Raw genomic sequence first — 57671 nt, 5'->3', positions numbered from 1 at the left:
CCACGCGCACTTTCGTGATGGGGTTCACGCCACCGTCCGCCAAAGTCGCACCCATCACCGCCAGATCCTTGGCACTCACATTCAGCGCGCATTGTCTGGTGTAAAGATCTGTCGCCTCTGCCGGATCACAGTAAATCCGTTCGAAACTCTGGAGCAGGCGGGCGATGCTCTGGTTTCGGAAGTTGGTCTCCGTCGCCGAGGCATAAACCTCGTCGTTAAGCGCAAGCGGACGTCCGGCGAACTGTGACAATCCGTCGTAGATAAACTTCCATTTCGCATTAGCCGTCGCCCCCGGGACGAGGCTTGTCGTCGCAATCGCGCCTGCATTCACCATCGGATTTGTGCGGCCATCGGGGTTGCGTTCGACGGCAGCGAGCGAGTTGAACGGAAGTCCGGTCGCGTTCGCTCCAAGCTTCTGGCGTGCCTGCGCCGCGCCGAGGACCTGACAGACCAATGCAAAGATGAACGGCTTGGAAACGCTCATGATCGAGAATTCGTATTCGGCCGCCCCTACGGCGTAGACCGCGCCGTTGGTGCCGACCACGCAAACGCCGAACAGGTCGCTCGGCACCTCGGCGAGCGCGGGATATACTTGAGAGTTCTTGCCGTCCGTATTTGATTTGTAGCGCGCGTACACCTCGTCGATCAGCGAGATGACTTCAGCTTCGGCTGGCAAGTGTCCGGTTGATACGTAGGAATAGTTGTTGTCGGCATCGGCGTTCGCATTCATAGCGCGTTCCAAGCCTCCATAATGAGAAGCACCGAGGGAGCCCCGACATGTGTCGGGTCAAACGCTCCTCACTCGCCGTTTTCGTTCACTGCCTTTAGCGAGGCCCAACGGACCGTCATCTAACGTTGATTTTCCTTGGTGAACAATCAGGCCATTTACCCGGACATCTCGGGGTTTTTCCGGGTTAGGGCTGCCTTGCGCCTCACAATCCCCAAGGCAAGCCCAGCAGGTACCAGACAACGAACAGCACGGTCCAAATGATGGCCATCCAGAGAGTGTACGGCAACATCAGCGCGACAACCGTCCCGACGCCCGCTTTCTTGTCGTAAATCTGGGCAAATCCGACCACCATGGCAAAGTAGGCATTGAGCGGGGTAATCGCGTTGATCGGCGAGTCACCGACGCGGTAGGCAGCCAGGACGGCCGCGGGATCAACGTTAAGCTGCACGAACACCGGCACGAAGACCGGCGCGAAGATGGCCCATTTGGCAATCGCCGGCGTGAACACGAAGTCCAGGATCATGACGACAATGATGAAGCCAACCAGCAGCCACAGCGTGCCGATATTCGCGCTCTTCAAGACATCGGCCATCGTCAGGGCCATCAACGTCGGAATGTTGCTATAGTTGAAGTAGTCGACGAACTGGCTGATGACGACGAAGAGGAGGATGGTGCCGCTCAGCGAAGCCACCGCCTTGGTCATGGCCGCGATGACGGCCGTGGAGCTATTCACCGTTCTCGCGCCGATGCCGTATGCGATCCCGGTTGCAAGGAACAGCACCATGATGACCCCGATCAGGCCGTTCATGAATGGTGAATTGCCGATCAGGACGCCCGTCGTCGGATTGCGCAGGGGCGCGCCCGACGGAACCGTTAACAGAAGGAACAGGATCACGACCCCGAGCAGCGCAAAGCCGCTGTACCTCAGCCCACGCGACTCGTCGGTGGAAAGCTGCCCTCCGTTCGCCTCCGGCTGAGTGTTGGCGGTCTTCTCGGCCTGGTAAGCGCCCAGCCGTGGCTCAATGATCCGGTTGTTGATGAGCGCGATGACGACGGTCAGGACAACAACGGAGGCGATCGAGAACGAGACGTTGGCGGTCAGATCCAGCGACGTGGTGGGGTTGACCATGTGGATTGCGTCGTTGGTGATTTCCGTCAGAACGGCATCAAGCGGCTTGATGATCATGTTCACGGTGAATGCACCGGCGACTGCGGCAAATCCCACAGCGAGCCCGGCGAGAGGATGCCGGCCAACGCTCAAGAAGGCGGCGCCGGCCAACGGGATCAACACCACATAGCCGGCGTCTGCGGCAATGCTGGACAAGATGCCGACGAACGCGACGATGTAAACGAGTGCCCAGCTCGGAGAGACGGCCACGAGTTTTCTGATCAACGCGTTGATCAGGCCGGCTTCCTCGGCGACGCCGACGCCCATCATGGCGACGATCAACAGCCCAACCGCGGTGAAACCCATGAGGTTTGGCACGAGCCGGGTGTAAATATGACGAATTCCATCCGCCGTCAGCAGGCTATTGGCGGCAGAGGTCGCGGTCTCGACCTTGTGAGTATCCGGGTTGATGACCTGATAGGTGACGCTTGCCCCCAACATGTAGAGTAAGTGAGACAGCACCAACACGATGGCGATGAGGATCAGAAATATCACGACCGGGTGCGGGACGCTGTTTCCGACACGTTCGACAGTGTCGAGGGCTCTTTGCGTCATCGTCTTGGATGGCGGCGTGTTCGTGGCGTCACTGCGCGCGCTCATGTCGGAAATCCTCCCGCTCCATTAGCGACGGCTGGAGCAGCGCTGGTACCATGATGATCCATGCTATGAGAACAGCGAGGAAAGATCGGACGCCAATGCGCGCTCGAAACCGCTGATCTCGTAATCAACGCGACGACCCCGCTACTCCTCTGACGAAGATGCCAGCGTCATCGCCGCGAGTGCGGCGACGATCTGAAAGGACCATGGAGACACGGAGGCCTCTCGGGAGAGGATTGCTCATCCTTTCGCGATCTGTCCGTTCACACGCTGCCTTACGAACAATCAATAAGGCGCTTCAAAATCCGGCTGAATACCGAATGCGCCTAGATTGTTCCGGGGCAATTACCGACCCGAACGAACGTCTGTGTCAGCAAGGCTTCCATGTCTGCCTGCGAAGCAACAAGGCTGTCTTCAGAACCGCACAGTGGCCGAGCCAAGGATGCGATTGGCGGTACCAGAGCCGGTGCTGACCGGGGCTGTTGCTGCGGTGCCGCCGTACACGTCCCGATGGGAGTAGACATATTCAAGACCGACGTCGAGCCATCCGGTCCCGACGCTGTTGCCACGAAGCTCGGCGAACGGGCTCCAGATCAAATTGAAGATCCCCTGCTGCATGGTGCTGTTCAACGACGTCGCCGAGACAGATCCCGGCACGAACAATTGCGCATAGGACGGATATTGCTGCCATGCGTAGGAGTAGACGAAATTGCTGCGTAATTGCGGTGTCCAGAAGCGGCGGTAGCCTGCGCTCGCGCCATAGGTCGGCAGGGCGTCGAGGCTGGGATCGACAACGCCGGGCAGGCCGATGTTGGACAGCGCATCCTGGCCGAAGGTATTGGCGCCGAAATAGCGCCCGATGCCTTGGCCGTAATAGGCCATGCCAACCAGCTCGTCCGGACCGAAAGCTGGTGACAGCCATCGCATTGGGAAGCGACCGCTACCTGCGACACCCCAACCGGCGGTATTGCGCTCGACCGCTGGCGGCGCCGCCGCCGTACCAGCCGTGCGGATGGTGAGATCGCGCAGCAGGCCGCGCAGGTCGAGGCCCAGGCCATCGTTCCGGTATTCGAGCCGGCCGAGTAGATCGGGCACGGAGGCAAATGACGGACTCAATCCACCAAAGCCAGCCGGGGTGCTGATCTGCGTGAATACGCCTGCCGCGGACGTGTACTGCGTATCCGGCATCTCGATCGAAACGTGCCCGGTCAATCCCGGAGCCAATGTCGCGGTCGCCCGAACCTGCGCCTGGCGCACGAATGACTGGTTGAGATTGGTCGAGAAGTTCACGGTTTCATAAACGCCCTCGTTCCACAGGCTGTTCGCCCAGCCGACCAGGACACGAAACTGTTCGCTGCCGACCTCGCCCCAGGCCTGACGGAGCCGAAAGACCGCATTGGGTGAGGCTGCCGTGCCCCCGCCGAAGTCGCCTTCAAAGCGGGTTTCCAGAGTGCCCCAGGCGGTCGCCGTGCGCGTATCCATACCGATGCGGCTGAACCGGGCGGACAATCCGGTATCGCCTCCCTGGATGTCGGCGGGGCTTCCGGAAAGCGGAATGGTTTGCACTGTCGGCGCATCGGACTGATTGCGGCCATTGAAGTCGTGGTAGCCATTGACGTTCGCGAAACCGTAGAATCGCACCTCGGACTGCGAACCCGGGATGCGCAAGGACAAGCCCGGGAGATCGGAACGCAGCGCGTCCTCGCCTTCGCCGTCGAACTGACTGCCCATCGGTTCGGGCGGACGCAGGCCCGGAATGGGCGCCGCCGCGGCTTGCGGAGGGACCGCAGCACTCGCAGTCATTCGCGGCTCAGTCGACGCAACCGGAATCGCAGGCGGCTTTTGCCCGGCGGTCGGTGCGACGACGTCACGACGTGCGGTGGCGGCTTGGGACTTCGAATGCTTATCGCGCGTTTCGAGTTCGTCGACGCGACGGCGCAGCGCGCTGATCAGCTTGTCACCTTCTGTTGCGCGGGCTTGCAGCGCATCGAGACGGCGCATCAACTCTTCCATGGAAGGTTTCTGCTCCTGACTGGCGGGTGTCTGTGCCAAAGCCGGACTGGAAAATATTGCGATTGATGCAACGCCGCAAAGCGCTCGGAATGTTCGCACGCAAGCCTCCTGTTGGCACGTTCGGGGCACATCGAGTTTTGCGCTTCATCTCAGCGATCGCAAGCCGGCTCCATCGAAGGTCGAAATTTTCCGCGAGATTGTGCCATTTCGGTTGTACCGCAGCGCAGTTGCATCGCGCTCGGTCGGCTCAACATCATCCTGCAGCGCAGAAGGCGATCTCAGGATAGGGACGGGTGCGTGAAATCGAAATGGTTCACAATCCCACCACTGTGCGCTGCATCCCGTATCGTCGCGTCTTGGGTGTCGCCGCCATATTTGCGTGGCACGAACTGCATAGTCATATGCCGGAATTCATGCCAGTCATGCGAGGTTTTGGTCTTCGGAGAATACAACCTGCTGGCTGAGGGTAAGATCGAGCGTATAATCCGATCTATCCCCTAGGGCGTTTCCTGTAGTCCGGTGATCGATGCTGGGACGACTGGAGAGGGGAGCTTTCGAGATTGAGCGTTGAGTTCGACCTCGAAAACGACCCGGAAAGTTGGGTGCGTACCGTGAAGCCACACAGTTCTCCTGCTTGCGAGCCGGCGCGTCTCTTTATCGACGATCACCTGATTGGCCAGGGCGCAATTGGCGATCGCTCGTATTGGACACATTCCGAAGAGCTCCTTTTCGCGGTCCGCCCCTCACGTGGCGGGCGCTTCGTGTACGAGGCAATCAATCAGGCCTTCGAGGCTCTCCTTGGAATGTCGCAGCATGAGGTCCGAGAGCTGGACGTCTTCGAATGCCTTGCCAAGGAAGACGCCGAGCGTCTCTGTGAAATCCTCCAGGCATGTCTTGCGGAAGGAACCGAGGCCAAAATCCAGCACAGTCTGATGCTCGGCGGCTTGCTGCGGGATGTCGAGACAACCGTTGTTCCGATCCTCCATCCCATGGCCGGCAATGCGGCCCGGTTGATTGGCGGTCATCGGTTACTCCACAAGGAGGGGCTCGACTGTGTGACTGAAGAGGCTGCTTTCCTTCACCGGGACGTCAGCCTGATGTCCATCCGCGAGGACATCCACCAGCGGATCGCATCGGAGCTTCATGATTCGACATGCCAGGAGCTGGTTGCCGCCAGTCTTGGTGTGATGCGTGTCCGCACTTGCCTCGATAACCCGCGCGGCGTCGAGCGGCTTTGCGATGATATCGACGCGTCGATCGACGCGGCACTCAAGGAAATCCGTTCCCTGACCTATCTGCTCCACCCCCAGGATCTGACGGACCGGGGACTCAAGGCGACGATAGAGCAGCATGCCTTGGGGTTTGCTGCACGTACGTCGTTGCGGGTGAGCACGAGGATACCCGCCGCCGTCGATAAGCTACCTTACGCGAGCCAGCTCTCGGTGCTGCGGGTCGTTCAGGAGGCGCTCACGAACATATTCCGCCACGCGAAGGCGACGGAGGTCAGAATCGTCGTCGAGGCGATCGAGGGGCACTTCCATCTGACGATCAGCGACAACGGGCGCGGTTTCCCGGTCGATCACACAAAACGTGGCAACGGTGCGATATCGCCCGGTGTCGGCATTCCCGCCATGAGAGCGAGACTTAAGCAGCTTGGGGGCACGTTCGAGATCCGGTCCGATCTTGCACCGCGACATTCCGGCACGACGCTGTGCGCGGTGTTCCCGCATGGTCTCATGACCAAAAGGCGCAGCCGGCGCGCGGCACTGAAATCATAAGCCAGCGTGTGCACGGAATGACGGACATCAGGGACCCCGAGGGCAGGCAGTCTCTGTCCGTCGGTTCCCGGAGTTCCCTCCACGAAACGAAGGCTGATCGACCATGATCGTGTAGCGGTCCGATTTGGGCTGCGCGCGGGCAAGACCCGTCGATGTCTGATTGGAAACGCCGATGTTTGGTACATCCGCCCGGAGATATCAGGGTTTTGCAGGATAACCCATTGAAGGATAATCGGTAGATTGGCACACTTGACTGCTGGAAATCTCCATCCATTGCCCGACAGGTTCTGGGCCCGCATACGGGAACGACGCCGTGAAACGCATCGTGATTGCGGATGATCATGAAGTCGTACGTTCCGGGCTCCGAGCGATCGTTGAGACCCGCTCAGACTGGATCGTCAGCGGAGAGGCGACCAACGGCGAGCAGGCTGTGGCCGTGGCGGTGGAGACGCGTCCGGACGTCGTGATAGCCGACTATTCGATGCCGCTGATGAACGGACTTGAGGTCAGCCGCCGCCTCAAGTCGATGCACCTGCGCACCGAAGTATTGATCCTGACGATGCACGAGAATGAGGAATTGCTGACTGAAGCCATCCTGGCTGGCGTTCGCGGCTTCCTGTTCAAATCGGACGCCAGTAGGCACCTGATCTTCGCGATCGAGGCCTTGCTCGATGGCAGACCTTACTTCACGGGCGTTCTATTGGAGAAGTTGCTCCACGAATACCAGGCCGGCAAGCAAAATACGTCCGATATGCTGCTCACCGCGCGCGAGCAGGGCGTTGTCCAGCTTATTGCAGAGGGACACACCAACAAGTCGATCGGCGTCATCCTGAAGCTGAGCGTAAAGACCGTCGAGACCCACCGCGCGTCAGCGATGCGCAAGCTCAGAATGTCATCGACGGCCGAGCTCGTCCGCTACGCCGTTCGCAGGAAGCTCGTCAATCCTTGATGGAGCTTTCAATGCGAGTCGCCGCCTCGCTAGCGATCAGCGACAACGCGTTCTCCCGTTGGAAATGCCGCGATTTTCGCTGGAGCGACAGCGGTGCTGTCAAGGTCCGGACTTGGGCAGACCCGCTCCAGGAGCATCCGGGCATTTCCTTCCAGCGGCCCGAGGCTCGAAAGCACGACGTTGATCTCCCGAATTCGACGATACAACGTCGAGCTCGGCACACCTGGCTGACCGGCAGCGCAATGACGGATTATGATCGTCCGACGGACGCCCATTTTCAGCCGCATAAGCCTGGGATGCGACCGGCAAGTCATTGAAACCGCAGCTGACTCTTAATCAGCGGGTCCCAGGTTCGAGCCCTGGTGCGCCCACCAAGCTTTTCAATAGCTTAGGGGTTTGTTACGGTCGTCATTCCGACAGACGCGCCGTGGCTATTCCGACAAACCGGCTGTCTTTGTTCTTTCTTCTCGCCGTTTCTTCGTGCCGGAAATTAGCTGTTTCCGTGTGCGCTTTGCATAGGTCGGCAACTGCCGCGACGGGCGATGGCGGCCGGCGGCTCTGAGCTCAGCGCCCGTCAGATCGCTGTCGGCTCCCTCGGTAAAAGCCGCCGTGGCGGAATGATGTAAAGGACAGCTCTTCACGGAGATCGACTGCACGGACGATCTTTTTCACGACCCCGCGCAGGTAGCGAAGATCCTGCTTGGCTGTGATCCAGGGTAGCGGGGTAGGTGTTAACTCCATCGCATCGGCTTTCCGCCGTTGGCCGCACTCTCCTGAGCAAGTATTGCGATACGCGTGGCGCGCAGGGCCTCGTTTGCCGCAATCTGCAAGGTCTCGCCGCGGGCGAGATGATCAAAGACGAAGCTGGCGGGCGAGGCGCCCACGGGCAGGTCGATTTCGCGCCGGGGTCTCGTCGCCGTCTCGACGAGCAGTCGATTTTCCGCGAACAGAACGTCAGCACGACCCTTTGTCCCGGAGATCCGCATGGCATAGTCTCCGTGCCGTGGCGACGCTTCGGGCTGGATCCAGTCAACTTCAATCGCGAATTCCGGTCCGCCATCGCAGGCGAGAATAGCACGCCCCAGCGCGGGAAAGTTCGTCGTGCCGGCGGCCGGGGTCGACGAAATCCAGCCGCTGATCGTGCCGCTGGTGTATCCCGTCAACCAAAGGGCCAGATCAATATCGTGGACCGTGAGGTCAGCGAGGATGCCGCCATAAGCTGATGGTTCGAACATCCACGCTGGACGTCGGCTTGGGATCAGCTTGTGCGGCCCGGTTGCAGTGATGGATACAATGTCTCCAAGTTGGCCGCTGTCGATCACGGATCGGAGTGCGAGCGTGACCGGATAAAACCGCTTCTCGAGCAGAAGAGTGAGCAAATTGCGCCCGGCGAGCGTCTCCTCGATAAGCGCAAGCTGGGCCAGGGTCACAGCCATGGGCTTGTCGGCGATCGCGAAGATGCCGCGGCGTAAAAGTTCGACGACGATTGGAGCGCGAAGACCGAATTCGGTGAAGACTGCTGCGGCCCGAACCCGATGCGCATCCAGAAGCGCATTCGGGTCGGCGTAGCCGGGCGTCTTCGTACGTCGTTCGAGCTCGGTGCGCCGCGCTGGGTCATGATCGGCGACGGCCACGACCCTGACGTCGGTTCTGACAGCGATCTCTGACAGTACGTATTCGACATGCGGGTGGGCTGCGCCGATGATGGCGATGTCGAGCATCTCGGAGCTAGCTGGCATGAATGGCCTCCGCTGCGATCTCATTGGGGCTGACGGCGCGACCTTCGGAAGCCGAGCGATAGATGGCGTCAACCAGTCTCGCAGCCTCGAATCCATCCCTGAACGTGCTCGCAGGCGGCCGTCGCTCCCGGACGGATTGAACGAAGTCGCGCCATTGCGCGATATGTCCTTCGATCCCGATCGCCTTGGGATCGCTTGCGGCGCTGCCAACCCCGGCCGCGCTTGGCGGCTCGGCAACATCAGCAAAATCCCAGCGCACGATGCTGTCGTTTGCGAGCTCGCAACTGCCGCGATCGGTGAACAGTCGAAGCATGGCCGGCCTTCCCGGAGGCAGCGCCGTACTCGTCACGATCACACCTAACGTGCCGGACGCGAAGGAGAGCAGCGCCGCCGTCGTGTCCTCGACGGCGTGCGTGTGTCCGAGCGTCGCCGTCTTGCCCTGAACACTGTCGACGGATCCGAATAGCCAGAGCATCAGGTCGAGATTGTGAACGCCCTGATTGAACAGCGAGCCGCCACCATGCTCGGCTTCGCTGCGCCACGGCTTCTCCGCATAGTAGGCGTCGGAGCGGTACCAATGGATCGCCGCCTCGATCAGGCGCGGCTGTCCAAGATGACCCGCGTCGAGCAGAGCCTTGATCGCCTGATGCTGCGGCTCGAGACGGCGCTGCGAAACCACACCGCACGTCAGTTGCGAGCGCTCGGCGGCACGGACCAGCGACGCGGCCTCGGCCGGATCGACGCAGAGCGGCTTCTCGACCAGCACGTGCCGCCCCGCCGCGATCGCAGCAAGCGCGACGTCATGATGCGCGCCGCTCGGGGTGCAGACCACGACCGCGTCGATCCCGGCATTCGCCAGCATCGCCTCGGTGGTCGCGAATGCCGGAACGTCCTCGCCATTCATGCACGCAGCAATCTGCTCAGGCGTGCCGCCGGCGATCGCGGACAAGACGGTATCGTCGAGCGCCCGTATTGCCCGCACGTGTGTTTCGCCGATCGCTCCCGGACCGATCAACCCGATGCGAAGCCGGTTCATGTCTCAGTCCTCAAGAGTTGCAGCGATAAGGACGGCCCGCGACATAGACCGTCTCGGGCACGAGAGATTCATCCTCGCCGAGATGGAAGCGCAGCAGATCGGCCGGCGCTCCCACCGTCAGCGCAGGAAGGTTGAACGGGATACGCGGATTGACAGTTGCGAGCCTCAGCGCCTCTGCCAGGGTCAATCCGGCCATGCGTCTTGCCGTGGTTATTCCGAACACGAGGCTAACGGCCGCGCCCGCCAGAAAGGATGTGCCGACGACTTCGAGCCGGCCGTTCGCCTTTAGCTCGACCTTGCCGCCGATCGGTGCGTCGTAGATTCCGGGTGTGCAACCCGCGAGCGCGGCGGCATCCGACACCAGGATCGCTCGCTCGAGCCCCTTTGCGCGCAGCATGGCCTTGAAGGTCTCGCGGGGAAGGTGATGGCCATCGGCGATGAAGCTCGCCCACAGCCCGTCCTCGGCCAGTTGCGACCAGATCGGGTTGGGATGTCGCGGCAGCGTGGCGGCGATGCCGTTGCCAAGATGCGTCGACAATATTGCGCCCGCCGCGACGGCGGCGGAGATCTGATCCGGTGCGGCGTTCGTATGGCCGAGGGCAACACGGACGCCGCGCGCATGAAGGCCGCGCACATAGGCGTCTGTTTCCGGCCAATGCGGCGACAACGTCACGAGGCCGACGAGGTTTCCGCAGGCCGCCTGCCACGCATCGAACTCGTCGAGGCTCGGCGGCCTGACATGTTCGGCCGGATGCGCACCGCGCGGACCATCTTCTGGCGCGATGTGCGGGCCTTCGACATGCACGAAGGGCATTGCGTGCTTGAGAAACGGATCGCTGTCGCGCGCCTGCGCAATGGCGCGCAATGCATCGATGATCGCATTATGCGATGCTGTGATGAGCGTAGGGGCAAAACGCGACACCCCGCTGTTGTGGACGGCCGTGACGAGATCGCGGACCGTCCGGAGATCAGGGCGGCCATTGAGATCGTAGCCTGCAAAGCCGTTCAATTGCAGATCGAACAGGCCGAGCGACAGCCACAGCCCGTCATCGTCACCGCCGGGAACGATGTCCGTGATCCGGCCGTCCTGAATGACGATGGTGCGATTCTGTCCGGTCTCCGGATCGCGGCCCGAAACGCGCGTTGCCGGATCTGTCATGCGCGTACCGGTGTCAGTGAGAGCTGCGGCGGCGTGGAATCCTGGTCGAGATACAGCGTGCAACGTGGGTGCGTGCGGAGCGCGCTCGCCGGGCACTCGGTCCCGATTGGACCGTATAGCGATCGCTCGACGGCGGCGCGTTTGGACGCGCCGGGCACGACGCAAAACAGCCGGTCGGCATCCAGGAGCCGGGGAATCGTCAGCGTGATCGCATGTGTCGGAACATCCCCGAGCGTCGGGAAGCACTCATCGTCAACCTGCTGCTGCCGGCACACTGCGTCGAGCTCGACGATCTTGACCGACTTGGTGTCGTGCAGATCGGCGACCGGCGGGTCATTGAAGGCGAGGTGACCGTTCACGCCGATTCCGAGGCAGACGATGTCGATCGGGGCTTCGCCGAGAAGGGCCGCATAGCGTGCTGCTGCCCGCTCCGGATCCGGCTCCTGCCCGATCAGGTGAACCGCGCCGAAAGCGATGCGCGAGAACAAGTGACGCGTCAGCCAAGCCCCGAAGCGCTCCGGCGCATCCGCGGGAAGTCCGAGATATTCGTCCATGTGGAAGGCTGTGACGCGCCGCCAGTCGATATCGCGCTCGCGAGCAAGGGCATCCAGCATCTCCGCCTGGCTCGGTGCCGCCGCGAAGATCATCCGCACGTTGCTCTGCCGTCCGAGGTGGTCGCGGAGCGCAGCAGCGACGTCCGCGGCGGCCGCCCGGCCCATCGCATCCCGCGTTTTAAACGTCGCGATTGAGGGAGTCACCGAAGCCGTCATGCTCATCCATGGTCTGCCGGGCCTGCACTTTACCCTCGCGCGGAGAGAATGTGATGCAACCGGTTGCATGTCAAGCTTGCGCCCCGGGCCGGGCCGGGGCATGTCTAGGTGAGGCGATGCAGAGGAGGCGGCCTGCTGTGAAGCGCGATTCAGATAGCGGCGGGGAGGGACGTCCATCGGTCGTGCCGACGATCAGTCAGGTCGCGAAGGCCTCCGGGGTTTCGCGTGCCACCGTATCGCGCGCCTTCTCGCGGCCGGAGATGCTGACCGAGGAGACCGTCCGGCGCGTCAAGGAAGTCGCGGGCAAGCTCGGTTATGTGCCGAACCAGGTCGCGCGTGCGCTTTCGACCGGACGCCACGGCAACGTCGCGCTCATCGTCTCGGATGTCGCGAACCCGTTCTTTCCACCGCTGATCAGGGCGGCGCAACTGCGCGCCGACCAGGCCGGGCTGTGCGTCTTTCTCGGCAATTCGGACGAGGATCCCGCGCGTGAGGAGCTGCTGGTCGGCCGCTTCATCGGCCAGGTGGAGGGACTTGTCCTCGCCTCGTCGCGCCTGGACGAAGAGCGTATCCGCCGTCATGCGACGCGCCGGCCGCTGGTGCTCATCAATCGCGATATCGAAGGCATTACGCGGGTCCTGATCGACACCGCGCCGGGTGTCGCGGCTGCGATCGCGCATCTGGCCGAGCTGGGGCACCGGCACATCGCCTATGTCAGCGGCCCCACGACGTCGTGGTCGAACCAGCAACGGCGCAACGCCGTCCGGCGCGAGGCGGAGAAGCGCGGGCTCAAGGTGATCGCCGTGCCCGCGCGTCCACCCTCCTATGACACCGGCCGGCTGGCGGCCACCCAGATCGTCGCCAGCGGCGTCACTGCGGCGATCGCGTTCGACGACCTTGTCGCTCAAGGCCTCATGGCAGGGTTAGCTGCGCTCGATGTCGAGGTGCCCAAATCGTTCAGTGTCGTCGGCTGCGACGACGTCCTCGGCGAAACCACCTATCCGCCGCTCACCACCGTGTCGGCGCGCTGCGCCGATGCCGGCGATGTCGCGGTCGGTCTGCTGCTGAGCCAGATGAATGGCGGCGTGTCGGGCGAGATCCGCCACAAGCTGAATTCCCATCTCGTCATTCGCGCCTCGACCGGGCCGGCCCCTCTGAAGCGGCGAGGCCGCTGACGATTTAGTCAATGGCCTTCGAAAGCGGCAACGGATCGCAATTGACACGCAACCGGTTGCATGCGAGCTTTTTCGCAGGATTTGTCCCATTCCGTATTGCGAGAATGACCCTCATGATGAGACCCGTTGGCAGGTTCGGCTACATCACGTGTTCCGAGGACAGCATTCGCCCGGCGAATTCGGGGCGTCGGTCATGGATGTCGGCCGCGCTGTCGCTGGCGCTCGCTGTCGCCGTGCCGGCGTTTGCGTCTCCTGCTTCGGCGGAGAAGCTGACCATCTGGAGCGGGTGGCCTGATCTGGCCCCGTTCTACAAGCGCGTCGGCGACCAGCTGAAGAGCAAATACCCAGATCTCGAAATCAGCGTCGAGGCCATTGCGCTCCGCGAGCACGAGAAGCGGCTGGCACTGTCGCTTCCATCCGGTGCGGCCGGGGACGTCATCGAGATGGAGGTCGAGGCGGCGCGGTATCTCGAGGCCGGCCTCATCCCGGAGCCGCCGGCGTCGATCGTCGATTTCGTCAAAGCCAATTACGACATGACGCGCGTGAAGACCGCCATGTACGAGGGCAAGATCTTCGGTGTGCCGCTGTTCCAGGGGCAGGGCGCGCTGTTCTACAACACCGAGATGTTCGCCAAGGCTGGCCTCGACGGTCCGCCCAAGACCATGGCCGACTACACCGCCTATGCGCAGAAGCTCGCGCAGCGCGATGCCTCCGGCGGGCCGACGGTGAGCGGATGGAGCTTGCGTCTCAGCGGCGGCGGCTCGGGCATCGCCGAGAAGTACTGGACCATCCTCTATAACCACGGCGGCACGCTGCTCGAGGAGAAGGGCGGAAAATGGCGCGCCGCCTATGCGAACGCAGCCGGCCGCGCCGCACTCAAGCAGTATCTCGACAACGTCGTGGTCTACCGTACCGTGACGCCCGAGATGAAGGCGGATGCGGAGGCCTTCGAGCTCGGCCAGACCGCGATGTTCATCCGGGAATCCTGGGTGATCGGCGACGTCGCCAAGAAGGCGCCCAATCTCAAATACGCCACGGCTGCACTGCCCAAGGGCACGCTGATGGTCCCGGTCGATCTCTACGTGCCGAACAAGGGACCCAAGAGCCAGATCGCCTGGGATTTCGTGCAAAAGGCCAACGAGCCGGAAAATCTGCTCTGGCTGCTCGAGAACACGGCCTGGGTCCCGAACCGCAAAGGCCTCGACTACTCCGCCGTGCTCAAGAAAATCCCGCAGCTCGACGCCTTCGTCAACACGCCGCCCGGCCACGTCTTCTTCACGGTCCCGGCGATCAGCCCTGCCAGCGAAATCCTTACCCGGCTCGCGGCGCGGCTGGAGAAGGCTTTCACCGACAAGTCGCTGGCCGGCAACGATGCCGCGATCGATGCTTTCCTGAAGTCCGCGGCTGAGGAGAGCGACAAGATCCTCGCCCGGGAAGATCTGCTGGCCAAACCCTAGACCTTCACCGACAGGGACACACTCAATCCAGGCGCCGGCCGCTAACCGGCGCTTGCCGGAGGATACATGCGCACCACGCCGAAATGGCTGTTTCCAGTTCTGGCGTTGCTTCCGGTCCTCGGCCTCTATGGCTGTATCCGCGTCTATCCGATCATCGAGACGCTGCGGCTCAGCCTCTTCCAGTGGAATATCATCTCGCGGCGCAAGCCGTTCGTCGGTTTCGCCAACTTCGTCGAGCTGGCGAGCGACCCGCTGTTTCTCGAAGCGATCTTCAACACCACCATCATCGCCTTTAGCGTCGTAGCGATCACCATCCCCGTCGCGCTTGCGCTCGCCGCCTTGATCAACACCCGGCAGGGGCTGCGGCGCAGCGGCGTCTATGAGGCCTCGGTCTTCCTGCCGCACGTCGTCTCGCTGGTTCCGGCGGCGATGGCCTGGAAATGGATTTTCGACGCCCGGCTCGGACCGCTCAACGCCCTGATCGGCCTTGTCGGGATTCCGGCCCAGTCGTGGCTGTTTGACCCTGTCCTGTCGCTGGTGTGCCTGATCGTTCTCTGCTCCTGGCAGGCGATCGGCTATGCCGTCTTGATCTTCCTGGTCGGACTGAAGAACGTCCCGGAGGCGCTCTACGAGGCCGCGCGCCTCGACGGCGCCTCGTCGTTTCAGGCCTTCCGCCACATCGCCGTGCCGCTGCTAAAGCCTGTCATGCTGTACGTGTCGGTCATCACGCTGATCTCGTCCTACAACATCTATGCGCAGGCCTTCGTGCTGGCATCGGATGTCCAGGGTGCGCCGGGGCGTCTCGTCCGGGTCCTCGTCCTCGACATGCTTGAAAACAGCTTTCGTAACTACCGGGTCGGCTACGCTGCAGCCGAAGCCGTCGTACTGCTCGTCATCGTCCTCATTTTGACCAGCGCGCAGTTCAGGCTGTTCCGCGACAGGAGTCGCGCATGAGCGAGCACGAACGCGAGCATCCGTCCGTCGTTGGTCAGAACGGTGCCGTCGGCCTCGTGATCGACGCCGTTCTTGGCGTCGTCAGCCTGATGATGCTCCTGCCGCTGGTTTTCCTGATCAGCAACGCGTTCAAGACGCCGCCGGAGCTGCTGGCGTGGCCGCCGACCGTCATCCCGCACCAGCCGACGCTGGAGAACATCGTCAGCGTCCTGCGCGAAACGCCGCTGTTTCGCTGGATCGGCAACTCGCTGATCTTCGCGACACTCTCGACCGCGAGCATCGTCTCCACATCGGCGATCGCAGGTTATGTGCTCGGCAAGTTCGATCTACCGGGGATCCCGGTGATCTTCGGCGTGATCATCGCGACGGCGGTCGTTCCCTTCGAAGTCTACATGATCCCGCTCTATCTCAACGTCCAGTCCGCCGGCCTGTTGAACACCTGGCCCGGGCTCCTGGTCGGCTATCTCATCATGAGTTTCGGCATCTTCCTGGTGCGGCAATATGTGATGACGTCGATCCCTGACGAGCTGCTGGAGGCTGCCCGGGTGGATGGCGCGGGGGAGCTCTGGATCTTCCTGCGGATCGTGCTGCCGCTGATGCGCGGCCCGTTGGGCGCTCTTGCCGTGCTGGCGTTCTTTCAGGCCTGGACTGCCTTCGCGTGGCCGCTCGTCGTCATGACCAACAAGGAAACCTATACGCTCGAGGTTGGGCTCGCCTTGTTTCAGACCGGCTTCACCGTGGACATCGGTCGCCTCAGCGCGGCCGCGGCGCTGGCGCTGGTTCCGAGCGCACTGTTCTTCTCGCTGATGCGTCGAAATTTCGTACGCGGCGTGGCCTCCAGCGGCTTGAAGGAGTGACGCCATGGCAGCATCGGAATAGGCGTAGATTTTCCTAGCAAATCATCCGTCTCTTAATCGGCGGCCCTGTCGGAGCATCTCCAACCGATGAGTGGGCGACGATTACATTCGCCATCATCCAAGTCGGTCTAGCGCCATCAAGCGGATATGCGATGTGCGAACTTGAACGAAAAGTGCACGTATCTGGTACGGTAGTCGCGCTGAGGGAAACGAAGACCAAGTAAGATACTGACGTGATTGGCGGGCCCGGCAGGACTCGAATCTGCAACGAGACCGCTATGAGCGGCGGGACAATGGCCGCCTCCGTTGATTTTCCCGCGCATTTCGTTCTGCTGGTGATAGTGTGACAGCGCCAATCATTCCCGGCGACCGACGGCAAGCGAATTCCATTCGCATCCTGCCGGCTAGTCGCTGCGGTCTGCCAAGGTCAGCGTCTTGGTTCGCGTTGACAGGACGTGAGTAAAAAAGTTCATAGGAAAGCAAGCCAGGCGGGAATGGATCGTGAGTTTCTTCGAGCGTCTAAAGACAGAAGCATCTGCTGAGTGGCGGGCCTACACCGAGCATCCCTTCACGAACGGATTGGCAGATGGCTCGCTCCCTGAAGCCGCATTTCGTCACTACCTTGCTCAGGACTATCTGTTCCTCATCGAGTTTGCGCGCGCCTATGCGCTCTCGGTCTACAAGTCGCCCAAGCTTGCCGACATGCGTGAAGCTGCGGCCGGCCTATCGGCCATCCTTGATGTCGAAATGAGCCTTCATGTGAAGCTGTGTGCCGGTTGGGGTCTATCCCCGAGTGACCTTGAACAAACTCCTCCGGCGGTCGAGATGCTGGCCTACACACGCTACGTGCTCGATGCTGGAATGCGCGGCGATCTGCTGGCACTCAAGGTGGCACTTGCCCCCTGCGTGATCGGGTACGCGGAGATCGCAACGCGGCTCGCCTCGCGACCCGATGCGGACGCTAGGACGAACTCCTATCGGATTTGGATCGATGAGTACGCTGGCGTGCCATACCAGGAGGTCGCGGCGAAAGCGCGTGCGCATTTGGAGCATCTCGCCGATCTCTACGCCACGCCGGCTCGCGAGGCAGAACTGATTGCCATCTTCAAGGAAGCCACTCGGCTCGAGGCAGACTTCTGGGAAATGGGCTGGCGTGCGGGCCAGCGTGTTGAATAGCCCTTCGGCAATCGGTTGATTGCAGGGACTCGTTTGGCTGCTGCGCACGGGTTGCGGAGGCGCGTTGTTCTAGAAGAACTCGGTGCGCGGGATTGCTGGAGTAACGAAGCAGACGGCCTGGAACGGGCGCGAAAGTCCTCGCCAACGATAGGCGAGATGCAGGATCGCTAAGTCATTAGTATTGTTCAGTCGCGTGCAGTGTTGGAGATGGAGATCCTAGCACGCCATCGTTCTTCAAACGTGTCAGCGCCCTCTTTCAGTGCCAACGCTTGTGCATCCAAAGGATTGCCGGGCTTGTTAGCAATGAGGATACCTGTAGCTTCTCCGCGAGAACCGGGTTGGGGACGCTGCTCTGTAGGCCATTCCAGCAATGCTTTCGACAGCATGGGTTTGCCCGCGTACCAGCATTTTCGTCCGTCGATGATACGGTAGGACCACCATTGCCCTTGCGGATTTGGCGGCATTGCGGCGCTGCATTGTTGCTTGGCATGCAGGCTGGTCATTTCGAGCGATGAGAGCGCAACAATGCCGACGGTTAAAGAAAACGCTTGAAGCGGTTTGCTCATGGGCGCGCTCAATTGCCGTGTTGCTGCAATCGACTTACAGCAACGATCAAAGCAGGCCGCTCAAGAACTTCCACCAACTCTTCAAGGATACGCGCGTGATCCCTGGGATGGGGCCGAAGGAATTCTTCCAGTATGAGTTGCGCGTCGCTAATCGCTTCCAGGGCTAATTGCTGATCAGTCATAACTACTTACTCATCAATTAGTTGCGCTGAGAAAGTCAGCGAAGGGTGAGATCAAGTCAGCTTTGAGGAATATCCCCGCTCTTCTATTCACTTTTTATTTCAACTCGCGGTGTCACCTCGGTCAATGTGCGAAATGATCCCACTAAGGCGTGTCGCGAGCGTAAGGGATCCCGGCGACTAAATAATCCGCTGCTCGATCCTCCTTCCGCGCATCACCACCTGTTTCCTATCTCGCGGCGGCCGGAAAAAATCTGTTTTGCTATACACCGCCGCGATCCATTGATCTTATTGAACTGTTCCTGACCAGCCTTTCTCACGAAGGGAGAGAGTGAAGCCCCGGCGCAAGAGCTAGGCCAGGGAAACCGTAAACTCGGAATGCCGTCGGGGGAACGTAGGTAGGTGGCTTCGCCGAGTAAGGCATTTGGGCGGCCAGCTATCTCCACCGCAACTCCACCTGGTCGGGCTGGATCCCGGAACACAGTGACTGTATCGATAAGGTCTCTGATGGCTTCTGCGGCTTCTGCGTCGCCGGCTGTGATACTTTTCCCCGATGCTTCTTCAAGCCGATTGAGTTGCTCCTCATATCGTTTCAGGACGGCGGGATGCAGCGCGACTTCCTTTGAGGCAGGCGGTTCGTTCTGCAGCTCTTGGGATATCCTCTTTCGTTCGGCATCCAAGGCAGCCGATCGGGGCGGAGAATGGAAGGATCGCCATGTCCATTTGCGACCGCATCCACCAGGTGCAAAGGCCATTTTCGAGCTCAGGGCTGAGATGGTCTCGCAAGGGAGGACTCGGATGCGCCGTCGGCGCGATATTGTCCTCGAACAGCCGGGGCAGCCAATTTTGCGGCTGGAAAGACGGAGAGCTACGTCAGGGTCAAGCTGATGACCACCGTGCCAATGGTAACAGCTCTAATGTCCTAGTACGCGCCGGACGCAAAGCATTCTGATTTCGTTAGTTTGGTGTAGTTGCTCAGCACTCGGGGGATCAATGGAGCCGAGAGTCTCGATACTAAACTTCGTTTCCAACTCTGACGCCATGCAGATGCAAATCTGCGAGCAAGCGTCCGTCGAAAAGCCGCCTTGCTGCGCGCAACCGTTTCGGCACGCTGAGAGAAACTGCGGTCGCCATTCTGCAGCCGTGGCGATTGTTATAAAATTGACAGCAGCTATCGTCAGAGCAGGGAGAAACGCGGACATTGCTTCGCTTCCCTTTTTTAGTTTGCTGAGGGGCCGCTCTAATTTGAATCCATCTTTTTCGCCTCTACCAATACCCAGCTACTTGCGTAGTTGTCCCCTGAAGCGGAACCACAAATGACCGATCAGTGATAGGACTATGGCGGCCACAATTATCGGGAGCCAAATCGACGTGGTTATGATGAACAAGGAAACGATGACCACACGTCCAAAGACCGATTCGCTGACCGGATTCTTAAGACGAGCGAAATAGGCGTAGATAATAAAGATGGTGGCCGGCACCATCCACGCGGCGACAAGCACCAGTAACAGGTCAACAAGTTGGCTGGCATAATGGTGCATGAGCGCACCTCCTGACAGCGTCGGCGCGAATTGCTGTCACCGCTGCGAGAGATGCGGCGATTGTCAACGATAGTTGGTCTTTGCTCGCGTTGGTGGGCATCTGCACGCTCGGCATCGCTGTCACGGCCGGTGCCCAAACTCTTGCGAGCCCGCAGCCTTCGATTCGCCCGAGCTAGGGCCTCTCAACGCGCACTCGTTGAGATTGCTCGGGCAAGGGCTCGTCCAATGCAATCATAACCATCGGCGGTGTTGTGCAATCCGTCCCACGTTACAAGCTCGCTTTGCGCAACTCCGGCATTGATCGAGTTACGCATCAGCGCAAAACGAGAGAATAGACCGACCCGTTCCTGCTTCGCGGCATCGGCGATGATGCCCTCCATCGTTGAGTAGCTAGCGGAAGCGAGCACCTGTGGCGCATATTGCAGATCCATCAGCACGACATCGGCAGACCCCGCCTTAAGTGCCCTTACCCCTTCAAGAACGCTTCTTTTGAGCCCTTGGTCCGGCCGGCCACCCCAGGCGACGTCATTAGTACCTAATTGCCAGATAACGAGATCAGGCGTGTGCGCGAAAACGTCACGCTCGAACCGCGCGATGTTGTTCGGAATCGTATCACCGACTCGACCGCTGTTGATGACCTCGATCGTTGCGTTGGATCTAAGCCTCGAGAGTTCTCGGCGCATCACCTGCGGATATGTGGCCGCGGACCGAAGTACCCAGAGCCCCACGGTCGACGATGATCCGATCGCGACAATCTTTAGCGGCTCACCAGATCTCAAACGCGCCGCCGTGCGGGGCAATTGTGCGCCCAGCGAAACATCCAAATTTGCAGCAAGGCATCTCTCGCCAGATGATGCCCCGTCCTGCGCTTGAGAGGGCGCTGTGCTCGACAAACCGACAATCACGGCAGCACCGATCGACGCTATTGTTCGAGCGGTTCGGCTTACGCATGGTAGAACAAATCGACCCATGTTCCCCAATAACTGGTGGATTCTCTCTTGACAACCCTTGGCGTCAAACGTCTGTTTTTGATTACAGATCGATTGAGGGGGCAGCGAGCAGCACGCATGAGTCCGGGGATAAGACAATGTGCGGCAAGCCTGTAGCGAAACGGTTGGTATTCCATATCGGTGGCTATGATCCAATCACGTCGCATGCCAGCGCGCAACGACGCTTTGTGCGCGAAATTGAGAGGTTCCAACGTACTTGGTCAGTGAAAGCGACCGTCGACGGTTCGCATGATACCGCCGACCAGATACAATGGAACGTGACGACAATCGGCCCCGATTGGCTCGTCGAAACCGATTACCGTCTGGTCCGATGGCACGATGTAATCGAGGTGTTCGGGGGTCGAAGCATCGGCTCACGCATTTCCATCGGCATTCTTGCGTTTCTGGATTTCGTATTGGCCGGCGCTCTTTGGCGTTACTTGCAGACCAATTGGCGCTACGCACTTTTCTTTCTCTATCCATTTGTCGCTTTCGGATTGCTCATCGCTGCCGCCTTTTTGATTGGCGTGGCTGCATTCAAGATCACCGGATCAATTCCCATTGCTACCGGTGGCGGCCTCTTCGGACTCGCAGCCGTGTTGGCGGGTCCGTGGCGCTGGCTGCACCTGGGCGACTTGTTCGACGATTGGATCTTTTCTTGCGAGTACATTCGATTCGGTAATTCGGAAATAGAGCAGAGGCTGGACAGGTTGGCCGCCGAGCTTGTGGTTGCGGCGAGCAACTCTGCCGCAGACGAAATTTTGGTCGTAGGGCACAGCCTTGGCGCCGTACTAGCGGTTGATCTACTTGATCGCGCCTTGAAGCTGGACCCTGCGCTCGGTCGGAAAAAGATTCCCGTCACATTCTTGAGCGTTGGATCTTCCATACTCAAGATCGGCCTGCACCCGAAGGCAGTGCGCTTTCGCGGGGCGGTGGAACGCGTCGCCAATTCCCGCGCGATCTTCTGGGGCGACTATCAGGCCCTCACGGACGTGTTGAATTTTTACAAATGCCGGCCAATGGCCGAAATGGGCTTGTCGACAGAAAACGAGGCGACCGTCCGGGTCGTGAAGATTAGTCGAATGCTTAACGACGACATGTATCAACGCATCCGCTTCAATTTCTTCCGCGTGCACTGCCAGTTCGTCAGTGGAAATGACAGGCGAACATCGTACGACTACTTCATGCTCACATGCGGACCTATTTCAGCCAAATCCCAGACGCTCGCCCCGGATGGCGCTGTGTCGATGATCGCTGACGACGGAGGCCTTGTTGCGGGCGCGCCGGTGTCGGAAAGCGAACTGCTGGGAAATCCGGGCGCGGCAGCCTGATTCAAATGACGCCCACCATTTCAAAAGTCATCTTCGTTGCGTTGGTGATCGGCTGGTACCTCATACGCTATAAGTACGCGCGGCGTTCCCGCCGTGCGAGGGTTGTGCGGAGCGCTCGCGGCCCCCTGGAAACTGCGCTCCTGCTCATATCTCTTTCGGGACTCGGACTTGTGCCGCTCGCCTACGTAGCGACAGGAATGCCTCGTTTCGCAGATCACAGTTTTTATCCCTGGTTGGCTTGGCTGGGGTCTTTCTTTGCGATCGCGGCTTGGGGCGTGTTTCACCTGACACACCGTGCACTCGGCCGGAATTGGTCGATAAGTCTCGACGTGCGGGAGAACCATGAGCTTGTGACGGAAGGGATTTACCGGAGAGTTCGACACCCGATGTATTCGGCATTTTGGCTGTGGGCCATCGCCCAGGCATTGCTGCTGCCGAATTGGATCGCCGGTTTTGCAGGCATTGCCGGCTTCGGGATTTTGTTCTTTGGCCGCGTTGCAAGAGAAGAGCGAATGATGTTGCAGACGTTTGGCGACAGCTATCGCGATTATATGGCGCGGACCGGTCGAGTCTTCCCGTGGATACTCTGAGGTGGGTCCCGGCACGTCTCGACCTGTGGTACCCACGAGACTGATTTGGAACCAGACGCCTCAATTTGCGTGCCATTTCCGCAACATACGGCAGAAAAAGCGGTCGGAACCGCGGACTCCCCGGTCTATTCGTTGGTGCCGTGGCGAGTGTCGGGTTATTCCTATGCGTGTCAGGTGAATCCAATCGTTCCGAACAATGGTGAGAACCGATGTTGAAATTCGTTGTCCTTGGAATCGCTTCTTTGGCTTTCGTGGGAACCGCAGCTGCTGCGGACCTGCCACGGCCTCAGCCGGTTGCCGTCGCGGCGCCGGTTGGCAAAGCTCCGATCGGCAAATATCCCGTGGGTAAGAGCCCCGTGGGCAAATACCCGGTCGCTGCCCCGGCTCCGTTGGTGACCAAGGGTTGATCTGACTATTCATTCGTACGCCAGCGGCGTTCGTTTGGGGTAGCAGATTACCTGTGGCATCGGATCTTGGATCCAAGAGGATTCGAAGATGGCGGTAGTGATTCGGAAATATCCGGGTCTGGGGCTTCTTGCAAAGGCCGCCATGCTGGCGGCCTTTGTAGGCTTGGGGGCCGGGATCAGTAGCGCGCAACCACTCGTGGCGCGTACCGACCAGCAGCAACGGGACGCTCTCCCCAGTTCGGCGATGAAGCATGCAGCGACCATGGCTGCTGCTACGCCGGCGATATCCGATGTAAAACCAGCTCGAAGAGCTGCCGCCACGGGTCCCTACTACGTTGATTTTCGTGCCCGCACGGCGGCAACGTACGGTCATGCATTCGTCTGGTACGGAAAGACGGGCGAAAAGCAGGTCGAGGTCGCTGGTCTGGCTCCGGCCGGCGACGAGGTGCCCTATATCCTGGGACACATTATGTTTGTCCCTTCTGAGACGGGTGCGACCTACGGTGATCTTGACGAGCAATATCTGACGGCCAGCTATCGCGTCTATTTGTCTGAGGCAGACGCCAAGAAGGTCTTTGCTTATATCAAGCGCCAGCAGGAGTCTTCGCCGCTCTGGAATGCAGCAACGACAAACTGTACTGCCTTTATCGGCCGCATAGCGACGTTCATGGGCCTCAACGCTCCGTTTCATCTGCTAAAGCCTGAGGAATACGTCAACAAACTCAGAGAGCTGAACGGGGGACGAAAAACGGTGCAGCTTGAACCAGGTCGAGGCTAAAATCCTCGAATTGAGTTCATCCACTCTTCCTTGCGTCTGGATGGGTGTGAGGTCTTCAAGAAATTCAAGCGAGCTTGTTCTTTGAGGATGCGGTTCGATACGACCAACCTTCGTGCGCTGCCTCGCCTGGTTGATGAATAGGCCGGGAGATCATGGAACGTCCGTGGCGCTGCGCTGCAAGGCAGCTCCACCTCCGCTTGGTCGTGGCTAAGCTCTTGTTGGAAACCGTTCTGAGGGTGAAGTCCTCCTTGGCGTAGTTGAGGAAGGTTCGCAGAACTTGTCGTCGCAGACGAAGATCACCGCTTAGGCAATGGTTCTGCGTCGAGGCCGAGCATCGACATCAATCGACCAGTGCACGTCGCGTACACGGCAGGATAATAGATGCTCTCCGCGCCGGATCGAGATCTGTACCATCAGCACGCTTGTCGCCGCCGATGTTGATTCGCGATCATGATCGCGGTGTAGCCGACCTTTGCGGCGGTCACGGCGCGTAAAGCTGCGTGTTGTCAAGTCGACAAGGGCTCTTTTAGCTTTGTGGAAATGGAAGAGGTGAGTTCACTTCGCTCCTATTCGAGCGCGGTGGATCAGACGCTTTTTTTGAGCTAAGCCGTCTGAGCCGCCTGGAACGGCGCGGGCGGCCGCTCTCTTGCAACATACTCAATGCCTGCAAGCTATCGCGCCGGTATTCGGGGGACGCGGATGCGGGTCCATATGATTGTTGCCGGCCTTATCCTAGCGATCATCGGGAAGGCCAGTGCCACGGTTGTCGATAAGGGAACCGACGCGCAAAAGTCTTGCGAGCTGCTTGTCAAGAACTCGCTTCGCAATCAGGACGAAGCTCGGTCCGCAGGCGCATGTGAGGGAATGATCGAGACCGCGATGCTCTTTTCGCCAAATCTGCCCGCTGACGTGCGTGCATGCCCCCCCGCGCAAGGCAGCCCTTTGCAAAGTGCGAAGGTTTTTCTGCAGTATCTTGATAACAATCCGGATCGAGCGAATGAACCGGGGATCACCGTCGCGATCGAAGCATTCAGGGATGCTTGGCCCTGCCGTGGGGACGGTGCCGGAACTGGACCGAAAAAGCGTGCCCCAAAAAAATCCAATTAGAACGCGTATCTGCGGATACTGATACTAGCCTTACGGTCCGCGATGTTCGCGTCCGGCCTGATTGATTCGCAATGCACTACCGTTGGGGTGTGCGAGCTGAACCGCAGTGCTCACCTCCATAACCAGCACTCAAACGCCTTATTGACGAGCGAAGCGAACCCTTGAGCCCCGATAAACAGCGGGGCATTGTGCCATCAACGCCCGGGCTGGAACAGCATGACAATCCCCTGCCGCGTCCTGATGATCTATCCGAAGTTCGTTCCGAATTCGTTTTGGAACTATGCGGAGGCCTGCGAACTCGTCGGCGCGAAGTATCCAACGGCGCCACTCGGCCTGATCACCGTCGCCGCTATGTTGCCGAAGCATTGGGACATCCGGCTCGTCAACCGCAATACCGAGGCGTTGACAGATGCGGACCTCGACTGGGCCGATCTTGTGATGATCGGCGGTATGCTCAACCAGCAGCCTGATGCCATCTACCTGATCGATCTCGCCCACCTGCGCGGCAAGCCAGTATGTGTTGGTGGGCCGGACGTCTCCTCCAGCCCGCATCTTTACGCGGACGCGGACTTTCAGGTGATCGGCGAGGCCGAGCATGTCATCGAGCAGTTCATCGCCGCCTGGGAAAGCGGCGAACGCAAGGGCGTGTTCATCGCCGAGAAATTCACGATAGATGTCACGCTGAGCCCGATGCCTCGCTACGATCTGCTCAACTTCGATCACTATCTATACATCGGCTTGCAGTATTCGCGTGGCTGCCCGTTCACCTGCGAGTTCTGCGATATTATCGAGCTATATGGTCGCGTGCCGCGTACCAAGACCAACGATCAGATTCTCGCAGAGTTGCAGGCGCTCTACGATCACGGTTATCGCGGGCATGTCGATTTCGTCGACGACAATTTCATCGGCAACAAGAAGAACCTCCGCACCTTGATGCCGCGGCTCAAAGCCTGGCTGGAGGAGCACGACTATCCATTCGAGTTCTCAACCGAAGCCTCGATCAACATCGCGGACGACAGCGAGTTGTTGCAGGCAATGAAGGATGCGAACTTCTTCGCGATCTTCGTCGGCATCGAGAGCCCGGATCCCGAGACGCTCGTGCAGATGAAGAAGAAGCAGAACACCAGGCGCAACATCGCCGAGTGCATTCACAAGATTTACGGCTACGGCATGTTCGTCACCGCTGGCTTCATCGTCGGGTTCGATAGCGAAAAGGCCTCGATAGGACAGGCGATGGCCGACCTCATCGAGGAGGCGAGCATTCCAGTCTCCATCGTTGGACTGCTTTATGCGCTGCCTGGGACACAGCTTACACGGCGGTTGGCCGCGGAAGGCCGCTTGCACCAGGGCCATGACCTCATGAATGTCGAGCAGACGGGCGATCAGTGCACGCTCGGATGCAATTTCGATACTAAGCGTCCGCTTCGTGACATCCTTGCCGATTACAAGGCCGTGCTCGGGCACGTCTACAGTCCGGCAGCATATGCAGGACGGCTGTCGCGTCTCGCCGCCATGCTCGACCGGTCCGACCGACGCCGCGACCTGCCGGATGGCGACGTGCGCAAGAGGCTTGGCGGCATCGACAGCGTACACAAGATCATGCGGGCCCTGCCGAAGGTTCGCGAGCCGTTCTGGAAGACCTTCGTCGAAGTCGCGGAGACCAATCCGGGCGCGCTACGGTACATCGTGATGCTGATGGCGTTGTACATGCACCTCGGGCCGTTCTCGGAACGCGTGATCGGCGAGATTGACCGCCGCATTGCCGAGCTGGACCATGTACCTCCACTAAGGGCTACCGCAGTCAGTCAAGTGCTACCTCCAGCGACGGTGTAGCCACAGCCACTGATCGGGATATTCGCGGATCCAGCCCTCGATGACCGATGTGACCGCCTGCATCGTTCCCTGAATGTCAATTTGTCCGGCGGCATCGCGGACCGGCTTCACTTCTTCAGACAGTTCGCCACGAAAGCGCTGTCCGGGCAGACGGATGACGCGCACACCATGAATCGGGCACTCAATCTGCCGCAGCAGTCGCGCAAGCATCGGATTGGCCCTGGTCTTGCGGCCGAAGAAAGTAACCTCGACGCCGTTGGTCAGATACTGGTCGACCAGCATTCCAACGTGCTGGCCACTTTTAGGGGCCTCGGCAAGTCTTAGGGGCGCATCACGACCCGCGGGAATGAGCGTGCCCATTTTCACGGCGCGCATATCCTGGATGATGCGGTCGGCGGACGCGATGTTGGGTCGGCGATACAGGATCGCAGTATCCAACCCGTGCGCGACGGCTGCCAGGGCCGGAAGTTCCCAGTTAGCGAGATGACTCGCAAAGATCAGCGCCGGTTTGCCGTCGAGCCGCAGCTGCGTAAACAATTCATATGAGCGCCTGTCGATTTCGATGCAGCTAGCTTCGGGCCGTGCGGGATCATAGTTCCAGATGTGATCAAGATGCGCGAATTCGGCGCCGACTCGACCGAGATTGTCCCAGACGCCTGCGAGAATGGTCTCGATCTCTGCAGGCGATTTTTCCGGAAATGCGGCGGTTAGATTGGCTCGACCGGTCTTTTGCTCCCGCATCATGGGCCCGATTGAGCGAGTGATCCGAGCGAATAAGTTGGCGGTCTTGGTTGGATCGAAATGGCGAGCGGCACGCAGTATTCCGATCGTCAACGCGCCCACCGCCGCTTGGCCCAGGGGCTTGGTCACGTCGCGAAGTTGGAGCCTGGTCCGCATTGCAACGACAACCTTGGCTTACAATTTCGGCTTCCACGGGCTTCAGCGCGCATCATCATGCCACCGATACGCGATGCGATCAAAGACACCGACGAGTTGCGCAGGGCGCGCCTCTCGAGTTCGCCTGCAACGGAGGATGAATCGTGCGGGTTCGATCGAGTGCTTCGCGCGTAACAATGAGCGTACCCAGGCGTAGGGTGCAGTCCAATCGCGACATCAGCTCCGAAGCCGATTGAGACGTGAGCAGCCGAAGCGATACTTCGGAGCTCGGGTCCTCGCTAGTTCTCAAGCCAGACACTCATGCCCGGCTCAAGGTCTGTCGAATCTCCCTTGGGATCGAGGCGTAAGCGCAGCGTATTGCGGTTATGATGGCCGATGACACGCTCTGCCTGCCAGGCGGCAAAGTAAGCGTATCGGGGCCGTCGGGGCAGCTTTTGACCCAAGGCGACATTCAACGTCTGGAGTGATTTCCAGCTTCTGTCTGATCTTCGGATGCTAGCCGGGGAAGTCGCGGAACTCCTTGACGAGATTAAACGGAATTTTCCACCCGGCGCCTCCCCCGCGCATCAGCATCTTGATGTCTTCCGCCCTGTTCTCTTTTCCGGTTTTCGGATCGGTCTCCAGCGTGTGGCCTTGGCTGTCCCAGGGTTTGGTCGCGCTCTTCGAGTAGTAGCCGAGAAAATGGCCGGATTCATGGGCAGACGTGTTAGGCCCGCGTTGCGAGCTGATGAAGGCAAGGTCCAGCCCGCGAGCAAACGAGCCATTGGCGAGGCCGCCATTGGACCAAACCTTATCGACGCAGAAAATGGTTAGATGGGCGCCCTGAACTTTGTGTTTGACGAAGATGCCCTTCAGTTTTTCGACGTCGATCACATCGGGAAAGGTCGCCAGGCTCGCATCCTTCATGCCAGTCGCATTGGCGATCTCCTGTTTGATGGCAGCCTGCGAGTCGTCGATGACCAGCCAGTCGCTTGGCACCCGCTCGAAGCGGATGTTGGCCTGTGGCCTCCATATATTGTTCATCGTCAGCAATTCGTCTTGCTCGTTGCAGGGCTTCTTGGCGTGAAACGCCGGAGCGCCGCCACTCCCCGGAACCATGACATTGCGGAACGCCACCTTGATCTTGATTTCCGGTAGCACCACGACATAGAGCTTGGCTTCGATCTTCCGGCCGGCCGACCGGGCCACCACCTCCAGGCCGGGAAAACCAATCGGCTTAATCCGGCCATTGATCTCGAAAAACCGTGCATCGCCATTGAAGGTGGCGGGAAGTGACGCCGCCCTGAGCTGCGGATCGATATCGGGTTTGGAGAAGGTTTCTCTGGCCTGCATGACGCGTCTAAGGGTATCGGCGCCATCGATCTCCTTGATCCCGAGGGCATGGGCGTTCGGATCGACTTTGAGCTTTCTTCCGGGATCGATCAGCGCCACGATGTTGGAGCCGCCGAACGGCACCACCATGCCCGGCGGGCTGCGGCGCTCATCGATGCCGGAGCGGCGGAAAACCTCTTGAAAGGCGGCCATGTCTGGTTCTCCTGTCTCAGTTCGGTCCGTCAACGCGAAATTTTGCGCGCGGAAATGAGAGCCTCCTTCGGCGGCGGGAACACAATCTGGCCGGCCCCCGCGGCGAGACGCAGAAAATTTCGGCGGCGAAGTTTCATGGCCAGTTCCTCCGCAACAATTTGGCCCGGACGGCAATAGGCGTAGCCTATCCCGCTTTCCGGAGAGCGCGGAAGGCCAATCAATGTCCGCTAATGGCCCTGTTGAGGGCGCCCGCACCTCACCTTTGAACTTCCCCGACCGCTCACGTCACTACTAGTCATAGCCGTGGTGGGAGCCGACGCTCCCTCCAGTGCTTAGCTTTGGGCAGGCCACGCCAGCAACGGGAGAGATTGCCATGGGACGCGCGCCGCAGCCACTGCCGCAATACACGCCGCCGGGTCCGGTGGAACAGATGCCGAATATGGCGACGCAACCGAAGTGCTCGCCGCTTGCCAAGGTTCACAGCGCCGCCGTCTTTCCCTACGTGGCCAATGAAGTCGCGACGTCCCGCACCGAGGTCGGCCATCTCGGTGTGGACGTCAGTCTGGTCCCGCCGGCCGGCATCTGCCAATATCTCATCATCTGGGATTTCGGCGTCGACTGGCGGCATCTCAAGAACATCGCCAAGCGCGATCCGCTGTTGGCAGCGCAGCTCATCCGATTCGAGACCGACAAGTCGTTGCAGTTCCAGATCGTCGGATACAGCGACAGCACCGGCGGCGAACGGAACAACAGCTTCCTGCGCACGGGCCGGGCCAAGAACGTCTTTCACCTGTTCGGCCCAAGCGCCCGCTCGCGCGTTTTCTCCGTCAAGCCCGCTTCACTCTACGAGTATCTGAAGGACAACACGACCGTGATGAACAGGGCCGCCAATCGCGCTGTGGTCGTCGAAATCTTCGGCGGCGGCGGCGGGACGATCTAGCCACCTTCGACAACGCGAACGGAGGGGCGGGCGGCTCCTATTAGTGCAGTACAGCGTTTCAGCGCTTGCGGGGCCTAGCCGGACCACTATTGCTCGACCACGCAAGGGAGGTAGGTCATGCCACTGACCGAAGGCGACGTCCTGGACACACTCAGTGACTCGGTAGCGCTTGGCATCGAGTTCTACGTCGACAAGATCCATATCAAGGGCGAATACTTGACGACAGTTCGCGATCACATTCGTGCCGGCAATATATTGGTGAAGGGCGGCACTCAGGATCTCGCCTTCTACGATCAGGTTACGGATGTTCTGTTGACGCAGAAGAAAGCGCCGCCCGCAAATGATAGCGATCGGGCGCTGCTCCTGCATGAGTGCGTCCACGCCATGATCGACGTCTATGATCCTGACGGCGCTGTTACGCGCCACATGGGCGAACTGGCGGCCTACCTCACTCAAACCACATATAGCGTTCGCAAGAATCCCTCGTCTAACCGCAACGGCACCGCCCCCTGGGACAAATTCTGGGGCGACCTCTACGCCACGGTGCGCGCCAATAAGCTCGACACCAGCGCGGGCAACGGCGTCCGGATCCCGTCGGCGACGCTCGAAAATCTGCGCCGGCAACTCGCAGCGCTGCCTTTTGTGAACTATGGAGATTTCACAAAAGAAGCGACGGGCGTATCGGATGGGCTGACCCGCAGGAACTTATTTCTGTCGAGCGATGAACCCGTGTCCATGCGATCATCGAGCGTTTCCCACGAAACTTATGTTGATCCGAGCGATGACTATTTGATGCGCACCCTGATGGAGGCCTACGCGAGCGCCGATGTTAGAGGCTATGGCAGCCGCCTGCGCCGGCTACGTCGTGATTTTCTCTATTGCTCGCTGTCTCGCGCCCATGAGCTCCGGAAAAGGTTTTCGGTGCGGAAGCATGGAGACCGGCTCTCCGAACTGTTTCACGATCGCCTGTCGCATGGCGGCCGCGCAATTCTTCTCCGTGTGCTTGCGCTGCGAAGCTGACCAGCACGCAAGTCGGAAAAATACTTTTGAGAGGAAGAATGCGCGACCGCACCGCGTCGAATTATCGGCGTATTGGTGCTTCACTTAAGGGGACTCCCGACCACTCCCTTGCAGCGGATTCTAGTCCAGGTGCCTTAGTCCAGGTGCCTTGCGCGCAGATCTTGAAGGTCCTTTTTCAATGCCACAAGATCCAGGCCGCGAGGAAAAGTGAGGCGTCCAGAGCGGACCACGAGCCGGACGTACGGATAGCGCTCCTCGGCAAGCATCGGAGAACTGATTTTGTATTTGTGCCAATCTTCAACGATGTGTGCCTGTTGCTCGACGTTGTATGAGTCCCAGGAATCGCCCGGCGTGTACTCGTAGCCGGAACCGATTGTCTGCGCCCAGAAGGAGCGCGCCATCGTCCAGTTTGAATCGTTGAACGCCTGCCACACATGGGTCATTTCATGCACGAAGAGGTCGCAAATGCGACCGAAGTCGTCGCACAAGAGACCGAAGGTGGGGCTGGGCGATGCCAGGTTACTGAACGCGACACTGCCAAGATTGATGGCATACCGCATGCTCGGCACCATGGGATTGCTTCCTCTGAAGAACGGTCCATCGTTCGTCCACGGTCTTCCGCCTGCTCCCAGGCCATTGGTAATCGCAATTGTCTCCCACGGCGGCAGCGTCGGGCCAAAAACGTTGCGCGCGAAATCCCGCTCGCTCACGTCCAGCACGCGCGCGAAATCGGGTCGGCTTCCTTCACATTCCGGCGGGGTCGGAGCCGCTGGGGTGGGCGCAACCGGTGGAGTGGGCGCAATCGGCGGGGGAGGCGGCGTACCTGGCGGCAGATAGATGAATCCCCCTCGCCATCCACCTTTCCCGCCGGTCGTACCGGAGGAAAACGCGAAATTCTGGCGGTCGGGCGACATCGCGCGGCAGCCTACATACTCGGCCAGGTACCAGTTCACCTGGCGTGTGGCTTGTTGGAAATCGCGCTGCTTGACGAGCTTGATGCCCGGAAAATTGAACTCGATGAGGTCCCACGGGTCGATGCCGATCAGCTTGGCGAGAGATATCCAGGTCTCGCCTGCCGTCACCGGATGCCGGATTCCTGCGGGCGGTAGATAGCTTTCGACGACAGGCTTCAACGGCCTTTCCTGGTTCGGCAATGTAAGGCCTCCCCTGCTGATTCCTGCGGAACTACGCGTTCTCGCCACCAATACTTATTCGTCGCCGCTACCTCGAGGCGGTTCGATGGTTCCATTCATTCGGGCCACGAACTGGTCGTGGCAAATCGAAGAGTCTCATTCGTAGGTTGGAGGCGCAGACACGGAACAATGTCGAACGAGCGATATCCGCTTTAGCGTCGGCCTTTTGACTTCGAGCCGAGCAGGTCATGCGTGCCGCTGATGCTCACGGTTCCGGAGCACTCGAAACCGCCGAAAAGTCCGCAAGAGCCGGTGACCGTAACGCGCAAGTCTTTGCGCTGGTACATGTCGACCGAAATGCCCACGCGCGAAAAGTCGTTCGCGCTGTTCGGCAGGATCAGATCGATGTGCTCTGCGGCCCATTGCGGTATATGCTTGTTGCTCTTCCAGAACAGCTCATTGCCGGCGTGATGCACGAAGTTCGGCCCGACCGTAAGGGCGCCGTCCACGCCTTCGAATACGAAGCCTGTTTCGTCGATGTGCACGTTCACCCGATCAGGTGCGACGGCGAAATGCAGCGAGGTGATGTCCTGGGGCTGCGGGTCCTTGCCGAATTGCGAGCTGTAGGCGTCGCTCCATTGTCCGCGGTCGCGCCCGAGCCCGAAGCCATGGCGGCCCGGGAGATCCCGCGTTGAGAGCGGCCTGTCCGACAGCTTTGGGCGCCAGATCTCCCGAAACCCCTTGCCGATCGTTGCTGCCATCGACAGATCGAGGGCCCAATGCGAAGCCTTCTCCGGGCTTTGCCCTTCGGCGAAGGCGTCGAATCCGTCCGTCGTCTTGGCAATGCGCAGCTTCTTGATCAGCTCTTCCCAGTCCTTGGGCAGGAAGGTGACGCCGTCGAGCGTGGTCGTCGCGGCAGCGACACCATACTTCTCGAGCTGGTGTCGGATGTAGGGCTTCTCGTCATAAAGGCGCACATTCGGGTTGGGGCCGGCAAAATAATTCTTCAAATCGATCTGCGGCCGCAGCATGGTCAGTCGTGCCGCGATCTTCCGGTAAGTGTCGGTCGTTGTCGGATCGGTCGTCGTCATGGGGCGCACTCCGAGGCAATCCTCGCCCCAAATTGGTCTCGCCCGGACGGGTTCGGGTTCAATGCCGGCTCGTTCGATCAGGCTGCCGCCCGGCCCAGGTTATTCGAATTCGTGTCGCGCCGGTGCAATGACTGTTTGAACCTGCTGATCGGAAACGGCGACCACCAACCGTGGGGTAGTGCGAACAACGAGGACGATCAAATGTCACTGCGGAGCAGGGTATTGGACGTACTCAATGGCCCGGCGGTCGCACGCATGCGCTTCCGGTTTCCGATCCGCGGCAGCCATGTGACGATTGCGCCGCAAACGTTCCATCACGTCGCCCGCGCGATCCGGTTGGGGCAGGTCACCGTCAGACCTCCGACGGATCTCGCGGCAGGCGTTGCTGCACAATACAACGATGTCGCGAGAACCAGGGCGGACGGCACAGCGGTTGCGGCGAACACGCTGGAGGTCGTGTCGGCAGCGGGGCGGATGGACGAGGCCTATATCGTCCACGAGAGCCTGCATGCGGCATACGATCTGTTGCGTACAGGCCTTGATGCCAATGCCGAAGAGGCGTCTGCCTACGTCTGCACGGCGCTCTATTGCCGCATGACAGGCCTGCCCCGCCCTCGCTGGGCCAACGGGCCGATCTACGCCAATGCCGCAGAGGTCGCCAAAACGTTGCTGTCGCAATACCAAAAGGGTGATCCTGGAATTCCCTGGGTCGGCGAGAGTGAGTGGCGGATGCTGCGCGCCGGTGTAGGTTTTCATCCGGTCTATACCAGCGGACCCGCGGGTATTGTCACTGGATGGCTGCTTGGCCAACAGTACACCCACGATGGTTGAGTGCTGGGGGCCGCGTCCGCTTCAGGAAATGGCAGAGCTTCGGGTTCCTGTCCGCCACTCCCTCCACAGTGGCCGACGCACTTGAGTGCGTCACGCGACCAGCAGGCCCAGCTTACCGACCATCGCAAGCGAGCGCTGAACGCTTTCTCGCGTTGACAGCAATAACGGCTCCGCAGGCTGCCCGGCACTATCCTTCTGGTCTATCCGGATGGTCGGGCCGAACTTTTCGGTCATTTCGGCCGTGATCTGGTCGATGGTCCGCGCTCCGTCGAGCAATTGCAGGAAATCCCTGGTCCGGTCGTCCTCCAACTGCACCGTTTGGTGGAGGAGGTTGGTGACGAGCGGACCTGTTTGCGCTTGTCTTCGCGCGAGCAGGCTCGCCTGCGGATGCTCGGTAGCTTCCTTCAACAAAAAGGGACGCGACAGCAGGAACGAAACCTCGCCGCTGCAAGCCAGGATGAACATCGCCTCCGTCAGCACCTTTTGATCATCATCTGCCTGCCGGTCGCCCAGCAGCGCGCGGGCCCCATCGAGCAACTCGTCGAATGATAATGCTCGCGGCCAGGCCCGGCCCAGACATAGATGCGCGGCCTTCAAGAGCGGATTGGTTACCGTGACCCTGCTGCCGTCCTGGTTCTCGAATTCCATCGCGGAATCGTCGGTCACGCAGGCGTCGGGGTCGACCGGGTTGGTCGTGCTCAGCAAATGGAACCGGGTGACGAAATCGAGGTCGACCTGGCGGGATAGCGAAATGCTGTCGTGGCAGAGCAAGGTGCGCCGAAAGCCGTTGCCGTCGATGAAGTCCTGATATTGATCGCGCGCCATGAACTCGCTTTCGGGGAAGCGCTGCAGCGTCGCGCGAACCTCCTCGGAATAGCCGGCAAGATAGCGTCGTGAAAAATCAGCATCGCCCAGATATTGCAGGCCATGGCGGCTTGCGTCCTCGGCGACCTCATGCAGCAGGAACGCCTCGGCGCCATCGTCGAGATCGTCGTGAAACAGAAGCTCGTCGGGGGACTTGAGGACGCGGTTGTACTGGTCGCGCATAACTGCGCCGTGCACCGAGTTGGCCTTCGAGCCGTCGCTCAGGAACTTCACGATCGCGCGGGCCTGTCCGACCTTCTCCTTCATGCCGGTGAGACGGCGGGTGTGATACCGCATCATGTCGCGGACCATGTCGCGAAGGTGCGAGAACGGGTGCGCGTTGTAGCTGACGTAACAGACCCCACGGGGAGCCAGGTTCTGCTTGAAGATCATCATCATCTTCTCGCGCACCGCCGGCGGAACCCAGGAATACACGCCGTGCGCTAAGATGTAGTCGAACTCCCCGAAGCTTGCGTCGACATTCATGATGTCGCAATGGAGGAGCTTGATGTTGCTCAGGCCCAATGTGGCGATATTTCGCTGGCCGCGCTCGATCGTCACGCCGCTCAGGTCGACACCGACGAATTCGCTGCCTGGATATTGAAAGGCCATCGGCAACAGGTTGCCGCCAACGCCGCAGCCAAGCTCCAGCACCCGGCAACGCTCCACCGGCGCTGACTGCATGCCGTAAACGGCGGCAATCGTAGCAAGATGGTTTGGATGAGTGAGCCCGTAGACGTGGCCGGGGTAGTAGACCTCGTCGTACGGCGTGGGACCAGTGTTCGGGGGGCGATGCTCGGTTTGAATGTTCATCGTCCTCAATTCCACGAATATGCGAACTTGTCGTTCTCGATCGAGACCCGCGCTTGCTTGATTTCTTCCTTGGCAAGCGACTTGCTGAGGAACGCGCGCGACAGCTCCGGGAGCAGGGTGTTGGTGATGATGTTGTCAATCATTCGCCCGCCGGAATCCGGGTCGTTGCAACGTGACACAATGTGCTCCACGACCGCGTCATCGTAGTCGAAGGACGCGTTATGATTGTCGCGGAGGCGTCGTCCGATCCGGTCGAGCTGCAACCGAACGATCCCGGCGAGCATCTCGTCGGATAGCGGGAAGTACGGTATCGAGACGATGCGTCCGAGCAGCGCTGCGGGAAACACCTTCAGCAATTCCGGCCTCAGCATCTTGGCGAGCTCTTCCGGCTCGTTGCGATACTTTGGATCGCGCGAGAGGCCCATGATCAGATCGGTGCCGACGTTGGTGGTAAGGATGATCAAGGTGTTCTTGAAGTCGATCCGCCGCCCGTTGCCGTCCTCCATGGTTCCCTTGTCAAACACCTGGAAGAAGATCTCGTGGACGTCGGGATGAGCTTTCTCCACCTCGTCGAGCAGGATGACACTGTAGGGCTTGCGCCGGACAGCCTCGGTGAGGCGTCCACCTTCGCCATAGCCGACATAGCCGGGAGGTGCACCCTTCAAGGTCGAGACAGTGTGCGCTTCCTGGAACTCCGACATGTTGATCGTGATCATGTTCTGCTCGCCGCCGTAAAGGGTCTCGGCAAGCGCCAGGGCGGTTTCGGTCTTGCCCACGCCGGATGGACCAGCCAGCATGAACACGCCGATCGGCTTCGAGGGGTTGTCCAGCTTGGCGCGGCTGGTCTCGATTCGCTTGGCGATCATCGTCAGCCCATGAGACTGGCCGACGACGCGGCGGTTGAGGATCTCCGGTAGCTTCAGCACGGTTTCGATCTCGTCGCGCATCATCCGGCCGACCGGGATGCCGGTCCAGTCAGAGACAACGGACGCCACCGATTGCTGGTCTACATGGGCATAAACCATCCGCTTCTCCGGATGGATGCTCTCAAGTGTGTCGAACTTGCCGCGCAGCTCCGCGCGCCTGACAGCCGGATCTTCGCCTTCTTTGGGCTGGGACAGAATCTCGCGGATGCTCCGGATGTCCTTGACGAGGTCCTGCTCTGCGGCCCAATCGGCTTCGAGGTTCGTCAGCTTGTCCTTCAGTGCCGCAATGTCGTTGTCGATCGCCGTGATGCGGTCGCTGTCCTTAAGCCCAAGATCGCTGTCGCTGACGAGTGCCGATTTCTCGGCTTCACGAGCGGTAATCGCAACGCGTGCATCCTCGATCAGGGCTGGCGTCGCGCTCTGGCTGATGGCCACGCGCGCCGAGGCGGTATCAAGCAGGCTGACCGCCTTGTCCGGCAACTGCCGTGAAGGAATGTAGCGGTGGGACAGGTTGACCGCTGCGACGATCGCAGCATCGGAGATGCGAACGCCGTGGTGCTTTTCCATCGGACCGAGAAGTCCGCGCAGCATGATGCAGCAGGTCTCCACTTCCGGTTCATCGATCTGGATCGGCTGGAAGCGTCGTGTGAGCGCGGGGTCTTTCTCGATATACTGGCGATATTCTGCCCATGTGGTGGCGGCGATCGTGCGCAGCGTGCCACGGGCAAGGGGAGGTTTCAGCAGATTGGCCGCATCACCGGTGCCGGCCGCGCCGCCGGCGCCGATCAGTGTATGGGCTTCATCGATGAACAGTATGATGGGGGTGGGTGAGCTCTGGACCTCGTCGATCACCGAGCGCAAGCGCTGCTCAAACTCACCCTTCATGGAAGCACCGGCCTGCATCAGGCCGATGTCGAGCGCACAAAGCCTTACACCGCGGAGCGGTGGCGGCACGTCGCCGGCGGCGATTCGCTGGGCGAATCCCTCGACAACTGCGGTCTTGCCGACGCCAGCCTCGCCGGTAAGAATTGGATTGTTCTGCCGCCGTCGCATCAGCACGTCGATCAGTTGGCGGATTTCTTCGTCCCGGCCAAGGATCGGATCCATCTCACCTGATTTGGCCTTGGCGGTGAGATCCTGGGAGAACCGGTCGAGCGGCGTCGTCCCCTTGGGACCCGCTTGGGCCGCGCCTTCCGTGCCTGCGCCGACCAGGCCCGAACCGTCCATCGGCCGCATGGTTTCCTCGTCGGAGCCGGCCCAGACGTTGCGGCGCTCCGCGGCGAGTGCGTCGACGTTGACCTTGGCGAATTCCTGCGAGAGGTTGTTCAGCGTGCGACGAATATCGTTCGATTTCAGGCCCGCCACGAGCAGATGACCGGTGCGGATCTGGGTCTCGCCAAAGAACAGCGTGGCATAATGCCAGCCCCGGTCGAGCAGATCGATGACCGGATTGGCGACGCCCGGCATGTCGGTTTCGTTCTTACGAAAGCCATTGATCACGCCGGCAAGGTCCGACAACAAGCGTGCCCGGTCGAGCTTGTAATGATCGACCGAGAGGCTGAGATCGTTGCGTTCCTGCTGCAGGATATGAAACAGCCAGTGCGCAAGCTCGACGTTGCGATTGCCGGCGCTCTTCGCGTGGCGCAGGGCCTGTATGAAGGCATCATAGCCGGCCCGGTTCAGCTTGCCCGTTACAGCCTCAATGCTGATGTCGGTCACGGCGGATCCTCCTGCTTAATCCATCCGCGGATGCCTGGCATCAAGCGGAAATTTCATCGAATCCCATAGCTTTAGGCAATCGGCGCCACGGATAGGTTCAAATCGCCGGGGCATCGGCTGCGGCGGCCCGACGGGCGCTCAAGCGCTCGCCGAGCTGAAAGCGGGCATCGCGGCGATATTCTTCCGTGGAAGTCCAGTTCGGCGAGACCCAGGTGGTCCATCCAAGTCGTCCGCTCTGTCCGAGTCTGACCGGGACGACCTCTCCCGCCGGAATGGCGAGCTCCACCTCCCATTCCAATTCGTCGCCGATATAGAAGAACACGGCGTCCGCCAGAGGCTCCGACAAGTTGCGCGCTTCGGTCGGCAAGAACTGTTCGTACTGGGTGAAGTTCTTGACAAAGACCCGCACCCTGATCTTGTCCTCGACGCTGAATACGCGTGAGCCCAGAAGCGCGTCCCGGCCGAGCCTGGCATGGGTTCCGCCGAGCCGGCTGCAATGACTTGGGTCGAATGACAGCCAGGTGCCGACAAATTCGTCGATCTCGACCTTGACGTCGAACAGCCCCTGCAGGAACCGCGTCAACCGTGACGCACACTTCGCTTTGGGGGAGATCAGTCCGGCAAAGCTGAGCTTCGCCATGTCCGGTACGGTGTCTCGATCGGCGAAAACATCGGAGCCGAGGCCGGTGAAGGAGCCGACATAGGCGATGAAGCGATCATCCGCCGGACGGTCGTGCTGAGCGATCGGCCGCGCATCGGCCCAGGCGCGAAAGAAGAGTTGCAGAAAGCGTCCGTTGAGCAGATCGAGAAAGCGCGGGAAGGCGTCATCCCGCATCAGCCACCAACTGAGGCTTTCGTCGGTGGTGGCAAGCGGCAGCGCGCCCTGCGGCCCCAGGAGACCGAGAAATTTGACGAATATCCTGAGCCGGCCACCCACGTCGTCGACGGCCGCAAGGTTGGAGGCGGGGAACTCCAGATAAGGCACTTGGCCGAGGTCGATATACTCCTCGCGGCGTGCAGCGCTGTCGCCGATCCGCGGTCGATCCGAGTTGGCGCGCTCGAGCTGGCGCAACGTATTGAAGAAATCGAACCGCCAGGGCTCCGCCTTCATCTGGTCGATCAGCGTCATAGAGGTCTCCGCGTGCCCATGCGCGGCGGCCAACGCATGATCTCGCCGCGCTCCGGCGTCGAGACGACCGTCTGTGTGAAGGTATTGAAGCCCGAATAGTCGGCGAAGAAGCGCTCCAGCACGGCTCCGAGCAAGAACACGCCGCTGCCCTCGAATGCCTTCTCGTCGAGCGTGATGGTAATCTCCAGGCCGCGCGCTGCGCCGCTGCCGGTGCGCTCGCGCACCCGCCGTACGACGGGCCGGCTTTCTATGCTGCGCACGCCGCGGATCTTGCGTTCCGTGGCGTCGTCGAACTGGTCGGCGAACAAGGACAGCATTTCGCGCAGGGCTCCGGCGTTCTTGCCGCCACCGCGCTCGACGAGGCCAAGATAGTTCAGGCTCAGCATGTTGATCAGCCGCCAGCTGACGATTCCGCTGTTCGCGATCTCGCTGCGGCTGCGCATCTGGGCCACGATCGGTTCGCGTGGTCGGGTGGGACCAGCGACGCACATCAGATCAAGGGAAGTATCGTCCAGCAGGCGGAAGTCGGCGCCGCCCTGGCCGACCGGCAAGTGTTCCGTGAGATGCCGGTTGGAGCACAGCGCCCGGACGCTGAGTTCGGCGACCGCACCTTCGCCGCTAAGTTGACCGGGCTCCAGCAGAGACAGGAACATGTCCGTCCCGGTGTAGTCCGAGGATGCGCCATACGTCTTTTCTCCCACTGTACGGCGCCGGGGCAACCGTCGAACGGTGAAATAAAGCCCCTCGACCGATCCGCTGGTCCGGTCGACGGCGGCCGAATACAGCGGGCGCACCGGCCGCTTGTCCTTGTCGGCCGGAAAGTGCGCGTAGACTTCGAGCACCTGGTGCGGTTCGTATTCCAGATAGCGGCTGCGATCGGGCACCACATGGTACTCGTGCGTATTCGACTTGACGGGGATGCGATCGCTCGTCTTCTCGAACAGGTTGATCGCCGGCGCGCTATAGAGCCTGAAGGTATCGGGCCGCACCGCGGCGGCAAGCCGTGAATTGTGTTCATCGAAAGCGAAGACGATATCGATCGATTTGCTGCGCAGCCGTGGCATCACGCTGCGAAGTCCCGTCAGGTTGAAGCCGAGGAACTTGCGTGGAAACATGAAATATTCCCGCAGCAGCTCCGAGCCGCGAAAGAGCCGGTTGTCGTTGGGAAACAGCGACTCGTTCTCGTCGAAACCGATCTGCTGCACGCAGTCATGGGGCGCACGGGTCACCACCGGATCGCCGAAATCATCGAGATGCCGGAAGTAGACGCCCCTGCAGTTCGAGATCAATTGCTCGTAAAGCGCAATGGCGTCGGATTCCGCGCCTGAAAGGTAGATCGGAAGTTCGCTCGTGCGGCAGCCTGCAAACCAGGTTTCCGGCTTGGTCCTAGCCTCTGCGTCCGGCAGCTCCTCATCGAGCCGGGCCGCGGTACGGTGGGTCAACGACAGCCTGAGCCCAGCGATGACGTCGCCGCCGACGGGAATCCCGAGCGCCTGCAGCGCGCCTGCCGTCGAGAAGTATTCGGCGCCAGTGACGTCAAATGGCCAAAGAGCGATATCGCGACAAAGTCGAAATCGGCAGGCAAGACTTCGTTCTCTCTCGCGATAGGTGGCGTCGAAATAGGCGCCGCGCGCGATCTTCTTGCCATCGCGTAGCGCTGGGTCGGCATAGGGGGGGCGTGCCGTGACCAGCATGGCCGACGGAGTCGGGGCTAGGTAATTCGGAACCAGTTGCTCGAGCAGGTTTGCAGTGAATTCCGGGAACTCGTGCTTGAGCTTGAGCTGAACGCGAGCGGCGAGAAATGCGGCACCTTCCAGCAATCCTGTGATCATGGGATCTGAGCGATCCCGGATCAGCCCACCGAGGCGTTCTGCGATGCCGGGATACTCTTCGGCGAAATCCCCGGCCTGCTCGTAGAGCAGTGACAGTTCACGATTGTAAAAATCCAGGAATTCGCGGTTCATGCTAAAGTCGGTTGATCTGGATATCGCCGCTGTCGAGGTCGACGTCGGCGACGAACTCCACGGGGACGTTGAGCGGCTCGGCCTTCAGGTCGGCGTGAACGATGAAGCGCAGCTTGAGTTGCTCGGGGCCGACCGAACCGTCGCGTCGGACCCGGATGGTGTTGCGATCAAGCCTCGGTTCATAAGTCGTGAGCGTCTCGCGCAACGCGTCGGTGAGTTCGTCGTCGGCGACCTCGTCGATCGAACGGTGGGCAATATCAGGGAAGCCAAAGTTCAGGATTGAGGTTCGGACGCAATCGTGGCCGTTCAGATCCAGGGTCGATTCCAGGGCAATGGTATTGAGGAGCGTTTCGAGGTCATGGGAGACCTCGCGCCGGAGCAACGTTTCCGAGATTGGAAATCGGCCCGCGCTCCGCCGCCCTGCAATGACCCGCTCGCCAGACTCATCGCGTAGATTGAGCTTCTTGCGTGCGTCGCGCGCTTCATGGGCTGAGCGAAATGCCAGCATCAGTGGGGGAGAGAGCCGATCCTTCTTTGGTGCAATGGTCATTCACGGTCCCCATGACGCCCAACTAGCATGCAATCCCGGGGGGCGCGCGTTGGTGTCCGACTTGGCGTCGCCCAGCAGGCTTTCGGGCCCGCAACCGGGCCGGACGAGAGGTGCGATCAAAACCGCACCGCTTGGCGCCGGTTCGCCATTCGCAACCGGCGCCAGGCGAGGGGCCGACAATCAGGCCCATTCCTTGTTGGCAGGAACATCCCAGCCAAACGTCGGTGAAGCTCCGGCGCCACCCTTCTCCGTCTGGGTCTTGTAGATCATCTTGACCTTCGCGAAGTTCAGACTCACGTTTTCGGTAAGGCGATCTTCGCCGTGCGATCCGCCTGTCGATACGCTCGTCACGAGAACCTGCTTCATCTCGATCTTGAGATATTCCAGCGGGTTTTCGCCGGCCTTGCGGACCGTCAGGATCGCGCTGTCGATATGCTTGCCGTTTGCGCAGACCTTGAAAAGTTCCGGCGTGGCCTTGTCAACGAAGTGCGTGAAGTGAAGATCCTGCACGCTGACCTTGCCGGCGCCGCCGCCCGATCCGCTGTGGAAGGTGCCGGTCTGGCTCTCGCCAAACGACCAGCTCAGAATATCGATTTCGTCTTTGTGCTTGTCGTCCAGCGACTCGCCCTTGATCGGATCGAGTTTCAGGAAGATGTCGACAGCCATAGCATGGTCCTCTCAAAATTTCTGTGTGTACGGTTGCGATGCTGCAGCGTCAGGAGCTGGGACCTGGCAGGCGTGAAACCAGACTGAGGCCGACATCCATCGCTTCCAATTGAAAGTGCGGACGAAGAAAGAAGCGCGCGTTGTAATATCCCGGGTTCTCCTCGTTTGCTATGACCTCTACCTTCGCAGCGGCCAGCGGCTTGCGCGCTTTCTGAGCTTCTGACGATAGGGCTGGGTTGGCATCAACGTACTCGTTGATCCAGGTTTGTAGCCAGACCGTCAGCTCATCCTTCTCCTTCATGGATCCGATCTTGTCGCGAACCATGCACTTCAGATAGTGCGCAAAGCGAGACACTGCGAACATGTAGGGCAGACGTGACGACAGGTTGTCGGACGCGGTTGCATCCACGCCCTTCTCGCCGAAATACTTCTTCGGCTTGTAAAGCGACTGGGCGCCGATGAAGGCGGCCTTGTCGGTGTTCTTGCGATGGATCAGCGGGATGAGGCCCGCCTTTGCAAGTTCGTGCTCGCGGCGATCGCTGATGGCGATCTCGGTCGGGCATTTCAGATCGACGCCACCGTCGTCGGTCGGGAATGTGTGCGTCGGCAGATTGATGACCTCGCCGCCGGACTGCACACCGCGGATGCGCGTGCACCAGCCGAACTCCTTGAAGGCGCGGTTGATGTTGACCGCCATCGCATAGGCGGCGTTGATCCAGCCGTATTTGTCGCCGGTGTGCCCGTCTGTCTCCTCCTCGAAGGCGAACTCCTCCACGGGCTCCGATTTCGCGCCGTAGGGGAGGCGACCCAGCGCGCGCGGCATGCACAGGCCGAGATAACGCGAGTCGTCCTGGTCGCGCAGTCCCTTCCATGCGGCATATTCCGGCGTGTCGAACACCTTGCCGATATCACGAGGGTTGGACAATTCGGTCCACGAGTCCATTCCCATCAGCGTCGGCTCGGCGCCGCTGAAGAAGGGGGCGTGTGCGGCACCGGCGATCTTGCTGAGATCGCGCAGCAACTGCACGTCGGTGGGGAGGTGGCTGAAATAGTAGTCGCCGATAAGGCAGCCGAACGGCTCGCCGCCCAACTGGCCGAACTCGTATTCGTAGATCTGCTTGAACAATGGGCTCTGGTCCCAGCGCGCATCGGGATAAAGCCGCAGATTACGATACAGCTCGGTCTTCGAGACGTTCATGACCCGGATCTTGAGGTTGGCGTCGGTCTCCGAGTTGAAGACGAGGTAGTGGAGGCCCCGCCAGGTACTTTCGATCGCCTGGAATTCGGGTGCGTGAATGATCTCGTTCATCTGCGCGGTCAGCTTCTGGTCGATCCGCGCGATCATCTCCTCGATGGTGTCGAGCACGTCCGACTTGATGACGCTCGAGTCTTTCAATGCCTCCTGAACGAGCGTGGATACCGCGTTGTCGACCTCGGTCGCTGCGCGTTCGGTGCGCGGTTTGAAGCTTTGCTTCAGCAGAGTGGCAAACTCGTCAGCTTCGACGGTCTTGACCTGGGTGGTGCTCTCTTTGTGAACAGCTTCTTTTGCCATGGTCCCCGTTCCTTCCTTAGCTCTCGGTGCCAGGTTCGGTCGACTGGCTGATCGCGCGTTCCCGAAGCGCTGCCATCAGCTGAGGATCGGCCAGAAGTTTTTTCAGCTGATCCTCGGCGGCTACCTTGCCATCCATGTAGCGCAGCAGGTTGGCAAGTTGTTCGCGCGCCTCGAGCAGCTTGGCTGTAGCCGGCACCTGGCGGGCGACGGCCACGGGAGTGAAGTCGGCCATCTTGTTGAAGCGCAGATTGACCGAAAGTTTTTCGTCTGATCCGTCGCTGAGACGATTGGCGACGCGCGCCGTCACGCCGGGCTGGATTGCCGCCATGCGACTGTCGAAATTGTCCATATCGAACTCGAGGAATTTGCGCTCCTCGACCTTCGTCTTCTCGACGCCGGGGTTATTGCCGGAAAGGTCGGAGAGGACGCCCATGACGAACGGCAGTTCGATCAGCCGCTCGGCGTCGTAAGGATCTTCGTATGTGATGTGCACGCGTGGTGCGCGATTTCGACGAATGAATTTTTGACCGCTATCTGTAGCCATGGTTCCCTCACTACGAAATCGCTTTAGACGTCGAATTTGCGCGACGCAGATCGGCTAGGGGACTTCAAGTTGCTGCGGTCGGCAAACATCCTTGTGTCCATTTAGTGCCCTCGAGCGAAAGCTGGGTTCAATGCGATCTGTCGATTGTTTTAAGCGCTCCCTCAGGAAGCACATCATTCAAAAGGCTGAGAAAGTCTCGTTGCGCGAGGTCGCGCGCGCGATCTGCCAAAAAGGGGATGGGGCTGGACGGCTCTGCGGTTCGGAAAAACGACGCCACCTTCGCCAGCAGGCCCAAGGCTTGCGCTCTGCTTTCCACTGAAAATACAATGCCTTGGGTGTTGTTCTCGGCCGTCGATGAGAGTGACGTGGCGAGTTCCGCCATCCGTTCGATCGGCAGGTCGAAGACCTTGTCGCGTCCGATGTTGATCGCAGCGCTCTCCACGTGCGCAGGCACCAGCATCCGCATGACTTCAATAAATGACTTGCCGACCATCTCCTGCGCTTGACGCACCAGCAACAGTGCCGGGTTGGATGGTTCCATTCGGGCAAAATAGTCTGCCACTGCTGCAAGCGCTGCAGATGCCTGTGCGGATGAAGTCACCACCCCGGTCGTGTCTGACGGCGCCTGTGTATCGACAGGACCGACATCTTCCGCGGTTGCGGCGATCGCGGCCGGATCGCGCAACGCGACAAGACCCGCAAGCCAGGCAGCCATGCCGTTAACCAAGCCAGAGAGCCTGTCGAGGCTGATCGGTTGCCCCGCGTTCAACTTCTCGTGCCAGGTCTGCTTGATGCCCGCGATTTCAGCAGCGACTGCGGAGCACCGCCCGCTGGCTGCCTTGAGCGTGTCGAGATCTGTCTCGCTGACGATGCGCTCGATGGCCGCCAGATCAGGCCCGTCGGCGTCGGCGTCGCCGGCGGGAATTTCGCCGTGAGCGATCTGATAGGCACGGTAGTTGAGGTTGCCGTGTCTGCGGTTCTCGATCAGGGGAAGGAACTGGAGCGGGTTGATCACGGTCGGGAACACGTCGATTGCCTCGACTGTGACGGCGCGAAGTGCGTAGTCGCCGTCCTCGCCCTTCGGATGCACCGCTTCCCACTGCTCGCGCAGCAGCAGGTTGGTCGCCTTCAGGCAGCAGAGAAAGCCGTCGAGATCGCGGTTGAGGATTGAAAACTTGGCTAGCAGCAGGTTCAGACGCAGATCGCGGGTACGCGCCAGAATGGGCTGCGCGGCGGCAAACTGGCCGGCAAAATCGACTGCCTTTGGATCGAAGCGTCCACGCTCTCCGTTGGCATTGACGACCTCGAAGAACGACATCGGCAGCAGCGATTCCGCACCTGCGAAGAAGTTCAGATATTGGACGTCTCCGATGGCGTCGAGATCCGGCCCGCAGGGATCGTCAGCGGCAATGGGCTGCGTCAGGGAGGCGACGTCAAGCATGTGCGGATCGTCCATCTGCTCGATCACGGCCCCGCTGCCGAGCCCGTGGCGACTAGGGGATCGCGCGGGGGCGCATGATCCGGAATCTATACCTATGGGTCAGATGCCTGCCGACCTTGGTTCATTCCCGAAGATCATGCCATTTTCGCGTGAACCGGCAAGCTCTTGGAGCCGACTACTTGATGGCCCGGGGTAGTTCTTTGGCGGCCGTTGTGGAACGTCAGGAAGCCCAGCCCTGGGGCGGGCTTGCCGGCACAGCCGGCGGCACGCAGGATTTCCGTCGTTCTTGCATAACGTCTGATCAGCTTTTTTGCAGCGGGTCATTCGATCGAAGGAGGGAGTTTAAGCCCACATGGGCCAGCTTACTCAGGATACCCGCCTCTGCGAACTCAAGACGCCTCTTGGCAAGGACGTTTTGGTTTTTGCCGGATTCGAAGGCTCGGAAGGTCTCAGCGAACTGTTCGAGTATCGCATCGAGTGTCTCAGTGAGGATGCCGACCTCGACTTCGACCGCGCTATCGGTCAGCAGTGCACGCTGACCATAAAGCTGCATGAAAAGGAGCGTGAGTTCAGCGGCATTCTGACGGAAGCCCAGTGGCTTGGAGTGAAGAACGATTATTTCAGCTACCGGATCGTGCTGAGGCCCTGGTTATGGCTGTTGTCGCGGACCACCGATTGCCGGATCTTTCAGGACAAGAAGGCGCCCGACATCATCAAAGAGGTCTTCAACGAACGTGGCTTCACCGACTATGAATCCAAACTGACCGAAGAGGGTTCTTGTCCGAAGCTCGAATATTGCGTTCAGTACCGCGAGACCGACATGAACTTCGTGTGCCGGCTGATGGAGCAGCACGGCATCTACTACTTCTTCAAGCATGAGGGCGGCAAGCACACGCTGGTGTTGGCGGACTCCAAATCGTCGCACAGTCCGATCAAAGGTCTTGCTACGATTCCCTACATCCCGCTGGCGGGTGCCGACCGGCGAGGCGAGCAGCACATCTATGAATGGGTATCGGAGCGACGGTTTCGTACCGGCAAGATCGAGCTCAACGATTACAACTATCAGAAGCCCAACGCTCAGATGATCAGCGACGCCAAAGGCTCCGAGCATTACACTCGGTCGGAGATGGAGTTCTACGACTATCCCGGGAAGTTCAAGGAGAAATCCGACGGCGAGCGCTACGCGAAGATCCAGCTCCAGGCAGAGCAGGCGATGGATCGGCGTCGCCGCGGCAATGGCGACGCCGTCAACCTGTTCCCCGGTGGGCTGACGAAGCTCGAAAAGCACTCCAAGGACTCGCAGAACGTCGAATACCTCGTGGTGCGAGCTGTGCACTCGTTCTCGATCGAATCCTATCGCACCGGCGGTCCGAGCGACGCAGGGCAACACGTCTATTTCGGCAGCTACGAGTTCTTGCCGAGCGATCGGCCGTTTCGAGCGCTGATGATGACGCCGAAGCCAAGAATCAACGGCATCCAGACGGCCAAGGTGGTGACCAAGGACGATAATTCGAGCGAGGAAATCGACGTCGAGTCCCTGGGCGAAATCTATGTCCGCTTTTTCTGGGATCGGAAGAAGAAGCGGTCGTGCCGGTTGCGCGTGGCTCAGGTTTGGTCTGGCAAGCGCTGGGGCGGTCAGATCATCCCGCGCGTCGGACAGGAAGTCGTTATCGAATTCCTGGAGGGGGATCCGGACCGGCCCCTGGTGATCGGCACCGTGTACAACGACGAATACAAGCTGCCCTACGATCTGCCGTCGAAGAAGACGATTGCGGGATTGAAGTCGGACTCCACCAAGGGTGGCGGCGGCTTCAACGAGTGGAACTTCGAGGACAAGAAGGGATCCGAGAAGATCACGGTGCATGCCGAGAAGGACCACGACGTAACGGTCCGCGACACCGAGACACGTACCATCGGCGAAGCTGCATTTGGCGGCGACACGCGCAGCACCACGCTCAAGAACGGCAATGATAAACTCGATATCCAGTTGGGTGGTCAGCACATCACTTTGGCCATGGACCAGTCTGTCAATGCAGGCATCAGCATCACGCTCATGGCCAATGCCAACATCACCCTACAGGTGGGTCCTAGTCAGATCATCCTGACCCCGGCGGGCATCGTCATCAACGCGCCGACGATCGCCATGACGGCGCAGGCCGGTATGGCGCTTGCTGCCGGTGGTCCGCTGGTCGCCCACGGTACTCCAACCCTTGTTGGTTGACGGTCATGGGACAAGTTCGGTTCGGTACGGTTCAGGATCTGTTTCAGGCCTATCCCTTGGCGCGTTATGATGTCGGCAAAGCCGACGCTGACAAGCCTTCGCTGGACTTCCTTCAGGAGGCCGCCGATGCACGGAATTGGCACCCGGCCGTGTCTTACTGTGCCTATCTGCTTCCCAGGCGCGTAGCAGTTGCTTGGGGATGTCGCTCCCTGCGACTGATGTTCGACCATTTCGACGCCAGCGATACCAGGTCGCTGAATATTGTGGAGACCTGGGTCCGGCAACCGGACGAGCAGTCCCGGAACAAGGCGCTGGCTGTCGGCAATGCTAATGATCCTGAGCAGCCGGCGACATGGCTGGCGCTGGCGGCCGGCTGGTCCGGCGGAAGCGTGGTTCCCCCGGAATTTGCGCCCGTGGAAGCTAAGCCAGATCAGGCCGCGCGGGCGGTGCGTGCAGCACTGCTGATCGGCCTCTGCCGGCTCCCCCGTGACTCCCGGGACCGGATAATGACGTCATGCCTAGAGGATGGTATTCAATTGGCACGCGGCGAACCGCGCCCTCCGCGCTAACGAGACGATGTGATGGTGCTTCGCTTTAATATCGAGAACGAACCGAACCTTCCGGATGGCGGACCTGTGTCGTTTACGGTCACCGGCAGGCGTTCAGTCGATATTGGCCGGGACCGTCACCTCGACTGGACGCTGCCGGATCCGGCGCGGACGATTTCCGGAAAGCATTGCGAGGTGCACTTTCGCGACGGTGGCTATTGGCTGCACGACGTTTCGACCAACGGCACCTTTCTCAATGGTGCCGACCAGCGCATGCGCGGGCCGCACCGCTTGCGCGACGGTGACCGACTCACGATCGGCCACTACATCATCGGAGTTTCGCTGGAGAATGAGGCCGGCGGGCCCAGCCCAAACCATGAGGCGCAACTGCGCGAACCCTCGGTCCAGCAGCATGCCGACTACGGAGAGCTTTGGACAGCCGATCGTGACGTTCCGCCGCCGATCGATCCGCAACTGTTGAAGAAGCCACGCGAGGCTGCGCGACCCGTCAATCCGGGGTTCCTGGATTGGGCGGCGAGCGTCCCGGCACCGGGTGTAGACCCGTTCCGACGGTCACAGTCGGCGTCTCCGTACCAACCGCCCGAGCAGGACGACGACATGAACTGGGCAGCCGGTCCAGCCAACGCGCCGAAACCGCAAGTCGAGCGCCCGCCCATCATGCCGACCCCACGCCGGCCGTCGGTATGGATCGATGATGAACCAGCCGCTGCCCAGCCGCCAGCATCGCCATCGCGCCCGGTGCAAGCGGCAGACGAGGGACCTGTCACGGCCAAGCCAGTCGGCGGTACCGAGTTCGCGCGACTGGTGGCGCGCGCTGCAGGATTGCCGGACAATTTCTTTGCCAGCAAGTCCGATGCCGAACTCGCCGAGCAGCTTGGCGTCATCTTGCGTATGACCGTGGATAATCTGATAGCGCTGCTGCAGGCGCGGACCCAAGCCAAGCAGCTGACCCGTAGCACCAGCCAAACCACCGTCCAAGCCCTCGAAAATAATCCGCTGAAGTTCTCGCCGACCGCGGAAGAAGCGATGCGCATTCTCTTTGGGCCGCCGACGCGCAGCTACCTCGATGCACAGCGCGCCTTTGCACAAGGCTTCAGTGATCTCAAGTCACATCAGTTGAAGACCTACATGGCGATGCAGCACGCTGTCCATGAGCTGATTGCGGGCATAGATCCGACGCTGATGGCGCGCGAGCTCGAGCTTCAGCGTGGCGCAAGCTCCTGGCTCGGCACGAACAAGGGCAAACTCTGGGACGAGTTCTTGACGCGCTGGAAGGCGCATCTCGGCCGCGACAACAGCGCGCCGATCGAAACCTTTATGTTGCATTTCTCGAACTATTACGACCGCGGTGACAAGCCCGGTTCAAAGTAAACTATCGGCGACCACGCGGCTGCCGACAATTTCTAAGTGGATGTAGGAATGTCTTGGTACAGCAAAGTTTTCTGGTCGGAAGGTCTGTTTCTGCGGCCGCATCATCTGCAGCAGAACGACCGCTACATCGAACATTTGCTGGAAAAGCGCGTTCGCTACACGACACCATACCCGTGGGGCTTTGCCCAGCTGGAGATCGACAAGGATCTTACCGAACAGAGCAAGTTCGCGGTGCGCAATGCGTCCGGCGTCATGCCGGACGGTACGCCGTTCGATATCCCAGCGGACAGCCAAATTCCCGAAGCGATCGACGTGCCGGAGACGGCCGCAGGCCAGGTCGTCTGGCTGATGATGCCGGTCGCGGCGCCAAACACCCGCGAGGTCGACGAGGATCGCACCGACAGCGCCAGTCGTTATGTTCGTAGTTCGGAAACCTTCATTGACTCGACCTCTGCGCTACGCATCGAGGAAGAGATCGACATTGCCTATCCGCGCTTGTCGTTCGAACTGCGCAAGAGCAGCAAGCCCGGATACATGGGGCTCGGCATCGCGCGCATTCTCGAGGTGCGCGACAAGAACATCCTGTTCGACGATAAATTCGTGCCGCCGATGCTGATCTGCGCCGCGCATCCGATCATCGATGGCTGGCTCAACCGCATCATCGGCTGGGTCGAGACTAAACTCGACGAGCTGGCGCGTTACGCGGTCGATCCGTCATCCGGCGGTGGGTTGCAGAGCGTCGACTATCTGGTCCTGCAAGTGCTGAACCGTACCATTCCCGTCCTGACTCATTTCCAGCGCTCCGGCAGCGTGCACCCCGAGCGCCTGTACGAGGAATTGCTGAGATTCGCGGGCGAACTTGCGACGTTTTCAACGGCGGAACGGCGGGCGCGCAACTATCCGGCTTACGATCACGACGATCTCGAGAACGTCTTCACACCCTTGGTGAGCGACATCCAGGACTTCCTGAGCGCGCGATTGGGCCGGCGAGCGATCCGCCTGGAGATCATCGAGCGCGCACAGAATGCGTTCGTGTCGCCGATCCGCGATCGAGCGCTATTCCGAAACGCGACCCTGGTGCTCGAGGTTGCCGCACGGCGGCCGCTCGTGGAGATCCAGAACGATTTCCCGCACCTGTTCAAGGTCGGGCCGAACACCAAGATGAACGAGATCGTGCACGCAAACTTGCCGGGCCTGACCTTGGCGCATTTGCCGACGCCGCCGCCGCACATCCGGGCCATCACGGATCACGTCTATTTCTATCTCGACCGCAAGTCGCCGCTGTGGCCCGAGTTCAGCACGGCGGCCTCGATCGGAATGCATTTCTCCGGCGACTGGCCGGAGCTTGAGCTGTATCTTTGGGCCATCCTGGAAGACAGGCCATGAGCGACAGGGACAAGCCGGTCAATCCTTTCGGTCGGGGCGAACGGACGATCATCCGTCCCAACCCCGGCGGGAAGTTGCCGCCGGCGCCGACCTCTCAGCCTCCGCCGGGCGAGGGCCCTGCGGCACGCCCGGGCTATTCGCCATCACCGGTACCCTCTCCCGGCGCGCCGGCGCCACCGCCATCATTTTCTCCTGTCCCGCAGGGCTCGAACTACGCCTCCGCGCCGGCCAGCCATCCCGCTGAGGAATGGATATCGACGCCCGCGCAAGCCCAGGCGCAGCAGCCCATGCTACCGCCAGGACCGCCGTTGCGCGTCGACGATCTCGTCGCGCCAAATGCCAATCCAGTGATGCGCGCTGCGGGCCCGTTGCTGCAGCTGCTTGGTCGGTTGCGGGTGGCGCTCATGCGCGCGTCATTCGCGAGTTTGATGGAGCAGGTTGCAGACGCGATCAAGTTCTTCGAGAAGGACATCCGTTCCGCGGGCATATCCGAGCACCAGGCCAACACAGCGAAATACATCCTGTGTGCCACTGCCGACGATATCGTGCAGCACATCCCGACCGAGGAGCGCCACGTCTGGACGCAATATTCGATGCTGAGCCGGTTCTTCGGCGAGCGTGTCGGCGGCGTCCGTTTCTTCGAGATTCTCGACCATTTGAAGGTTGATCCACTGGTCAACTATCCGGTCCTCGAACTTCAGCACGCCTGCCTTGCGCTTGGTTTTCAGGGCATTCACCGGACGTCAGCGGGCGGACTTGCGAACCTGCAACTGATCCAGCGTAACCTCTATGAATTGCTGCGCCGGGTCCGGCCGAAGACGATGAGCGACCTGTCGCCCAACTGGCGCGGGCAGGCGCTGGCGGGGCGCCGGCAGCGTCTGCGCGTTCCGGTCTGGCTCGTGGCGGCCGTCGTCGCCGCGCTGCTGACAGGGTCCTATTTCGTCCTGCGGACGCTCCTCGCTGGCCGGGCAGAGAATGCTGCCGAGGTGGCGCTCGCGCTCCATCCGGCCGGCCCGATCGAGCTCAAACGCCAGGTCGTTGCACCACCGCCGCCGCCTCCGCCCCCGCCGCCACCGGATCGCATCACCCAGTTGCAACGCATCCGCAACGCGCTCGCGAAGGAGAACACCGCCTGTGCCATGACGGCGGACCAGACCCCGAGCTTCATCGTGATCAGGGTCTGCGATCTGGCGTTGTTCGCGTCGGGCCAGGCGACCATCCTCGACGGTTTCAAGCCGATCGCACTCCGCGTCGCAGCAACCCTCGACAAGGAGCCGGGGCGGATCCGGGTCGTCGGCCATACCGACAGTTCGCCGATCCGCACAGTCCGCTTCCCGACAAATTTCGAGTTGTCGGTCGAGCGCGCCAAGGCGGTTGCCGCGACACTGAAGCCTGGCTTGACCGATGGTTCGCGCGTCGACGTCGAGGGCAAAGGAGCAGATGCGCCAATCGGTAGCAACACGACACCCGAGGGACGCGCCAAGAACCGGCGCGTCGAGATCTTTATCGAACGCAGCGAATAGGCAGATACCGCCGGGTCAGGTGGTTTGCGACAGGTACGGTTAGATGCTTGCCAAGGACATTCTTCGCATCGTTCTCTACGGAGTAGGGCTCAGCTCGCTCGGAGCGGTGATCTATCTCGCCGGTCCCTTCATCGCGTTCGGCGACTGGCGGCCGCTGGAGAACCATATCGTCCGGCAGATCGCCATTCTGCTGCTCACCACGGTCGTGGCAGGCATCGTTGGCCTCAATCTGTTCAAGCGGCGCAAGAGTGCCAAGGAGATTGCCGATGGCATCGCTGGTGCGGACCAGCCCGTCAGCGATGAACCGGTGCTCAAGGAGCGCATGAAGGATGCGCTCGCGACGCTGAAGACCGCCAGCGGCAACAAGTCGGGCTATCTCTACGATCTGCCGTGGTACGTCATCATCGGTCCGCCCGGCGCCGGCAAGACCACGGCGCTGGTCAATTCCGGACTCAAATTTCCGCTCGCTCGCGGGGCGACGCCCGCAGCGATCGCGGGGGTCGGCGGTACGCGCTACTGCGATTGGTGGTTTACCGAGGAGGCGGTGCTGATCGATACCGCCGGCCGCTACACCACCCAGGACTCCAACAGCAAGGCCGACAAGGACAGCTGGCTGGCGTTCCTGGACAACCTGAAGAAAAGCCGGTCGCGCCAGCCGATCAACGGCGTCCTTGTCGCCATCAGTATCGAAGACATCCTGACGCTGCCGAAGCAGGAACTCGCACTTCACGCCGATGCCATCAGGATGCGCCTGCTCGAGTTGCATCAGAGGCTCAAGGTCAGCTTCCCGGTCTACGCGCTATTTACCAAAGCCGATCTCGTTGCCGGCTTCACCGAGTATTTCGCCTATCTCGGCGAGGCCGGCCGCCGCCAGGTCTGGGGTGCTACGTTCCAGACTGCAGACAAGACCCAGAATCTGGTGGGGCAGATCCCGGTCGAGTTCGACCGTCTGCTGGAGCGCCTGAGCGAGGAGACGCTCGACCGTCTGCAGGACGAGCCGACGCCCCAGCACCGCGTGCAATTATTCGGCTTTCCGGCGCAGATGGCGCGGCTCAAGCCCCAGATCCACGACTTCCTCAACCAGATCTTCGAGCCGACGCGCTATCACGTGAACGCGAACCTGCGCGGTTTCTACTTCACCTCGGGTACGCAGCAGGGCACGCCGATCGACCAATTGATCGGGTCGCTGGCACGTACGTTCGGCGCTGAGGAGGTCGGTTCCGGATCCTATTCGGGCACGGGCAAGAGCTTCTTCCTCGCCGATCTGATTTCCAAGGTCATCATCGGCGAGGCCGACTGGGTCTCGACCGATCGTGCCGCGGTGCGCCGCGCGCTGATCCTGAAAACCGCGGCCCTGTCGTTGATCGGCCTGGTCTCGATCGGACTGATCGCAGCCTGGCTGATGAGCTACAAGCGGAACTCCGATTTGATCGAGCAAAGCCTGCAGGCGGATAGCGAGTATGCGGCCGCCGGCGCACCACTTATCAAGCAGACGCTGATTGCCGATCATGATCTCGACAAGGTGCTGCCGCTACTCTACCGGCTGCGTAACGCCCCGGCAGGTTACGGATCGCGCGGCGAGTCGGTGCCTCTGTCGGCTCGCTACGGGCTCAGTCAGCACGCCCGGCTGCTGTCGCCCTCGAAGGCGGCCTATCATACGGCGCTTGAGCGCATGTTCCGGCCGCGCCTGCTGTATCGCCTCGAGGAGCAGCTCAATGCGCGCATCAACGAACCTGCCTTCGTCTACGAGGCGCTCAAGGTCTATCTGATGGTCGGCGGCCTGCAGTCGCCGGACCGCGAGCTGATCCGCTCCTGGATGCAACGTGACTGGGCGGACAACCTCTATCCTGGCGCCACCAACGCGGAAGGGCGGCGTCTGCTCGACGAGAACCTCGTGGCAATGTTCGACCTCGAGACCGAGCAGCCGCCGCTGGTCGAACTCGACGGCCGGTTGATCAAGCAGGCCCAGAGCTCCTTGGCGCGCCTGAGCGTGTCGCAACGTGCCTACGAGTTTCTGAAATCGGAGGCGCGCGCATCGACCGCTGGCGACTGGATCGCTGGCCGCCATGGCGGACCCGACATGGGTGTCGTGTTCGAAACCACGACGGGGCAGCCTTTGGACGCGGTGCGGGTACCTGAGTTCTTCACGTATAACGGCTTCCATCAGAAGTTCGTCGCCCGGCTGTCCGGATTGTCTGAGCGGATGAAGCGGGAGCGATGGGTGTTGGGTGATGCAGGCCAGCAGTCGGCCATCGACCAGCAGTACGACAATCTGGCCGGCGATCTGCTCAACATCTACTCCAACGATTTCGTGACGACCTGGCGAACGGCGCTCGGGAGCCTGCGCCTGAAGAAGCTGCTCGCCGACAAGCCGAAATACGAGGTGCTGCGGGCGCTTTCGGCGCCGACCTCGCCGATGCGGCAAATTCTGGAATCGGTGCGCGACGAGACGGTGCTGACCAAGGAACGGGCGAAGCCGGCGAACGCTTCGGCGCCAGCTGCCGCACCGGCGCCGGCACTCTTCACGAATGCCCAGGATGGACCGCCTGGCGCGACGATCGAGGCGCAGTTCAAACCTTACCACGCGGCGCTCGAAGGCGAGAGCACCCGCCGGCCGATCGACTCGACCGTCGCGAACCTGAACGACATCGCGCAGAACCTGACGTTGATCATCGAGAATCCCCAACTGACAGCACAGGCCACGGCTGCACTTCAGACCCAGGTCGCAGCGCTCCGCAACAATGCCTCGCGCATGCCGCCGCCATTCTCCGACATGCTGCGCGCAGCAGCCGCGGAGTTCGAAGGCAGCATCGCGGCTTCAACCGCCGGGCAAATCCTGCAGACGTTGCGCGATCAGGTCACGCCGGTCTGCCAACAGACCGTGACCAACCGCTACCCGTTTGTCCGCAGCAGCGGCCAGGAAGTCCCGCTGGCGGATTTTGCCAAATTGTTCAGTCCGAATGGCGTTATGGACAAGTTCTTCACCCAGTACCTGGCACCTTATGCCGACACGTCGCGGTCGGACTGGGCTTGGCGCAAGGAGAGCCCCGTTGGTCGGTCGTTCTCGCCCGACACGCTCAAACAATTCCAGAATGCGGCCTATATCCGGGATGCGTTCTTCCAGACGGGCGGCGGTGTGCCCGCCGTTTCTTTCGCGATCCGGCCTCCTGGGGCACCGGGGCCAGGCGTGACCGTTAAGACCGAGATCGGCGGCACCACGATTGCGAGCCCAACCATTCCCGGACCGGCCACGTCGTCCTTGTTCGGCGGTCCGCAACCGCCACCACCGCCACCACCACCGCCTCAGAGCAACTCGCCAACGACCGTCCTATGGCCGGGCCCAGCGCCGCGAACGGCAATTTCAGTCAGTAACGACACCGGCGCGCCATCCGTGCTCGAGCGCATTGGTCCCTGGTCGTTATTTCGGATGCTAGAGGCGGGCTCGTTGGTCGTGAAAGCGGAAACGGCCAGCGCGACTTTCATCGTCGCGGGGCGCGAGCTCAACTATCAAATTTCAACTGGGTCGTTGCGCAACCCGCTGAACCTGTCAGTGCTGCGCGAGTTTCGTTGCCCGACCGGGATATGACCATGCGTTGCGGGCTATTCGGCAAAGTCGGCGCCAAGCGCGATTTCATCGCGATCGCGACCCCGCGCAGCTTCCTGGAAGCCTGGGAGCCGTGGGTACAGGCCGCGCTGTCAGCAAGTCGCCACCAGCTTGGCCCAGGGTGGCAGCAGGCCTTTCTGACCGCTCCGGTCTGGCGGTTTTGGCTCGGCGCCGCGATCTGCGGCACGACAGTGGCGGGTGCGATCATGCCTTCGCTCGATGGGGTGGGGCGATACTATCCCTTGACCCTGCATGCGGTGACCGGCGAGGCCGTCTCGCTGCCGCCGCCGAGCATTGATCCGCAGGACGAATGGTTCGGGCAAGTGGAAGCGTTCATGCTTTCGACCCTGGATCGGGCCGCAACCTTCGAGCAGATCTCCGATGCACTGGATCGGCTTGCGGTGCCACGACTGCAGGAGACCATCGCCGGCGATCCGCCGATCACGTCGCTGGGTACTGCGGCAATGGGAAGGGCCTCGGCGGTCGACGCCTTCGCGGGGTCGTTTGCAGCACT

The 57671-nt window shown here is 60.7% G+C and carries 47 protein-coding genes (2 of these 47 cut by a window edge); 23 read left to right on the top strand and 24 right to left on the bottom strand.

Features of this window, described 5'->3' with window-relative positions; translation table 11 throughout:
* The 3 genes from glsA to ABIA90_RS35940 all read right to left on the bottom strand — a co-directional run.
* Nucleotides 1-730, bottom strand: partial view of a glutaminase A gene (gene glsA, locus ABIA90_RS35950; RefSeq protein ID WP_354120267.1) — the 5' portion only. It extends 269 nt beyond the left edge of the window; the window shows 730 of its 999 coding nt (coding positions 1-730); the start codon lies at nt 728-730; its stop codon lies beyond the left edge, outside the window.
* A 202-nt stretch (nt 731-932) separates the two neighbouring features.
* Nucleotides 933-2498 (bottom strand): AbgT family transporter, encoded by a 1566-nt coding sequence (locus ABIA90_RS35945; protein ID WP_354120268.1) that lies wholly within the window; start codon nt 2496-2498, stop codon nt 933-935.
* Between the two features lie 411 nt (nt 2499-2909).
* Complete coding sequence (locus ABIA90_RS35940) at nt 2910-4508, bottom strand: DcaP family trimeric outer membrane transporter (RefSeq protein ID WP_071911316.1); 1599 nt, start codon at nt 4506-4508, stop codon at nt 2910-2912.
* Nucleotides 4509-5068: 560 nt separating this feature from the next.
* Between ABIA90_RS35940 and ABIA90_RS35935 the strand changes: the two genes are divergently transcribed.
* Entirely contained in the window at nt 5069-6286 is a 1218-nt protein-coding gene (locus ABIA90_RS35935; RefSeq protein ID WP_354120269.1) for a sensor histidine kinase, read from the top strand.
* 313 nt (nt 6287-6599) lie between these two features.
* Nucleotides 6600-7235 (top strand): response regulator transcription factor, encoded by a 636-nt coding sequence (locus ABIA90_RS35930; protein ID WP_028152046.1) that lies wholly within the window; start codon nt 6600-6602, stop codon nt 7233-7235.
* Nucleotides 7236-7966: 731 nt separating this feature from the next.
* Here ABIA90_RS35930 and ABIA90_RS35925 read toward each other — a convergent pair.
* From ABIA90_RS35925 to ABIA90_RS35910, 4 genes are read right to left on the bottom strand one after another with little or no spacing between them, the layout of a single operon-like run.
* Nucleotides 7967-8974, bottom strand: a complete 1008-nt coding sequence (locus ABIA90_RS35925; RefSeq protein WP_354120270.1) for a Gfo/Idh/MocA family protein — start codon at nt 8972-8974, stop codon at nt 7967-7969.
* Nucleotides 8964-10010 carry a Gfo/Idh/MocA family protein gene (locus ABIA90_RS35920; protein WP_354120271.1) on the bottom strand — a complete coding sequence of 349 codons (1047 nt, stop codon included), beginning with the start codon at nt 10008-10010 and terminating at the stop codon, nt 8964-8966. The genes ABIA90_RS35925 and ABIA90_RS35920 overlap by 11 nt, the downstream gene beginning before the upstream one ends.
* A gap of 10 nt (nt 10011-10020) precedes the next feature.
* Complete coding sequence (locus ABIA90_RS35915; RefSeq protein WP_354120272.1) at nt 10021-11169, bottom strand: N-acetylglucosamine-6-phosphate deacetylase; 1149 nt, start codon at nt 11167-11169, stop codon at nt 10021-10023.
* Complete coding sequence (locus ABIA90_RS35910) at nt 11166-11945, bottom strand: 6-phosphogluconolactonase (RefSeq protein WP_354120273.1); 780 nt, start codon at nt 11943-11945, stop codon at nt 11166-11168. The genes ABIA90_RS35915 and ABIA90_RS35910 overlap by 4 nt, the downstream gene beginning before the upstream one ends.
* A 131-nt stretch (nt 11946-12076) precedes the next feature.
* On the opposite strand from ABIA90_RS35910, the gene ABIA90_RS35905 reads away from it, so the two are divergent.
* The 5 genes from ABIA90_RS35905 to tenA all read left to right on the top strand — a co-directional run bounded on the left by ABIA90_RS35905 (nt 12077) and on the right by tenA (nt 17558).
* Nucleotides 12077-13114: a LacI family DNA-binding transcriptional regulator gene (locus tag ABIA90_RS35905; protein WP_014493423.1), complete on the top strand. Its 1038-nt coding sequence runs from the start codon at nt 12077-12079 to the stop codon at nt 13112-13114.
* Nucleotides 13115-13227: 113 nt separating this feature from the next.
* Nucleotides 13228-14571: an extracellular solute-binding protein gene (locus tag ABIA90_RS35900; RefSeq protein WP_354120274.1), complete on the top strand. Its 1344-nt coding sequence runs from the start codon at nt 13228-13230 to the stop codon at nt 14569-14571.
* Between the two features lie 66 nt (nt 14572-14637).
* Nucleotides 14638-15525: a carbohydrate ABC transporter permease gene (locus ABIA90_RS35895; protein ID WP_063981792.1), complete on the top strand. Its 888-nt coding sequence runs from the start codon at nt 14638-14640 to the stop codon at nt 15523-15525.
* Nucleotides 15522-16382: a carbohydrate ABC transporter permease gene (locus ABIA90_RS35890; protein ID WP_063981793.1), complete on the top strand. Its 861-nt coding sequence runs from the start codon at nt 15522-15524 to the stop codon at nt 16380-16382. The genes ABIA90_RS35895 and ABIA90_RS35890 overlap by 4 nt, the downstream gene beginning before the upstream one ends.
* 501 nt (nt 16383-16883) lie before the next feature.
* The gene (gene tenA / locus ABIA90_RS35885) at nt 16884-17558 is read left to right on the top strand and encodes a thiaminase II (protein WP_247303766.1); all 675 of its coding nucleotides are present in this window, start codon (nt 16884-16886) and stop codon (nt 17556-17558) included.
* A 185-nt stretch (nt 17559-17743) separates the two neighbouring features.
* Here tenA and ABIA90_RS35880 read toward each other — a convergent pair whose 3' ends face one another.
* The 4 genes from ABIA90_RS35880 to ABIA90_RS35865 all read right to left on the bottom strand — a co-directional run bounded on the left by ABIA90_RS35880 (nt 17744) and on the right by ABIA90_RS35865 (nt 20749).
* The gene (locus ABIA90_RS35880) at nt 17744-18124 is read right to left on the bottom strand and encodes a hypothetical protein (RefSeq protein WP_223153936.1); all 381 of its coding nucleotides are present in this window, start codon (nt 18122-18124) and stop codon (nt 17744-17746) included.
* 8 nt (nt 18125-18132) lie between these two features.
* Complete coding sequence (locus tag ABIA90_RS35875) at nt 18133-18306, bottom strand: hypothetical protein (RefSeq protein ID WP_247303764.1); 174 nt, start codon at nt 18304-18306, stop codon at nt 18133-18135.
* 1277 nt (nt 18307-19583) lie between these two features.
* Entirely contained in the window at nt 19584-19844 is a 261-nt protein-coding gene (locus ABIA90_RS35870; protein ID WP_071911332.1) for a hypothetical protein, read from the bottom strand.
* A gap of 182 nt (nt 19845-20026) precedes the next feature.
* On the bottom strand, nt 20027-20749 hold the full coding sequence (locus ABIA90_RS35865) for an SGNH/GDSL hydrolase family protein (protein WP_247303760.1): 723 nt from the start codon (nt 20747-20749) through the stop codon (nt 20027-20029).
* Nucleotides 20750-20931: 182 nt separating this feature from the next.
* Between ABIA90_RS35865 and ABIA90_RS35860 the strand changes: the two genes are divergently transcribed.
* The 6 genes from ABIA90_RS35860 (at nt 20932) to ABIA90_RS35840 (ending at nt 26879) form a co-directional block, all read left to right on the top strand.
* Entirely contained in the window at nt 20932-22164 is a 1233-nt protein-coding gene (locus tag ABIA90_RS35860; protein WP_247303758.1) for a hypothetical protein, read from the top strand.
* Nucleotides 22165-22169: 5 nt separating this feature from the next.
* Complete coding sequence (locus tag ABIA90_RS35855) at nt 22170-22754, top strand: protein-S-isoprenylcysteine O-methyltransferase (RefSeq protein ID WP_354120275.1); 585 nt, start codon at nt 22170-22172, stop codon at nt 22752-22754.
* Between the two features lie 209 nt (nt 22755-22963).
* A complete protein-coding gene (locus ABIA90_RS45645; protein ID WP_071911340.1) occupies nt 22964-23161 on the top strand; it encodes a hypothetical protein in 198 nt (65 codons plus the stop codon).
* 88 nt (nt 23162-23249) lie between these two features.
* On the top strand, nt 23250-23939 hold the full coding sequence (locus ABIA90_RS35850; protein WP_354120276.1) for a hypothetical protein: 690 nt from the start codon (nt 23250-23252) through the stop codon (nt 23937-23939).
* A gap of 660 nt (nt 23940-24599) precedes the next feature.
* Nucleotides 24600-25046: a Rap1a/Tai family immunity protein gene (locus ABIA90_RS35845; protein WP_354120277.1), complete on the top strand. Its 447-nt coding sequence runs from the start codon at nt 24600-24602 to the stop codon at nt 25044-25046.
* A gap of 216 nt (nt 25047-25262) precedes the next feature.
* On the top strand, nt 25263-26879 hold the full coding sequence (locus ABIA90_RS35840) for a B12-binding domain-containing radical SAM protein (protein WP_208088032.1): 1617 nt from the start codon (nt 25263-25265) through the stop codon (nt 26877-26879).
* Here the strand turns inward: ABIA90_RS35840 and ABIA90_RS35835 are convergent.
* Together ABIA90_RS35835 and ABIA90_RS35830 are read right to left on the bottom strand one after the other, a co-directional pair.
* Nucleotides 26859-27776: a lipid A biosynthesis lauroyl acyltransferase gene (locus tag ABIA90_RS35835; protein ID WP_354120278.1), complete on the bottom strand. Its 918-nt coding sequence runs from the start codon at nt 27774-27776 to the stop codon at nt 26859-26861. The genes ABIA90_RS35840 and ABIA90_RS35835 overlap by 21 nt on opposite strands.
* Before the next feature lie 495 nt (nt 27777-28271).
* Entirely contained in the window at nt 28272-29300 is a 1029-nt protein-coding gene (locus ABIA90_RS35830; RefSeq protein ID WP_071911349.1) for a hypothetical protein, read from the bottom strand.
* A 373-nt stretch (nt 29301-29673) separates the two neighbouring features.
* Between ABIA90_RS35830 and ABIA90_RS35825 the strand changes: the two genes are divergently transcribed.
* Both ABIA90_RS35825 and ABIA90_RS35820 read left to right on the top strand, forming a co-directional pair.
* Nucleotides 29674-30240: an OmpA family protein gene (locus ABIA90_RS35825; RefSeq protein WP_028150755.1), complete on the top strand. Its 567-nt coding sequence runs from the start codon at nt 29674-29676 to the stop codon at nt 30238-30240.
* Nucleotides 30241-30357: 117 nt separating this feature from the next.
* A complete protein-coding gene (locus tag ABIA90_RS35820) occupies nt 30358-31260 on the top strand; it encodes a hypothetical protein (protein ID WP_354120279.1) in 903 nt (300 codons plus the stop codon).
* 134 nt (nt 31261-31394) lie between these two features.
* Here the strand turns inward: ABIA90_RS35820 and ABIA90_RS35815 are convergent, their stop codons facing one another.
* Both ABIA90_RS35815 and ABIA90_RS35810 read right to left on the bottom strand, forming a co-directional pair.
* Nucleotides 31395-32393, bottom strand: coding sequence for a hypothetical protein (locus ABIA90_RS35815; RefSeq protein WP_354120280.1), 999 nt, complete (start codon nt 32391-32393; stop codon nt 31395-31397).
* A gap of 212 nt (nt 32394-32605) precedes the next feature.
* On the bottom strand, nt 32606-33484 hold the full coding sequence (locus tag ABIA90_RS35810) for a hypothetical protein (RefSeq protein WP_354120281.1): 879 nt from the start codon (nt 33482-33484) through the stop codon (nt 32606-32608).
* Between the two features lie 135 nt (nt 33485-33619).
* Between ABIA90_RS35810 and ABIA90_RS35805 the strand changes: the two genes are divergently transcribed.
* Nucleotides 33620-34315 (top strand): hypothetical protein, encoded by a 696-nt coding sequence (locus tag ABIA90_RS35805; protein WP_354120282.1) that lies wholly within the window; start codon nt 33620-33622, stop codon nt 34313-34315.
* 90 nt (nt 34316-34405) lie between these two features.
* Here the strand turns inward: ABIA90_RS35805 and ABIA90_RS35800 are convergent, their stop codons facing one another.
* The 9 genes from ABIA90_RS35800 to ABIA90_RS35760 all read right to left on the bottom strand — a co-directional run bounded on the left by ABIA90_RS35800 (nt 34406) and on the right by ABIA90_RS35760 (nt 46483).
* Nucleotides 34406-35992: a methyltransferase regulatory domain-containing protein gene (locus ABIA90_RS35800; protein WP_354120283.1), complete on the bottom strand. Its 1587-nt coding sequence runs from the start codon at nt 35990-35992 to the stop codon at nt 34406-34408.
* A 5-nt stretch (nt 35993-35997) separates the two neighbouring features.
* Nucleotides 35998-38637 (bottom strand): type VI secretion system ATPase TssH, encoded by a 2640-nt coding sequence (tssH, locus tag ABIA90_RS35795; RefSeq protein ID WP_354120284.1) that lies wholly within the window; start codon nt 38635-38637, stop codon nt 35998-36000.
* 97 nt (nt 38638-38734) lie between these two features.
* Nucleotides 38735-39799: a type VI secretion system baseplate subunit TssG gene (gene tssG, locus ABIA90_RS35790; RefSeq protein ID WP_354120285.1), complete on the bottom strand. Its 1065-nt coding sequence runs from the start codon at nt 39797-39799 to the stop codon at nt 38735-38737.
* Nucleotides 39763-41730: a type VI secretion system baseplate subunit TssF gene (tssF, locus tag ABIA90_RS35785; RefSeq protein WP_354120286.1), complete on the bottom strand. Its 1968-nt coding sequence runs from the start codon at nt 41728-41730 to the stop codon at nt 39763-39765. The genes tssG and tssF overlap by 37 nt, the downstream gene beginning before the upstream one ends.
* Before the next feature lies 1 nt (nt 41731).
* Complete coding sequence (tssE, locus tag ABIA90_RS35780) at nt 41732-42280, bottom strand: type VI secretion system baseplate subunit TssE (RefSeq protein WP_155795011.1); 549 nt, start codon at nt 42278-42280, stop codon at nt 41732-41734.
* Between the two features lie 180 nt (nt 42281-42460).
* Complete coding sequence (locus ABIA90_RS35775; RefSeq protein WP_014493489.1) at nt 42461-42946, bottom strand: Hcp family type VI secretion system effector; 486 nt, start codon at nt 42944-42946, stop codon at nt 42461-42463.
* Nucleotides 42947-42995: 49 nt separating this feature from the next.
* Complete coding sequence (gene tssC / locus ABIA90_RS35770) at nt 42996-44498, bottom strand: type VI secretion system contractile sheath large subunit (protein ID WP_071911365.1); 1503 nt, start codon at nt 44496-44498, stop codon at nt 42996-42998.
* 16 nt (nt 44499-44514) lie between these two features.
* Nucleotides 44515-45042, bottom strand: coding sequence for a type VI secretion system contractile sheath small subunit (tssB, locus tag ABIA90_RS35765; RefSeq protein WP_028156839.1), 528 nt, complete (start codon nt 45040-45042; stop codon nt 44515-44517).
* Nucleotides 45043-45169: 127 nt separating this feature from the next.
* Complete coding sequence (locus ABIA90_RS35760; protein ID WP_354120490.1) at nt 45170-46483, bottom strand: type VI secretion system protein TssA; 1314 nt, start codon at nt 46481-46483, stop codon at nt 45170-45172.
* A 352-nt stretch (nt 46484-46835) separates the two neighbouring features.
* Here ABIA90_RS35760 and ABIA90_RS35755 point away from each other — a divergent pair, with 352 nt between their 5' ends.
* The 7 genes in view from ABIA90_RS35755 to tagF are tightly spaced (at most 48 nt apart) and all read left to right on the top strand, a layout consistent with a single transcriptional unit that may run on beyond the window.
* A complete protein-coding gene (locus ABIA90_RS35755) occupies nt 46836-48704 on the top strand; it encodes a type VI secretion system Vgr family protein (protein WP_354120287.1) in 1869 nt (622 codons plus the stop codon).
* Nucleotides 48705-48709: 5 nt separating this feature from the next.
* Nucleotides 48710-49273: a DUF6931 family protein gene (locus ABIA90_RS35750; RefSeq protein WP_038935432.1), complete on the top strand. Its 564-nt coding sequence runs from the start codon at nt 48710-48712 to the stop codon at nt 49271-49273.
* A 12-nt stretch (nt 49274-49285) separates the two neighbouring features.
* Nucleotides 49286-50644 (top strand): type VI secretion system-associated FHA domain protein TagH, encoded by a 1359-nt coding sequence (gene tagH, locus ABIA90_RS35745; protein WP_354120288.1) that lies wholly within the window; start codon nt 49286-49288, stop codon nt 50642-50644.
* A gap of 48 nt (nt 50645-50692) precedes the next feature.
* Complete coding sequence (gene tssK / locus ABIA90_RS35740) at nt 50693-52030, top strand: type VI secretion system baseplate subunit TssK (RefSeq protein WP_014493496.1); 1338 nt, start codon at nt 50693-50695, stop codon at nt 52028-52030.
* Nucleotides 52027-53553 (top strand): type VI secretion system protein TssL, long form, encoded by a 1527-nt coding sequence (gene tssL / locus ABIA90_RS35735; RefSeq protein WP_166343416.1) that lies wholly within the window; start codon nt 52027-52029, stop codon nt 53551-53553. The genes tssK and tssL overlap by 4 nt, the downstream gene beginning before the upstream one ends.
* A 43-nt stretch (nt 53554-53596) precedes the next feature.
* Nucleotides 53597-57139, top strand: a complete 3543-nt coding sequence (gene tssM, locus ABIA90_RS35730) for a type VI secretion system membrane subunit TssM (protein WP_354120289.1) — start codon at nt 53597-53599, stop codon at nt 57137-57139.
* Nucleotides 57136-57671, top strand: the 5' portion of a protein-coding gene (gene tagF / locus ABIA90_RS35725; protein ID WP_354120290.1) for a type VI secretion system-associated protein TagF. 166 nt of this gene lie beyond the right edge of the window; 536 of the gene's 702 nt are visible here — the first part of the coding sequence; its start codon is at nt 57136-57138; its stop codon lies off the right edge, out of view. Before tssM ends, tagF begins: the two co-directional genes overlap by 4 nt.

Source organism: Bradyrhizobium sp. LA6.8 (assembly GCF_040547935.1).
Taxonomy (GTDB): Bacteria; Pseudomonadota; Alphaproteobacteria; order Rhizobiales; family Xanthobacteraceae; genus Bradyrhizobium; species Bradyrhizobium barranii.
Note: the sequence above shows the minus strand (reverse complement) of the source record. Positions and strands in the feature narration are given on the sequence as shown.

Bases quoted from the DNA above. Each gene is read 5' to 3' on its own strand.
- ABIA90_RS35945 (WP_354120268.1), bottom strand. From the start codon at position 2,498: ATGAGCGCGCGCAGTGACGCCACGAACACGCCGCCATCCAAGACGATG.
- ABIA90_RS35940 (WP_071911316.1), bottom strand. From the start codon at position 4,508: ATGGAAGAGTTGATGCGCCGTCTCGATGCGCTGCAAGCCCGCGCAACA.
- ABIA90_RS35925 (WP_354120270.1), bottom strand. From the start codon at position 8,974: ATGCCAGCTAGCTCCGAGATGCTCGACATCGCCATCATCGGCGCAGCC.
- ABIA90_RS35920 (WP_354120271.1), bottom strand. From the start codon at position 10,010: ATGAACCGGCTTCGCATCGGGTTGATCGGTCCGGGAGCGATCGGCGAA.
- ABIA90_RS35915 (WP_354120272.1), bottom strand. From the start codon at position 11,169: ATGACAGATCCGGCAACGCGCGTTTCGGGCCGCGATCCGGAGACCGGA.
- ABIA90_RS35910 (WP_354120273.1), bottom strand. From the start codon at position 11,945: ATGAGCATGACGGCTTCGGTGACTCCCTCAATCGCGACGTTTAAAACG.
- ABIA90_RS35900 (WP_354120274.1), top strand. From the start codon at position 13,228: ATGATGAGACCCGTTGGCAGGTTCGGCTACATCACGTGTTCCGAGGAC.
- ABIA90_RS35895 (WP_063981792.1), top strand. From the start codon at position 14,638: ATGCGCACCACGCCGAAATGGCTGTTTCCAGTTCTGGCGTTGCTTCCG.
- ABIA90_RS35890 (WP_063981793.1), top strand. From the start codon at position 15,522: ATGAGCGAGCACGAACGCGAGCATCCGTCCGTCGTTGGTCAGAACGGT.
- ABIA90_RS35880 (WP_223153936.1), bottom strand. From the start codon at position 18,124: ATGAGCAAACCGCTTCAAGCGTTTTCTTTAACCGTCGGCATTGTTGCG.
- ABIA90_RS35875 (WP_247303764.1), bottom strand. From the start codon at position 18,306: ATGACTGATCAGCAATTAGCCCTGGAAGCGATTAGCGACGCGCAACTC.
- ABIA90_RS35870 (WP_071911332.1), bottom strand. From the start codon at position 19,844: ATGCACCATTATGCCAGCCAACTTGTTGACCTGTTACTGGTGCTTGTC.
- ABIA90_RS35860 (WP_247303758.1), top strand. From the start codon at position 20,932: ATGTGCGGCAAGCCTGTAGCGAAACGGTTGGTATTCCATATCGGTGGC.
- ABIA90_RS35855 (WP_354120275.1), top strand. From the start codon at position 22,170: ATGACGCCCACCATTTCAAAAGTCATCTTCGTTGCGTTGGTGATCGGC.
- ABIA90_RS45645 (WP_071911340.1), top strand. From the start codon at position 22,964: ATGTTGAAATTCGTTGTCCTTGGAATCGCTTCTTTGGCTTTCGTGGGA.
- ABIA90_RS35850 (WP_354120276.1), top strand. From the start codon at position 23,250: ATGGCGGTAGTGATTCGGAAATATCCGGGTCTGGGGCTTCTTGCAAAG.
- ABIA90_RS35845 (WP_354120277.1), top strand. From the start codon at position 24,600: ATGCCTGCAAGCTATCGCGCCGGTATTCGGGGGACGCGGATGCGGGTC.
- ABIA90_RS35840 (WP_208088032.1), top strand. From the start codon at position 25,263: ATGACAATCCCCTGCCGCGTCCTGATGATCTATCCGAAGTTCGTTCCG.
- ABIA90_RS35835 (WP_354120278.1), bottom strand. From the start codon at position 27,776: ATGCGGACCAGGCTCCAACTTCGCGACGTGACCAAGCCCCTGGGCCAA.
- ABIA90_RS35830 (WP_071911349.1), bottom strand. From the start codon at position 29,300: ATGGCCGCCTTTCAAGAGGTTTTCCGCCGCTCCGGCATCGATGAGCGC.
- ABIA90_RS35825 (WP_028150755.1), top strand. From the start codon at position 29,674: ATGGGACGCGCGCCGCAGCCACTGCCGCAATACACGCCGCCGGGTCCG.
- ABIA90_RS35820 (WP_354120279.1), top strand. From the start codon at position 30,358: ATGCCACTGACCGAAGGCGACGTCCTGGACACACTCAGTGACTCGGTA.
- ABIA90_RS35810 (WP_354120281.1), bottom strand. From the start codon at position 33,484: ATGACGACGACCGATCCGACAACGACCGACACTTACCGGAAGATCGCG.
- ABIA90_RS35800 (WP_354120283.1), bottom strand. From the start codon at position 35,992: ATGAACATTCAAACCGAGCATCGCCCCCCGAACACTGGTCCCACGCCG.
- tssF (WP_354120286.1), bottom strand. From the start codon at position 41,730: ATGAACCGCGAATTCCTGGATTTTTACAATCGTGAACTGTCACTGCTC.
- tssE (WP_155795011.1), bottom strand. From the start codon at position 42,280: ATGACCATTGCACCAAAGAAGGATCGGCTCTCTCCCCCACTGATGCTG.
- ABIA90_RS35775 (WP_014493489.1), bottom strand. From the start codon at position 42,946: ATGGCTGTCGACATCTTCCTGAAACTCGATCCGATCAAGGGCGAGTCG.
- tssC (WP_071911365.1), bottom strand. From the start codon at position 44,498: ATGGCAAAAGAAGCTGTTCACAAAGAGAGCACCACCCAGGTCAAGACC.
- tssB (WP_028156839.1), bottom strand. From the start codon at position 45,042: ATGGCTACAGATAGCGGTCAAAAATTCATTCGTCGAAATCGCGCACCA.
- ABIA90_RS35760 (WP_354120490.1), bottom strand. From the start codon at position 46,483: ATGCTTGACGTCGCCTCCCTGACGCAGCCCATTGCCGCTGACGATCCC.
- ABIA90_RS35755 (WP_354120287.1), top strand. From the start codon at position 46,836: ATGGGCCAGCTTACTCAGGATACCCGCCTCTGCGAACTCAAGACGCCT.
- ABIA90_RS35750 (WP_038935432.1), top strand. From the start codon at position 48,710: ATGGGACAAGTTCGGTTCGGTACGGTTCAGGATCTGTTTCAGGCCTAT.
- tagH (WP_354120288.1), top strand. From the start codon at position 49,286: ATGGTGCTTCGCTTTAATATCGAGAACGAACCGAACCTTCCGGATGGC.
- tssK (WP_014493496.1), top strand. From the start codon at position 50,693: ATGTCTTGGTACAGCAAAGTTTTCTGGTCGGAAGGTCTGTTTCTGCGG.
- tssL (WP_166343416.1), top strand. From the start codon at position 52,027: ATGAGCGACAGGGACAAGCCGGTCAATCCTTTCGGTCGGGGCGAACGG.
- tssM (WP_354120289.1), top strand. From the start codon at position 53,597: ATGCTTGCCAAGGACATTCTTCGCATCGTTCTCTACGGAGTAGGGCTC.